Source organism: Mycobacterium sp. (assembly GCF_032159765.1).
In the GTDB taxonomy this organism is placed as follows: Bacteria; Actinomycetota; Actinomycetes; order Mycobacteriales; family Mycobacteriaceae; genus Mycobacterium.
The window spans coordinates 1-57,671 of the sequence record NZ_JAVHWM010000002.1; the positions used below are offsets into that span (position 1 = coordinate 1).

General features: G+C 64.6%; 47 protein-coding genes and 1 tRNA gene (1 of these 48 running past the window's edge). 15 read left to right on the top strand and 33 right to left on the bottom strand.

The window, feature by feature from the left end; translation table 11 throughout:
* Positions 1-1,904: VIT domain-containing protein (locus tag QOH60_RS00135; protein ID WP_526415825.1), on the bottom strand; the 1,904-nt coding region annotated here is incomplete at its 3' end.
* Positions 1,901-2,473: a MerR family transcriptional regulator gene (locus QOH60_RS00140; RefSeq protein ID WP_526415827.1), complete on the bottom strand. Its 573-nt coding sequence runs from the start codon at positions 2,471-2,473 to the stop codon at positions 1,901-1,903. The genes QOH60_RS00140 and QOH60_RS00135, both read right to left, overlap by 4 nt.
* A 66-nt stretch (positions 2,474-2,539) precedes the next feature.
* Between QOH60_RS00140 and QOH60_RS00145 the strand changes: the two genes are divergently transcribed.
* Complete coding sequence (locus tag QOH60_RS00145; protein WP_526415829.1) at positions 2,540-3,844, top strand: pyridoxal phosphate-dependent aminotransferase; 1,305 nt, start codon at positions 2,540-2,542, stop codon at positions 3,842-3,844.
* Between the two features lie 21 nt (positions 3,845-3,865).
* Entirely contained in the window at positions 3,866-5,113 is a 1,248-nt protein-coding gene (locus QOH60_RS00150) for a YibE/F family protein (RefSeq protein ID WP_526415831.1), read from the top strand.
* Here the strand turns inward: QOH60_RS00150 and rfbA are convergent.
* The 11 genes from rfbA to QOH60_RS00205 all read right to left on the bottom strand — a co-directional run bounded on the left by rfbA (position 5,064) and on the right by QOH60_RS00205 (position 16,818).
* Positions 5,064-5,930: a glucose-1-phosphate thymidylyltransferase RfbA gene (gene rfbA, locus QOH60_RS00155; RefSeq protein ID WP_526415833.1), complete on the bottom strand. Its 867-nt coding sequence runs from the start codon at positions 5,928-5,930 to the stop codon at positions 5,064-5,066. The two genes, QOH60_RS00150 and rfbA, sit on opposite strands and share 50 nt — an antisense overlap.
* A gap of 9 nt (positions 5,931-5,939) precedes the next feature.
* Complete coding sequence (locus QOH60_RS00160; protein WP_526415835.1) at positions 5,940-7,031, bottom strand: hypothetical protein; 1,092 nt, start codon at positions 7,029-7,031, stop codon at positions 5,940-5,942.
* A gap of 28 nt (positions 7,032-7,059) precedes the next feature.
* Positions 7,060-8,268, bottom strand: a complete 1,209-nt coding sequence (locus QOH60_RS00165; RefSeq protein WP_526415837.1) for an ATP-binding protein — start codon at positions 8,266-8,268, stop codon at positions 7,060-7,062.
* A gap of 40 nt (positions 8,269-8,308) precedes the next feature.
* Positions 8,309-9,055, bottom strand: a complete 747-nt coding sequence (locus QOH60_RS00170) for a maleylpyruvate isomerase family mycothiol-dependent enzyme (RefSeq protein WP_526415839.1) — start codon at positions 9,053-9,055, stop codon at positions 8,309-8,311.
* Between the two features lies 1 nt (position 9,056).
* A complete protein-coding gene (locus tag QOH60_RS00175) occupies positions 9,057-10,346 on the bottom strand; it encodes a cytochrome P450 (RefSeq protein ID WP_526415841.1) in 1,290 nt (429 codons plus the stop codon).
* Positions 10,347-10,351: 5 nt separating this feature from the next.
* Positions 10,352-10,681 (bottom strand): DUF1330 domain-containing protein, encoded by a 330-nt coding sequence (locus QOH60_RS00180; RefSeq protein ID WP_526415843.1) that lies wholly within the window; start codon positions 10,679-10,681, stop codon positions 10,352-10,354.
* 11 nt (positions 10,682-10,692) lie between these two features.
* Complete coding sequence (locus QOH60_RS00185; RefSeq protein WP_526415845.1) at positions 10,693-12,024, bottom strand: UDP-glucose dehydrogenase family protein; 1,332 nt, start codon at positions 12,022-12,024, stop codon at positions 10,693-10,695.
* 74 nt (positions 12,025-12,098) lie between these two features.
* Positions 12,099-13,796, bottom strand: a complete 1,698-nt coding sequence (locus tag QOH60_RS00190) for a DUF7159 family protein (protein ID WP_526415847.1) — start codon at positions 13,794-13,796, stop codon at positions 12,099-12,101.
* A 243-nt stretch (positions 13,797-14,039) separates the two neighbouring features.
* Positions 14,040-14,633, bottom strand: a complete 594-nt coding sequence (dcd, locus tag QOH60_RS00195) for a dCTP deaminase (protein WP_526415849.1) — start codon at positions 14,631-14,633, stop codon at positions 14,040-14,042.
* Positions 14,634-14,664: 31 nt separating this feature from the next.
* On the bottom strand, positions 14,665-16,179 hold the full coding sequence (locus QOH60_RS00200) for a glycosyltransferase family 39 protein (RefSeq protein ID WP_526415851.1): 1,515 nt from the start codon (positions 16,177-16,179) through the stop codon (positions 14,665-14,667).
* A 12-nt stretch (positions 16,180-16,191) separates the two neighbouring features.
* Positions 16,192-16,818 (bottom strand): Rv0361 family membrane protein, encoded by a 627-nt coding sequence (locus QOH60_RS00205; RefSeq protein ID WP_526415853.1) that lies wholly within the window; start codon positions 16,816-16,818, stop codon positions 16,192-16,194.
* 164 nt (positions 16,819-16,982) lie between these two features.
* On the opposite strand from QOH60_RS00205, the gene QOH60_RS00210 reads away from it, so the two are divergent.
* Both QOH60_RS00210 and QOH60_RS00215 read left to right on the top strand, forming a co-directional pair.
* A tRNA-Gly gene (locus tag QOH60_RS00210) sits at positions 16,983-17,056 on the top strand.
* Between the two features lie 474 nt (positions 17,057-17,530).
* Positions 17,531-19,021 (top strand): mannitol dehydrogenase family protein, encoded by a 1,491-nt coding sequence (locus QOH60_RS00215; protein WP_526415856.1) that lies wholly within the window; start codon positions 17,531-17,533, stop codon positions 19,019-19,021.
* Between the two features lie 101 nt (positions 19,022-19,122).
* Here the strand turns inward: QOH60_RS00215 and QOH60_RS00220 are convergent, their stop codons facing one another.
* Positions 19,123-19,434 carry a putative quinol monooxygenase gene (locus tag QOH60_RS00220; protein WP_526415858.1) on the bottom strand — a complete coding sequence of 104 codons (312 nt, stop codon included), beginning with the start codon at positions 19,432-19,434 and terminating at the stop codon, positions 19,123-19,125.
* 539 nt (positions 19,435-19,973) lie between these two features.
* Between QOH60_RS00220 and QOH60_RS00225 the strand changes: the two genes are divergently transcribed.
* The 4 genes from QOH60_RS00225 to QOH60_RS00240 all read left to right on the top strand — a co-directional run bounded on the left by QOH60_RS00225 (position 19,974) and on the right by QOH60_RS00240 (position 22,768).
* Complete coding sequence (locus tag QOH60_RS00225) at positions 19,974-20,156, top strand: hypothetical protein (protein ID WP_526415860.1); 183 nt, start codon at positions 19,974-19,976, stop codon at positions 20,154-20,156.
* Positions 20,157-20,177: 21 nt separating this feature from the next.
* The gene (locus QOH60_RS00230; protein ID WP_526415862.1) at positions 20,178-21,350 is read left to right on the top strand and encodes an FNR domain-containing protein; all 1,173 of its coding nucleotides are present in this window, start codon (positions 20,178-20,180) and stop codon (positions 21,348-21,350) included.
* Between the two features lie 399 nt (positions 21,351-21,749).
* Complete coding sequence (locus QOH60_RS00235; RefSeq protein WP_526415864.1) at positions 21,750-22,292, top strand: hypothetical protein; 543 nt, start codon at positions 21,750-21,752, stop codon at positions 22,290-22,292.
* A 53-nt stretch (positions 22,293-22,345) separates the two neighbouring features.
* Positions 22,346-22,768, top strand: coding sequence for a lipoprotein LpqH (locus tag QOH60_RS00240; protein ID WP_526415866.1), 423 nt, complete (start codon positions 22,346-22,348; stop codon positions 22,766-22,768).
* 877 nt (positions 22,769-23,645) lie between these two features.
* Here the strand turns inward: QOH60_RS00240 and QOH60_RS00245 are convergent.
* Positions 23,646-24,269, bottom strand: coding sequence for a TetR family transcriptional regulator C-terminal domain-containing protein (locus QOH60_RS00245; protein WP_526415868.1), 624 nt, complete (start codon positions 24,267-24,269; stop codon positions 23,646-23,648).
* Between the two features lie 139 nt (positions 24,270-24,408).
* A complete protein-coding gene (locus QOH60_RS00250) occupies positions 24,409-25,287 on the bottom strand; it encodes a D-alanyl-D-alanine carboxypeptidase family protein (protein WP_526415870.1) in 879 nt (292 codons plus the stop codon).
* A gap of 435 nt (positions 25,288-25,722) precedes the next feature.
* Here QOH60_RS00250 and QOH60_RS00255 point away from each other — a divergent pair, with 435 nt between their 5' ends.
* Together QOH60_RS00255 and QOH60_RS00260 are read left to right on the top strand one after the other, a co-directional pair.
* Positions 25,723-26,949: an MFS transporter gene (locus QOH60_RS00255; RefSeq protein ID WP_526415872.1), complete on the top strand. Its 1,227-nt coding sequence runs from the start codon at positions 25,723-25,725 to the stop codon at positions 26,947-26,949.
* Between the two features lie 81 nt (positions 26,950-27,030).
* Positions 27,031-28,146: a diguanylate cyclase domain-containing protein gene (locus tag QOH60_RS00260; RefSeq protein ID WP_526415874.1), complete on the top strand. Its 1,116-nt coding sequence runs from the start codon at positions 27,031-27,033 to the stop codon at positions 28,144-28,146.
* 30 nt (positions 28,147-28,176) lie between these two features.
* On the opposite strand, the gene QOH60_RS00265 is transcribed toward QOH60_RS00260, so the two are convergent.
* The 5 genes from QOH60_RS00265 to QOH60_RS00285 form a co-directional block, all read right to left on the bottom strand.
* Complete coding sequence (locus QOH60_RS00265; protein WP_526415876.1) at positions 28,177-28,749, bottom strand: 2'-5' RNA ligase family protein; 573 nt, start codon at positions 28,747-28,749, stop codon at positions 28,177-28,179.
* Between the two features lie 13 nt (positions 28,750-28,762).
* Complete coding sequence (locus QOH60_RS00270; RefSeq protein ID WP_526415878.1) at positions 28,763-29,398, bottom strand: dihydrofolate reductase family protein; 636 nt, start codon at positions 29,396-29,398, stop codon at positions 28,763-28,765.
* Positions 29,399-29,519: 121 nt separating this feature from the next.
* Positions 29,520-31,187, bottom strand: a complete 1,668-nt coding sequence (locus QOH60_RS00275) for a gluzincin family metallopeptidase (RefSeq protein ID WP_526415880.1) — start codon at positions 31,185-31,187, stop codon at positions 29,520-29,522.
* Positions 31,187-32,611 carry a ComEC/Rec2 family competence protein gene (locus tag QOH60_RS00280; protein ID WP_526415882.1) on the bottom strand — a complete coding sequence of 475 codons (1,425 nt, stop codon included), beginning with the start codon at positions 32,609-32,611 and terminating at the stop codon, positions 31,187-31,189. The genes QOH60_RS00275 and QOH60_RS00280 overlap by 1 nt, the downstream gene beginning before the upstream one ends.
* A gap of 2 nt (positions 32,612-32,613) precedes the next feature.
* Positions 32,614-34,371, bottom strand: coding sequence for a hypothetical protein (locus QOH60_RS00285; RefSeq protein ID WP_526415884.1), 1,758 nt, complete (start codon positions 34,369-34,371; stop codon positions 32,614-32,616).
* A 397-nt stretch (positions 34,372-34,768) separates the two neighbouring features.
* Between QOH60_RS00285 and QOH60_RS00290 the strand changes: the two genes are divergently transcribed.
* The gene (locus QOH60_RS00290; RefSeq protein WP_526415886.1) at positions 34,769-35,353 is read left to right on the top strand and encodes an HD domain-containing protein; all 585 of its coding nucleotides are present in this window, start codon (positions 34,769-34,771) and stop codon (positions 35,351-35,353) included.
* Positions 35,354-35,418: 65 nt separating this feature from the next.
* Here QOH60_RS00290 and QOH60_RS00295 read toward each other — a convergent pair whose 3' ends face one another.
* The 4 genes from QOH60_RS00295 to QOH60_RS00310 all read right to left on the bottom strand — a co-directional run bounded on the left by QOH60_RS00295 (position 35,419) and on the right by QOH60_RS00310 (position 42,426).
* Positions 35,419-36,099 carry a thioesterase II family protein gene (locus tag QOH60_RS00295; protein ID WP_526415888.1) on the bottom strand — a complete coding sequence of 227 codons (681 nt, stop codon included), beginning with the start codon at positions 36,097-36,099 and terminating at the stop codon, positions 35,419-35,421.
* Between the two features lie 4 nt (positions 36,100-36,103).
* The gene (locus tag QOH60_RS00300; protein WP_526415890.1) at positions 36,104-40,291 is read right to left on the bottom strand and encodes a type I polyketide synthase; all 4,188 of its coding nucleotides are present in this window, start codon (positions 40,289-40,291) and stop codon (positions 36,104-36,106) included.
* A gap of 15 nt (positions 40,292-40,306) precedes the next feature.
* The gene (locus tag QOH60_RS00305; RefSeq protein WP_526415892.1) at positions 40,307-42,037 is read right to left on the bottom strand and encodes a fatty acyl-AMP ligase; all 1,731 of its coding nucleotides are present in this window, start codon (positions 42,035-42,037) and stop codon (positions 40,307-40,309) included.
* A 128-nt stretch (positions 42,038-42,165) separates the two neighbouring features.
* Positions 42,166-42,426: an acyl carrier protein gene (locus tag QOH60_RS00310; protein WP_526415894.1), complete on the bottom strand. Its 261-nt coding sequence runs from the start codon at positions 42,424-42,426 to the stop codon at positions 42,166-42,168.
* A gap of 283 nt (positions 42,427-42,709) precedes the next feature.
* Here QOH60_RS00310 and QOH60_RS00315 point away from each other — a divergent pair, with 283 nt between their 5' ends.
* The gene (locus QOH60_RS00315) at positions 42,710-45,877 is read left to right on the top strand and encodes an ATP-binding protein (RefSeq protein WP_526415945.1); all 3,168 of its coding nucleotides are present in this window, start codon (positions 42,710-42,712) and stop codon (positions 45,875-45,877) included.
* Positions 45,878-45,881: 4 nt separating this feature from the next.
* On the opposite strand, the gene QOH60_RS00320 is transcribed toward QOH60_RS00315, so the two are convergent.
* The 6 genes from QOH60_RS00320 to QOH60_RS00345 all read right to left on the bottom strand — a co-directional run bounded on the left by QOH60_RS00320 (position 45,882) and on the right by QOH60_RS00345 (position 53,182).
* Positions 45,882-48,341, bottom strand: a complete 2,460-nt coding sequence (locus tag QOH60_RS00320) for an FAD-dependent oxidoreductase (RefSeq protein ID WP_526415896.1) — start codon at positions 48,339-48,341, stop codon at positions 45,882-45,884.
* Complete coding sequence (locus QOH60_RS00325) at positions 48,341-49,264, bottom strand: choline/ethanolamine kinase family protein (RefSeq protein ID WP_526415898.1); 924 nt, start codon at positions 49,262-49,264, stop codon at positions 48,341-48,343. Before QOH60_RS00325 ends, QOH60_RS00320 begins: the two co-directional genes overlap by 1 nt.
* A 74-nt stretch (positions 49,265-49,338) precedes the next feature.
* Positions 49,339-49,761 carry a hypothetical protein gene (locus QOH60_RS00330; RefSeq protein WP_526415900.1) on the bottom strand — a complete coding sequence of 141 codons (423 nt, stop codon included), beginning with the start codon at positions 49,759-49,761 and terminating at the stop codon, positions 49,339-49,341.
* Between the two features lies 1 nt (position 49,762).
* Complete coding sequence (locus QOH60_RS00335; protein ID WP_526415902.1) at positions 49,763-51,010, bottom strand: TFIIB-type zinc ribbon-containing protein; 1,248 nt, start codon at positions 51,008-51,010, stop codon at positions 49,763-49,765.
* On the bottom strand, positions 51,007-52,176 hold the full coding sequence (locus QOH60_RS00340; protein ID WP_526415904.1) for an SPFH domain-containing protein: 1,170 nt from the start codon (positions 52,174-52,176) through the stop codon (positions 51,007-51,009). Before QOH60_RS00340 ends, QOH60_RS00335 begins: the two co-directional genes overlap by 4 nt.
* Positions 52,177-52,330: 154 nt before the next feature.
* Positions 52,331-53,182 carry a TIR domain-containing protein gene (locus QOH60_RS00345; RefSeq protein ID WP_526415906.1) on the bottom strand — a complete coding sequence of 284 codons (852 nt, stop codon included), beginning with the start codon at positions 53,180-53,182 and terminating at the stop codon, positions 52,331-52,333.
* A 132-nt stretch (positions 53,183-53,314) separates the two neighbouring features.
* Between QOH60_RS00345 and QOH60_RS00350 the strand changes: the two genes are divergently transcribed.
* The 3 genes from QOH60_RS00350 to QOH60_RS00360 all read left to right on the top strand — a co-directional run bounded on the left by QOH60_RS00350 (position 53,315) and on the right by QOH60_RS00360 (position 56,322).
* The gene (locus QOH60_RS00350; protein WP_526415908.1) at positions 53,315-54,379 is read left to right on the top strand and encodes an alpha/beta fold hydrolase; all 1,065 of its coding nucleotides are present in this window, start codon (positions 53,315-53,317) and stop codon (positions 54,377-54,379) included.
* Between the two features lie 217 nt (positions 54,380-54,596).
* Complete coding sequence (locus tag QOH60_RS00355; RefSeq protein WP_526415910.1) at positions 54,597-55,436, top strand: hypothetical protein; 840 nt, start codon at positions 54,597-54,599, stop codon at positions 55,434-55,436.
* A 121-nt stretch (positions 55,437-55,557) separates the two neighbouring features.
* Positions 55,558-56,322, top strand: coding sequence for an SDR family NAD(P)-dependent oxidoreductase (locus QOH60_RS00360; RefSeq protein WP_526415912.1), 765 nt, complete (start codon positions 55,558-55,560; stop codon positions 56,320-56,322).
* Here the strand turns inward: QOH60_RS00360 and QOH60_RS00365 are convergent.
* The gene (locus QOH60_RS00365) at positions 56,306-57,199 is read right to left on the bottom strand and encodes an aldose 1-epimerase (protein WP_526415914.1); all 894 of its coding nucleotides are present in this window, start codon (positions 57,197-57,199) and stop codon (positions 56,306-56,308) included. The two genes, QOH60_RS00360 and QOH60_RS00365, sit on opposite strands and share 17 nt — an antisense overlap.
* A gap of 24 nt (positions 57,200-57,223) precedes the next feature.
* Positions 57,224-57,671, bottom strand: partial view of a glycoside hydrolase family 16 protein gene (locus QOH60_RS00370; RefSeq protein ID WP_526415947.1) — the 3' portion only. It continues 386 nt past the right edge of the window; 448 of the gene's 834 nt are visible here — the last part of the coding sequence; the start codon falls outside the window, past its right edge; it ends in the stop codon at positions 57,224-57,226.

The window sequence follows — 57,671 nt, forward strand, 5'->3', positions numbered from 1 at the left end:
GTGTTCGGTGCCGCGAAATCCCACTCCCGGGGGAGTTCGACGGGCTGTATCACGCGGTGCAGAACCCCGCCGTCCCCGACGACGCGGGGGTCGACCGCCACGTACGCGGTGAACCGGCACAAGACACCAAAACGCAACGACGCGTTGACGATTCGCGTCTCAAGCTCCTGAGCCGAAACATCGCCACCCCACGCCGGCGCCGAGACGTACCGGTCCTCGAGATCGCGCACATAGGAGCGCGCCCACCGCGCGGTCACCGCGGAGGCATCCCTTCGCTGCCCAGCGACCGTCGTCGACCAGTTCTTGCCGTCGCGGGTGGTGCCGCGCACGACCAGAGACCCGTTCGCAGCGCCGCGGTACCGCCCCGCAATCACCAGCGGCACCCCGGGGAAGAGGTCCGGCGTCCGAGCGGGACTCTCCGTATCCGCAATCAACTTCACGCCCTCGGCGTGCACGCTCACACCACGGACGATCGGCGCGCCAATGCGGCGGTGGATCGCGTCCATCGCTTCGTCGAGGCGGTTCTCGTCTTCGACCAGTTCGCATCGGCCACCGCCGGCACCGGCGAGGCGGCCCAGGAACCCGGCGTTGACCGCCTGATCGATGCCGACGGCGTGCACGCGCACCCGCTGCAGGTCCGTGTTCAGGTCGCGCAGAATCTGGTCCTCGTTGCCGACCTGGCCGTCGGTGACCAGTACCACGACCGCATCTCGGTCCTTCGCTCCCCGCAGCAGGGTGAGCGCCTTCCGCATCGGGGCCAAAAGCTCTGTGCCACCGCGGGCGTCGACGCGTGCAAGGTGCTCCACCGCGCGATACCGGTTCCGGTCCGTGGCCTCCACCAGTCCATCGGGAAGGCCCTCGGGGCAGTCGACCCGGTCGTCGAACGTCAGCACCGCGAACCGGTCGCTGCGTGTGAGCGTGTCGACGATGCGGGCCGCCGCGCGGCGAGCCGCCACCATCTTCCAGCCGCCCATGCTGCCGGAGCGGTCCAGCACCAGCACGAGGTCGCGAGGGCTCGGCGGCGCGCTGGAGGCCGGCGGAAGGACGGTGAGTTGGTACGTCCCCTCCTCACCCTCGGCGTCGGGAACCAGCAGCAGCGAGTCGGTGACATCGTCAGCGCCGTAGCGAAGGCGTAGCACGAAGTCGCGATTGGCCCGCTCGCCGGGCTGTACTCGCACCCGGCCGGCGTCGGTGGACACGGTGTGCAGGCTCGAGCGAACGCCGGACAGCGTCAGCCCGGCGGGATCGATGCCGACGTCGATCGACAACGTCACCGGGTTGGGGAACCCAGGCAGCAGCACCGGCGGCGTGATGCGCGACGCGTCGGGCACCGCGTCAGTGTCCTCGGCGTGGCCGTCGCCGACCGCAATGTCCGCGAGCGGCGTTCCCGGGATGTACCGGGGCGCGACCACGAGCGCGAAGCGGAACGTGGCCTCGCCGTCCTCGAAGCTCAGCGGGTAGACGAGTGTGACTGCGACGCTTACCTTTTCGCCGGGCTGGATGTTGCCGACCCGCATGGTGAAGATGTCTGGCCGCTCTTCCTCCGCGATGCTGGCGCGCCGGCCTGACGCGATAGCGTCGTCGTAGGCCTGTCGAGCGGCTTCCCGCTCGCGCAGCTGGGCTTCGACGATCCGCCCGTCGGCCGTCATCCGCATCCGCGTCACCGCGCCCCGATCGGGCAGCGGGAAGACGTAGCTGGCTTCCAAGGGGACGTCGAAGACGTTGACGAAGTCCTGCGTCAGCTCGACTTGGCTTGTCAGCCCGGTGATTTCTGCGCGCACGTCGATGCGGTCGAGTGGCAGGTTGCCCCGCTCGGTGCGCAGAGCGCCCAGCCCGGCCTCGTCGGTGGGTGCAGTGACGCGGGCCGCCTCGGCGTCCGACATGGGTTCGACGGGCATGGTCATGATGGATTCCCTTCGTGGAGGAGCAGGCCCCGTTCGGCCAGCAGGTCCAGGAGCGGCCGGGCTGCCGCTTGAATCGCCGAGACGTCGTCGTCGCTGGGCCGGCCGGGCAGCACGATCAACGTGTCGCCGGCAAGCCGGACGGCCGCCAGTGTGCTGACGGCATCGTCGTCAGGGACGGGCGCGTGGGCCCAGAAGCGCGTGCGATTTGGGCGTGCAAACCTTCGCTCAGCGTCGCTTAGCACGCCCAAATCGCTGACTGCAGCGATGCGGCGCAGTGTGTCGTCCGGTGCTCCGGCGAGTTCGCCCTGGATCTCCGCGAGTGAGCGGCCCTGGGCCTGAAGTCGTTTGATGGCGACGATCTGGATCAGGTGCCGGGTTCCGTATAGGGCGGTGCGGCCTGCCATGACGGGCCGGTCGACGAGACCGATGGTGGTGTACCACCGAATCACCCGCCGATCAGGCAGATCCCGCACTCTGCCGTTGGGAGCTCCCGGGTAGGCAGGATCGGCTAGTGCGGCGGTCACGCGCCGCACGAGCTCGTCGAGCGTCCAGTCAGCCCCATCGGTCATGCACCCATTATGACAGTGTCAATGTGACAGTGTCAATGTTGCGCTTCGGTCACGATTCAAATTTCGGTGGACAGCGATGGCACCATGGACGACGTGACCGCTCACCAGCTGCCATCCGGCGCCACGTGGCATCCGACCAGCCATCACCCCAGGCAGCGCACGTTCGCGCAGTCGACCAAACTGCAAGACGTTCTCTACGAGATCCGCGGACCGGTGCACGAGCACGCGTCGCGGCTGGAGGCTGAGGGCCACCGAATCCTGAAGCTGAACATCGGCAACCCGGCACCGTTCGGGTTCGACGCGCCGGACGTGATCATGCGCGACATGATCCAGGCCCTGCCCTATTCGCAGGGCTACTCGGACTCCAAGGGCATCATCCCTGCTCGCCGCGCGGTAGTGACCCGTTACGAGCTCGTGGACGGATTCCCGCGCTTCGACGTCGACGACGTCTACATCGGCAACGGGGTCTCCGAACTCATCACGATGACGCTGCAGGCGCTGCTCGACAACGGCGACCAGGTCCTGATCCCGGCGCCCGACTACCCGCTGTGGACCGCGTGCACGTCGCTGGCCGGCGGCAAGCCGGTCCACTATCTATGCGATGAGACGCAGGACTGGCAGCCCGACGTCGCCGACATCGAATCCAAGATCACCGACCGCACCAAGGCGCTGGTGGTCATCAACCCCAACAACCCGACGGGCGCGGTGTACGGCCGCGAGGTGCTCGAGCAGATGGCCGAGCTCGCCCGCAAGTACGAGCTGCTGCTGCTCGCCGACGAGATCTACGACAAGATCCTCTACGACGACGCCGAGCACGTCAGCGTCGCCGCGGTGGCGCCGGATCTGTTGTGCCTCACGTACAACGGACTCTCGAAGGCGTACCGGGTGGCCGGGTATCGCGCCGGCTGGCTGGCCATCACCGGGCCAAAGGAACACGCAAGCAGCTTCCTGGAGGGCATCAGCCTGTTGGCGAACATGCGGTTGTGCCCTAATGTGCCTGCCCAACACGGGATTCAGGTGGCGCTGGGTGGTCACCAAAGTATCGAGGACCTGGTGTTGCCCGGCGGCCGGCTGTTGGAACAGCGCGACGTGGCATGGTCGAAACTGAACGAGATCCCCGGAGTGACGTGCGTCAAGCCGCAGGGTGCGCTGTACGCGTTCCCGCGCCTGGACCCCGAGGTGTACGACATCGTCGACGACGAGCAACTGGTGCTCGACCTGCTACTGCAGGAGAAGATCCTCATCACCCAGGGCACGGGTTTCAACTGGCCCGCCCCCGACCACCTGCGCATCGTCACGCTGCCGTGGGCGAGGGATCTCGCGAATGCGATCGAGCGCCTCGGCAACTTCCTGTCCAGCTACCGCCAATAGTCCCGACATATTCTGTGCGGCGTGGCGCACACGCATGGGCACGCGAACTCCGAGGTGACGATCGGCCCGATGGCCGCCAGGGTGGTGATCGGGTTGCTCACGATCATCGGTCTCGGGGTGATCGTCGGCGCGGTATTGCTGTGGCCCAGCGACCGGAAGGTCGATATCCCGCTGCCATTCCAAAGCGCCACCGGCGGGGCCGTGAGCACACAGGCCGGCCATGTCACGTCCACCGCGTTGGGCGCATGCGGAAGTCCCTCTGCGGGAAAGGTTTTGACGGCGCCACCCGAGTCAGCGCCGCCGGGTGGAGGGGACTGCACGCAGGCGATCGTGGCCATCGACTCGGGACCGAATGCCGGCGCGACCACCTTGCTGGAGTTCTCGCCGGGGCCGGGCCAACCCCGGCTCGCCGTTGGCGACGCCATCCGCATCAGCCGACAGGTCGACGACCAGGGTGTGACGAGCTACGCGTTCTTCGACTTTGAACGGACCTGGCCGCTGGTAGGGCTGGCGGCGGCGTTCGCGTTGGTGATCGTCGCGGTCGCGCGGTGGCGGGGGCTGCTCGCGCTGGTGGGCATCGTGGTGGCGTTCGGCGTGCTCGTCGTGTTCCTCCTGCCCGCACTGCGCGACGGGGCCCCGGCCGTGCCCGTGTCCTTGGTGGCCTCGGCGGCGATCCTCTACGTCGTCATCTATCTGGCCCACGGCGTCAGCCTTCGCACCAGCGCCGCGCTGCTCGGTACGTTGACGTCGATGCTGCTTGCGGCCCTGCTCTCATGGGGCGCAATCGGTCTCACGCATCTGACGGGGCTGTCCGAGGAGCAGAACAACGAAGTCGCCGCCTACATGGGCAACGTGTCCATCACGGGCCTGCTGCTGGCCGGGTTCATCATCGGCAGCCTCGGCGTGCTGAACGACGTCACCATCACCCAGGCGTCTACCGTGTTCGAGCTCGCCGCTGTCGGCGAAAGTTCTAGACGCGCAATCTTTCTCGGCGCGATGCGGGTCGGACGCGACCACATCGCGAGCACGGTGTACACGCTCGTGCTCGCGTACGCAGGCAGTTCGCTGCCGCTGCTGCTGCTGTTCTCGGTGGCGAACCGGTCACTGGGCGATGTGCTGACCAGTGAGAGCGTCGCGATCGAAATCGCGCGCTCGGCCGTGGGTGGGATTGCGCTCGCCTTGTCGGTGCCGCTGACGACGGCGATCGCGGCGGTGCTGGCTACTTCCGGTCCAGCAGCTCGAGCAGGTAGCCGCCATAGCCTGACTTGAGCAGGGAATGCGCCCGGGCGGACAGCTGCTCGTCGTCGATGAAGCCGACGCGCCACGCCACCTCCTCGGGCACGCTTATCTTCAGTCCCTGCCTGCGCGAGATGGTGCGTACGTAATCGCTTGCGTCCAAGAGCGAATCGAAGGTTCCGGTGTCCAGCCACGCGGTACCGCGGGCCAGCACCTCGACGGAGAGCTTTCCCTGGCTCAGGTAGACCTGGTTGATCTCGGTGATCTCGTACTCGCCACGCGCAGAGGGTCGTAATGAGCGTGCGATCTCGACGACGTCGTTGTCGTAGAAGTACAGACCCGGCACCGCGTATTGCGATTTGGGTGCGGCGGGCTTCTCCTCCAACGACAACGCCGTGCCGTCCGCCCCGAACTCGACGACGCCGTAGGCAGACGGGTTTGCCACCCAGTACGCGAAAATAGCTCCGCCGCAGACATTTTGGTGACGAGTAAGACTGGTGCCGAGACCGGGTCCGTAAAAGATGTTGTCGCCCAACACCAGTGCGACGGTGCCCGTGCCGATGTGATCGGCGCAGATGACGAACGCCTGCGCCAAACCGTCCGGGCTTTCCTGCACGGCGTAGCTGATGTTGACACCGAACTGTGTTCCGTCGCCGAGAAGACGTTCGAACGACGAGCGGTCTTCCGGTGTGGTGATCACCTGGATGTCGCGGATGCCCGCCATCATCAGCGTCGACAGTGGGTAGTAGATCATCGGCTTGTCGTACACAGGCAACAACTGCTTGCTGACGCCGTGGGTGATCGGGTACAGCCGTGTGCCCGAACCGCCAGCGAGGATGATCCCGCGCATGAGGCGAGCCTAACGGCCCCGCCCCGACAGTCGGCGCGCGAACCGAAATCCGGCGCGCCCAGCCGCGAACACCACCCAGATGATGAATGCGCCCTGAAAAATGCGGAACAGCACGATCAACGCGCCTCCCCCAACCAGCGCCACCGCGAACGCGATGTCCGACGGCAGGAATGCGATGACGATCAGACACAGCGCAGCAGTCCCGAAGACCACCGGAGCCACCAGCCGGCGTCCTCGCCACAATCGAGGCAACGACGCCAGACGTCGCCGTGCGGTCGCGGGCACATGGCGCACGGTGAGCCAGCCGACTCCCACGATGAGACCGATGAAGACCAGCCCCGCCGCGGCACGGGGCCAGTACGGCGGGATGGCCCCGCTGCGCCCGGCGAACAGCATTATTGCGACCGCGATGCAGCACAGCACCGTGACGCCGTAGAGGCGAAACAGCAATGCCGCCATCAGGGCCGCGAGGTTCTCGTGGCCGACCTCGCTCTGGGGGTCCAGACGCAACGCATCGATCATCGACGCGGCCGCGCGGCCAAGCTTGCGCTTCCGGAGCTCCCTGGCCGCCTTCACGTTGAGCGCTTGCCCGTAGTGCGGGTTCAGCTCAAGCGCCCGCTGCAACGCCGCGTCGGCTTCCTCACGGTAGCGACACGCGTCGGCGGCGACGCTGAGCTGGAGATGAGCCTGGGCCTCCAGCGGTGCGAGACGGACCGCCGAGTGAGCCTCTTCGTGCGCGGCCTGCTTCTGACGCATTTCGAGCAACGCGCGCGAAAGGCTGTGACGCGCATGCCAATTCTCCGGCGCGAGCCGAACCGCTTCCTTCGCGTGCCGCAAGGCCTTGGCCCGGTCGCCCCGCCAAAGCGCCGCAACACTGGCAAGGCGGTGTGCCCACTCCTGATCTGGTGCCGCACCGACGGCGGCGTCCGCGGCGTCGCTCATTGCGGCGCTGTCGTCGCGGACGTGGTGCGCCCACGCCAGCTGGCAGAGCGCATACCAGTCATCGGGATGGGCCCCGAGGTGCTTGGTCAATAAGGCGAGTGCCTCGTCGCCGCGACCGATGTCCAGAAGGTGCGTGACGCGGTCCTGCAGGTCGGTCAACGCCCGTGCTCCTCGCGTCCGCGCACGCTCACCGCGTCTTGCGCCGCTTGAGGTACTCCAGAATGCCGTCGTACTCACCGTTCGTATTCGCGAAAGTTGCTACGTTGCGCGCACTTTCGAACCACGCGCCCGTCGACGGACGGATCTCGGGGAGCGCCGTCTCGAAGTCGCGCATCTCGATCATCCGCGGCGTGCCGGTGCGCACGGAGTCCATCAGCGCCTTCTCGGCCGCGGTCTCGCAAAGGTGGGCGAGGTCCGCGCCGGAGAAACCCTCTGTCTGCCGAGCGATCCGGCCGAGGTCGATGCGCGCGACGGGACGGTCATCGAGGTGCGTCTTCAGAATCGCCGCGCGAGCGGGCTCATCCGGTGGGAGGACGAGCACCATCCGGTCCAGCCGCCCGGGCCGGCGCAGCGCCGAGTCGATGTCCCACGGCTGGTTGGTGGCGGCGAGGACGAACACTCCCTCGTTGTCCGAGCCCATGCCGTCGAGCTCCTGGAGCAACTGGTTGACAGTCGTGCGGCCAGCCGAGGTCCGCAGGTTGGAACGCTTCGCCCCGAGGGCGTCGAGCTCGTCGAGAAAGATGACGCAGGGCGCAGAACGGCGGGCCAGTTGGAAGATCTCGTGGAGGTTGCGCTCGCTGGTGCCGAGCCACATGTCGAGGACGTCGACGATCGACACACTGATGAACGCGGCACCCATCTCGCCCGCGACCGCACGGGCCAGGAAGGTCTTCCCGCAACCGGGCGGCCCGTAGAGCAGCAGGCCACCGCGCAGCGACTTCCCGTACATGGCCTGCAACTTCGGGTTGCGCAACGGGGTGAGGAAGGCGGCGTTGAGCCGTTCCTTCACGTCCTCCATGCCGCCGACGTCTTCGAAGCTGATGCGGCTGCGCTCCACGTCGAATGCGGCGGCCTCAGGCTCGGGCCCGCCCTCGACGTACATCGGCGGGACGACGTCGCCGAGCTCGGATTCGGCCTTGTCCCAATCGAATCCGGTGGCCCGGGGCGCAGCCTGCGAAGGCTCCTTTTGCTTCGGGTCACCCGCCGCCCGATTCATCAGCGCGAGCGCCTCGGCAGAGGTGGGGTCGATCGCCAGCGCGGCGGCGGCTTCCCTCACCGCCTCGGCATACTGCTCGTGTTCGATCAACTGCTGGGCGAGGTGCAGGCGCAGTGTGACGTCATCGGGCGCGCCCTCTACTGCGCGGCGCAGGCTCGCTATGATGGGTGGCTCGGTCACTCAGAAAGTATCCCTCGTACAGCAAATCAATTTCGTTGTCCTAGAACGGCGTCCGCTCGAGCCATCTGTCCCACACCGCGGCGTCTCCCAGGACTTCCAGACCGGCGTCGGCGGCGGACTCACGGCGAACGATCGCCAGCAGCAGCCCCGTCGCAGGGCCGCGCACGGCCGCCGCGCCCTTGCCGTGAGAATGCGACCAGGACAGGCCACCGTCGTTGGTGAGGGTCCACTCCCCCTGCGGACCCAGCCCGTCGTCGGTGGCGTGCAAGTGCAACGTCACGCCGGTGTCGAGCGGAGGCACATCGTCGTCGGCCTCGATGACCACCCGTTCGATCCACTCGTCAATACCGTCCGCGGCCAGCTCGGGATCCAGAGAGAATCTGGCGTCCAGCGCCAGCGCGGCGTCGGCGCGGTGCACGGTCGCTTCGTGCAGCCGCCGCCTGATCCACCAAGCCGCCGGGCGCGGGCCGATGAACGTCCAGACCTCAGTGTCCGCGCCGACCTGGTCGACGGCGTCGAGGATCAACTGGGCTCCCGCGTTGAGCCAATCGATCGCGGCGTCGAGGTCCTCTGGCGGCTTGCCGTCACGCACCGATCGCGGATCCAGCTCCTCCGTGCGCTTCTCGGCGATGATCTGCGCGGACCACCTGTTACCGCGGCCGACGTGGCGGAACAACTGCTTGAACGTCCACTCTGGGCAGGTCGGGACAGGCGTGGCCTGATCGGCGCCGCGAATCAGCTCACCGAACGCCCGCGTCTCGTCGAGCAACGCCTTTGAGTAGTCCACGCTAGGGACCGATCGAGATCGGCAACGACGACCAGCCACGCAGCACGCGGGTGTCGCGACGGCGACCCTCGCCGGCGAGGCGAGCGTGCGGATAGCGGTCGAAGAACGCTCGCAGCCCGACTTCGCCCTCGGCGCGGGCCAGCGCGGCACCGAGGCAGAAGTGCCTGCCGCTGGAGAACGACAGATGCTTGCCGGCGTTCGGCCGTTCGATGTCGAACCGGTCCGGGTCGTCGAACACCTTGGGGTCCCGGTTCGCGGCGGCGAGGTACAGCACCACCAGGCCGCCACGCGGCACGGTAGTGCCGGCGACGTCGACGTCGCGTTTGGCGAACCGCGCGCTCATCTGCACGGGTGAGTCGAGCCGCAGGATCTCCTCGACGGCGTTCGGCCACAGCTCAGGTCGCGCCGCGAGTGTCTCCAGGTGCTGCGGATGGTCCAGCAGCATCTTGATGCCATTGCCGAGCAGATTGACCGTGGTCTCGAAGCCGGCCGCGAGCACCAGTCCGGCGGTGGCCATCAGCTCACGGTCGTTGAGCCGTCCGCCCTCGTCGGCGGCCTGGGTCAACTGGCTCAGCAGGTCGTCACCCGGGTTGCGGCGGAGTCCGTCGAGGTGGCCGGCCAGCCAGTCGTTGAAGCCGACGATGCCCTGCTGTACCTCCCGGTACTGCCGCCAACGCAACCCCACGTCGAGGCTCGGGGCGCCGAGTTCGCCGAAATGCAGGATCTTGGGCCGATCTTCGTCGGGCACACCGAGCACGTCGCCGATGATCGCGACCGGCAACTGCGAGCAGTAGCGCTCGACGACGTCGACGACGTCGCCCTGGTCGGCGAGGTTGTCGAGAAGGATCTTCGCGGTGGTTTCCACACGATCGCGCAGCGCGGCGACGGCGCGGCTAGTGAACACCGACGACACCAGCTTGCGATAGCGGGTGTGCTCCGGCGGCTCGACCGACAGCAGCGAGGGCGGCTGGAGCGGATGAATTAGCCCGGGGTCTGTCTTCTCGTAGACCCAGCGCAGCGGCGTGGGCAGGTTGTTGCCCATTTCGGTGACCCGGAAGTCGTCGGAACGTAGCAATTCGTGGGCGATTTCGTAGTCGACGGCCATGTAGCCCGCGCGGGTGGTGATGATCTTCTGGCGCCTGGCCCGCAACTCGTCGATGAACGGCAGCGGGTCCAATCGCACTGAGGGGTCGGCGACCATGCGCGCCTGCGGGTCGCCGCGCCGCATCCCGATCTTCGACAGGCCGCGAATCACGCCGTGCAAAACGAACCAACGAATTCTTTGCTTCACTTCGCTCACCTCGACTCCAGCTTAAGAATCGGGCGCAGATCGTCCAACCGATCGAACAAATGCCAGATGTACTCCGACGCACCTTTCTCGCGGTGAGGATGCAGATCGGCGAGCGCGGGATCGTCGCGGTAGCTCTCGAACGCCGCCTTGGATTCCCACTCGACGAGGATCAGCACCTGTCGCGGCGCAATGTCGCCGACGAGCGCCTCCCGAAATTTCCCGAGTGCGACGACCTTGCCGCCGTGTGCCGCGACGTCGGCGGCGGAGCGGCGGCTGTAAGCCAGATACTCCTCGCGATCAGCCACGTTGAACAGGTTCAGCGCGTACACCGTCATACGGTGTCACGCTACGCTGCGGCGGCGCGCCGCCCCAATGCGTGTACTCGCCAGCCCGCCTTGGTCCACCGCTTCATATCGAGGCAATTGCGGCCGTCGACAATGACTTTCGCGCGAACAGTCTGAGCCAGCTCGTCGGGATCGAGTTCGACGAACTCGCGCCACTCCGTCAGCACCAGCACTGCGTCGGCGCGTTCACACGCCTCCATCACCGACGTCGAGTAGTTCAGCGTCGGGAAGACGCGCCGCGAGTTTTCGATCGCCTTCGGGTCATAGACGTTCACTGTGGCGCCGTTGAGCTGTAGCAGCCCCGCGACATTGAGTGCCGGCGAGTCACGCACATCGTCGGACTCGGGCTTGAACGCCGCGCCGAGCACAGCGATGTTGGCACCGAGCAGCGAGCCGCCGCACGCAGTGGCCGCGAGTTCCACCATCTTCGTGCGTCGCCGCATGTTGATGCTGTCGACTTCACGCAGGAATGTCAGGGCCTGGCTCGCGCCGAGCTCGCCGGCCCGTGCCATGAACGCGCGAATGTCCTTGGGCAGACAGCCGCCGCCGAAACCGAGGCCCGCGTTGAGGAATCGCCGTCCAATACGTGCGTCGTAGCCAAGCGCATCGGCAAGGACGGTGACGTCGGCGTCCGCGGCCTCGCACACCTCGGCGATCGCGTTGATGAACGAAATCTTCGTGGCGAGAAAGGCATTCGCTGAGACCTTGACCAATTCGGCTGTCTGCAGGTCTGTGCAGATGAACGGGATTCCCTTTGCGAGCAGTGGAGCGTAGAGCTCACGCACGAGTGCCTCTGCGCGCAGCGAATCGTGTTGTACACCAAGCACGATGCGGTCGGGGTTCAACGTGTCCTGAACCGCGAAGCCCTCGCGCAGGAACTCGGGGTTCCAGGCGACTTCCACGTCCACGCCGTCTGATGCCAACGCCCGCGCCCGCAGCCCCACCTCAGCGGCCGTGCCGACGGGCACCGTCGACTTGCCGACAATCACCGCGGAGCGCCGCAACTTGGGGATCAGCGCGTCGATAACGGCGTGCACATGGCACAAATCGGCGCCATATTCGCCCTTCTTCTGCGGGGTGCCAACACCGAGGAAGTGAACGTCGGCGAAGTCAGCTGCTACGTCATAATCGGTGGTGAACCGAAGCCGGCCCGCAGCGACGTTGTCGCGCAACATCTTTCCCAGACCAGGCTCGTAGAACGGCACTTCGCCGGCCGCGAGCTTGGCTACTTTACCGGGGTCGATGTCGACGCCCACGACCTCATGGCCCAGCTCTGCCATGCCCGCGGCGTGCGTCGCGCCGAGGTAGCCCGTACCAAAGACAGTGCACCTCATAGCGCCGGTATAGCTATCGGCGATGAGCTAATCGCGTCGCGACACTTAGCAGCAGAACAACGGAAGGTTACGTATCAGAAGCACGGGCCGCGGCCGACGCAAATGTGCGGACCGCCGCCAATGGGACTCGAGGGCCGTTGTTGCTGCGGAGGGCTCCACTGCGGCATCTGCTGCTGCGGCGGGCTCCACTGGGGTGTCTGCTGCTGCGGTGGGCTCCACTGGGGTGTCTGCTGCTGGGGCGGAGTCCACTGGGGTGTCTGCTGCTGGGGCGGAGTCCACTGCGGTGCCTGCTGCTGCGGCGGATCCCACCGAGTCTGGCGGTCCTGCGGCTGTTGCGGCGGCGTCCATGGCGGCTGCTGCGGCGGCGTCCATGGCGGCTGCTGCGGCTGCTGCGGCGGTGTCCACGGCGGCTGCTGCGGCTGCTGTGGCGGTGTCCACGGCGGCTGCTGCGGCGGATACCACGGCGGCTGCTGTGGCTGCTGCGGCGGATACCACGGCGGACGGAAGATCGGCGGCCGCGGATACACCGGACCACCAAGGATTGGCGGCAAAATGATCGGCGGCGCGATCACCGGCAGCGGCGCGGGTGCCGGAGCTTCAGGCACGGGCGGGGGCGCTTCTGGCACTGGCGGAGGCGCGGCGGGTGCCGGTGGCGGTGCCTGCGGCGGCGGTGCTACCTGGCGCGGCGGGGCCTGCGGCGCGACTTTCACCACCGGGATCGGAGCCGGGATGGTCGCCGGCGGTGCAGGCGCTACTTCAACCGGCGCCGGAGGAGCCACCTGCGCCTGTGGAGGCGGAGCGGGCGCCTGAGCGCTCGGGATGACGACGTTCTCCCCCGGGTTGGCGGCATTCGGGCGGGAGTCGGCCGTCGGCCTGATGCTGGCGGCGAGGGTAATGACGAGCGCTACCACCCCGATGATGAAAACGCTTGTCAGCGTGCTGCCTACGAGCAGGAACGGGCGTCGCGACTCATCGTGGACCGCGTCCTCCTCAACGGCAGGCTCACTTGCGACGGCGAGCCGCAGCTGCGTCGCGGCAAGCGGGTCGATCCCGGACTGATCGGCGACGGGCACCCCGTCGGGGTCCTGTGAATACGCCAACCCGACCGTGGCCGCTTCGAAGCGCGGGGCGTTGGCCGCCGCGATCGCCGCACCGCGCGTCAGCGCCATCTCGGAATCCTCTGGCGCACTGACCGGAATGGAGGCCAGGTGCTCTAAATGCTCTTTGACGTACGTGACGTCAACGCCGGAACCGATGATGAACAACCCGTCGGGCCGCACCTCTTGCGCCTCGACACTGGTGACCATGTCGGCCAGCTCCGCCATCGCATCCGCGCTGTGCAGGCTGCGGGTCAGGACCTTGACGACGGAGCCATCAAACGTCTCGACGACCGACAGCGTCGCCGTGTCGCGGTCGATGAGCATCAGCCCGGTCTTGTCGTAACCGACAGCGCGCCCGACAGCCTGGGCAATGGCACCGGCTGCGTGGAGCTCGGAGACAAGCGTGACGTCCTCGATGCCGTATGCGGACAGCCCGTCGCGCAACGCCGCCGCCTCGTCGTGGTCCGTCCACGTGACACCGGTGGCAAGCAACCGGTGCCCACCTGCCAAGGCGCTCTGTTGGGTGCCCAGGATCGCCGAGATCACCTGTTCCGCCGGATTAGCATTTGCTGAGCCGTCGACGGCAGCGACATCGAAGACATCGTGATCGATGGTCTGTCCGTCGGCGCGCTCGCCCTCGACCAGCACCATGCGGACCTTCGTGGGTGTCATCGATACACCTAGTACGATGTCCACGGCCCCTCCACAATATTTGCTGTCTGGCTCTGGCTCCGGGCCGCTTTCCACCCAATCAGCCCGTCTAACTAGACACTTCATCGCGCGATCAGCCCGATGCGTTACATCCCCCGACGTTTGCTGACCTGTATAAAGTTGCTAGTCGGCGGCGCTGGGTGGACCCGCAGCACCTGCGTGATAAACCTTACTCGCCTACAACGCTTAGCGCCTCAAATAAGTTCAGCCCGGGGTGACTTCTGACGGGTTGTGACGCAGAAAATTCTGATAGGACCGCGACGGCGTCGGCCCGCGCTGGCCCTGGTACTTCGACCCCACCTTGGCGCTGCCGTATGGGTGCTCGGCGGGGCTGGTGAGCCGGAGCAGACACAGCTGACCGATCTTCATGCCCGGCCACAGTGTGATGGGCAAGTTCGCGACGTTGGACAACTCGAGTGTGATGTGACCGCTGAACCCCGGGTCGATGAAGCCTGCGGTCGAGTGGGTCAGCAGGCCAAGCCTGCCAAGTGATGACTTGCCCTCCAGCCGGCCAGCGAGATCGTCTGGCAGAGTGCACATTTCGAGTGTGGAACCGAGGACGAACTCGCCGGGGTGAAGGACGAACGGCTCACCGGGCAGCGGCTCGACGAGGCTCGTCAGCTCGTCCTGCTGCACCGACGGGTCGATGTGCGTGTACCGGGTGTTATTGAACACCCGGAAGAGGCTGTCGAGGCGGACGTCGACGCTGGAGGGCTGCACGAGGACGTCGTCGAACGGCTCGATGCCCAATCGGCCGGCTTTGATCTCGGCTCGGATGTCACGGTCGGAGAGCAGCACCCGTCGAGCGTATCGGCCGCCAAGACAATTGCTACCGAACCGCGCGTGTGACCTGGCTGAGGTTGAACTGCCAGCGTTCAACGAGGCGGAAACCCAATTCTGCGGGGCGGAAGAACGCGGGATACTGCGCGAACCGCGGGCCGGGTTCGAGCGCGATTCCTTCCTCATGCGCGGGCAGAGTCGAATCGCGCTGGGACAGTGTCCATATGGCCGGGCATTGCGATAACCGATCCAGCACCGCATCCGGCGGCAGGTTGACCGACCACATCGTCCCTTCGTCGGCTCCCGAGTCCCCGCGTCCGACGTCGACGAGCTTCTCGAAGGCGTCCGGCCTGCTCTCGACCTGCGCCCGGATAGGCCCAGGCTGCCAGGTGACTGTGTCGTCCAGCAGCAAACAGTCACCGGGCGTCGCATGCGCCTTGACGAGGTTGGCCACCTCGCTGTAGTCCATGCCGAGCTTTGAGTACGGTCCGCGCTGCGCGATGTAATTGGGCAGGGCGGCCGCGGCGAACACCACGACTATCACGGTGCCTTGCAACAGGTTTCGCGCCAGTCGTCGAACGCATACGCCAAGCAACAGCGCCATCGCCGGCGCGGTGAAGGTCACATACTTGTCGAGATAGATCGGTGTGCGCAGCGCTGAATATGCCACCAGAACGGCGGTAGGCAGTAGCATCCATGCGGCCGCGATCGTGACGGTCACACTGGGCAGCGCCGGCGAGCGCCAAAGGCTGACAACCAGGGCCGCGGCAATCAGCACGACGGCCACGAACGCCGCCGGCCATGAATGGTCAAAGTACTGATACCCCAGCGCAATCGGAGTGGGCAATCCGAGTTGAGCGATCCAGCCGACCTGGGTTACCTGGTTCAATGCGAACCACACGAACGGCACTAGACATGCCACCGCTGCCACCGAGGTCGCGGCGAACCACAGCTGCGCGGCGCGGCCCCCGCGGAGCGCGATGACGGCGACGGCGTGAACCAACACCATGAAGACGACAAAGATGTAGAGCACAGAAGACACGAAAAGTAAAAGGGCATAGAGGATCCAGAGCCGCGCGCTGTTGCGGCGTACAGCGGCCACGAGAACCACCGTGAGCCACACCGCTGCCAAGGCCGACAACGCGAACGAGCGCGCCTCGATGGCAGCCCAAGTCGTGCGGGGCAGCACAGCAAAGAATGCGCCTGCCGCCAGAGCCGTGGGCCTGTCGGCGAGCATCTTGGCCAGAACGACGACGCCCGCCGCCGCGCCACCGCAGGCGAGGCAGCTGGGCACGCGCGACCACACCTCGGTGGGCGGCACGATCTGAAACCATGCGTGCATAAGCACGTAGTAGGCGGCGTGGACGGCGTCCACTGACGTGACCAGCCGGGCAAGGTCAGGCAGGGAGCGTGTTGATGCCGAGATGGTGGCGGCCTCATCGGCCCAGAAGGACGGTCGGCCCACGCCGACGATGCCGATCAGAAATGCCAGCACCCCGACCGCTGTGGGATCAAGTACGCGAGCACTCAGCCGAAGGTGCGGCGTCCCTATGGCTGCGGCCACGCGGTGCGGGGTCTACGATTGCGGCTGGCAGTCCAGCCACTTGCCGCTTTCCTTGACGAAAGGTGTGGTCTCTGTCTTGGTCTCCGGCGGCTGGTCGCCAGTGGTCCTCGTCGAGGTCACATCGGCCGTCGCGGTGTCTCCAGTGATCTTGATGTTCTCGACCTTGTCGAGAGTCAGCTTGAAATTCTCGCGGAAGACGGCCTTGAATGCCTTCTCGTACGCCGCTTGGTCGTAGTTGGCCAACGCGTCGGCGAGCGCCTGGATGGTGGCATCTGATGACGACGGGAACTGCTTCTTGAACTCGGTGGCAAGCTCACTGGATTTTCCAGCCAGTTCGTCGGCCGTTCCGTAATTCGACAACGGAGGGATCAGTTGGTCGACCTGTTTCTTCTGCTCGTCTCGGTACTTCGAGCAGGTGAGTGCGATCAGCTTGTCGGTATCAAGCGACGCTGCGGCGGCCTCCTCCTGCTTCAGGACATCGCGGATCTGCTGCTCGTCGCTGCCACCGCTGGACTGCGATGAGCCGGACGACGATGACCCTGACGACGACGATGCCGCGGGCTTGCTGCTCGAATCGCACCCCGCCACCGTTGCAAATGCGACCGTAGCCGCGGCTCCGACGATGAGGAATCTCTTCACGACCACAACGTTCTCCCGTCCGGTGATTCGACAGCTGATTACACGGATGATGTCAGCTTCGGCGTGGTGACACCACCTCGCCCCTGGTAGGCACACGAGTGCGGTCAACGACGGCGGCCGTTCTGGGCCAGAGTGCTAGCCTTCGTGTTCGACCACGTCGAGATGCCGATGTAGTTCAATGGCAGAACATCAGCTTCCCAAGCTGAATACGCGGGTTCGATTCCCGTCATCGGCTCCACATTACCGCAGTTCACAGCCATATCTGGGTGACCCAAATCGACCCCTGGCGGCCATTCTTGACCGTCCTTTGACCGTGGCCCAGCGAGAGACCCAGCCAACAATCGTTTGCTGGAGTATCGGACCCGGCTGGACCTAAATCGCCAACTCACGGGGGCGTCTGCTCCGCCAGGCCTGAGCCCTGGAAAGCGCGGCGGAGGGCCCGGGCCAGGGCAGTCGAGAGCTCACCAGATCGGCGACGCCGTGATCCTCGATTGATGGTTCGTGTGTGGCGCCGCTCCCATGCCGACGTCGATCCGCTGCCACTCGGATCCCATCGCCGGCCCGATGATGGCGGCGATCCACGCGCTGACGATGTGCCGCGCCCGGCACTGATCCCGCGCCTCAGAGCGCGACTCGAACCGTGTTTACGGGAGTCGTCAGGACGATTCCGAGTATCTTCGACGGTTGGCACCCTTGTTCAGGAGAGTCGAGGATGACCGAACTCACCGAAAGCACGCTGTCGCAATTACCGCCCAAGGTGGCGGCGCCGTCCTACGACCGCAACCGGCTCAAGCGGGGCATCGCGCATTTCGGGGTGGGCAATTTCCATCGCGCGCATCAGGCCTTCTATATCGACCGCTGTCTCGCCCTGCCCGGCCAGGAGGATTGGGGCATCGTCGGCATCGGCCTGTCGGGCGGCGAGCGGGGCCGGCAGAAGGCCGAGCAGTTCCGCGCGCAGGATTGCCTGTATTCGCTCACCATCGCACCGCCGGAGGGCGAACCCGGCGTGCGTGTGATCGGCGCCCAGCTCGACTACCTGCTGGCGCCGGAGCAGCCGGACGAGGTGCTCGCCCTGTTGACCAGCCCGGACCTACGCATCGTCACGCTGACCATCACCGAGGGCGGCTATCACGTCGATCCGCACTCGCACGCCTTCGTCACCGACCACCCCGACGTGGCCGATGACCTCGCCGGCAACGGCGTGCCGCGCACGGTGTTCGGCTTCGTCACCGAGGCCTTGGCGCGGCGACGCGCTTCCGGCATCAAGCCATTCACCGTGGTGTCGTGCGACAACCTGCGACACAACGGCGAAGTCGCACGCACTGCCTTCGTCGGCTTCGCCGGCGCGCGCGACCCGGAACTCGGCGCCTGGATCGACGCCAACGTCGCCTTTCCCAACTCGCTGGTCGACCGCATCACGCCGTCGGTGTCTGCGGAAGACGCCGCGCGCCTCAACGCGGCCAGCGGCCTGGACGACCGCATCCCGCTGGTGGCCGAGGATTTCACCCAGTGGGTGATCGAAGGCCGCTTCACCGACGGCCGCCCCGCACTCGAAAAAGTGGGTGTGCAACTCAGCGACGAGGTGAAGCTATGGGAGCAGGTGAAGGTGCGTGTGCTCAACGCCGGTCATCTCACGTTGGCTTACCCGGCTCTGCTCCTGGGCTACCGCGAGGTCGCTGAGGCGATGCGCGATCCCCAGGTGCCGGTGCTGCTGGACCGCTTCCTCGACAAGGTCGTGCTGCCACTGCTCGACGCGCCGCAGGACGTGAACCTCGTCGATTACAAGAACACCGTGCTCGAACGCTTCTCCAACGAGGCGATGCACGACCAGCTAACACGCATCGCCTCCGACAGCGCGTCCAAGGTGCCGGTATATTTCACGACCACGCTCCAGGAGGTGCTGGCGCGCGGCGTCGACCACCGCATCCCCGCCTTTACCCTTGCCGCCTGGAGCCGCGTGCTCCACGGCCAGGACGACGGCGGCAATACGTTTGAGGCGCCCGAGCCGCGTCTTGACGATGAAGCGCGTCGGCAACTGGCATCGGGCGATCCGGCCGAGGCGCTGCAGATCGAGCCGCTGCTAGCGAGCGGCGTCGCCCAGCACGAGGACTTCGTCGCCAGCTTCGAGGGCTACCGCCAGGCCCTGGCCGCGCACGGCGCGAGAGCGACGCTGCAGACGCTACTGAACGCCACGGCAGACTGACGCGACTCGGCGACGAGCTCGCCATATACGTTCTGCAGAAACGTATCTAGCATCCCGCACCATCGTCCCGGCGGGCAGACCTGCGTCTGGGTTCGCTCTGCCTATTTCTCGTCGAGCAGGCGAAGGTCGGAGGCCTCGCGCAGGAGACCTTCAAGAATCTTGTTGCCCTCGGTGTTGTAGGGCTGGCGCATGTGCTCGTCCCACGCGGCGCGCGAGCAAAACATTTCGAGCATCACCCAGGTGTCCGGATCATCCTGGGGCTGCAGAAGGTGCATGAACACACAGCCCGGCTCCTTGAGGGTGTTCTGCCGCATCGACTGCAGCTGTGTCTCAGCTTCGTCGAGCCGGTCGAGTCGAGGCCTGATGGTGACAACCAAAAACAGGGGTTCATCCTCGGTGTCCTGGTCGGTCATGAGCCTTCCTTCCGCTGACGGACCTTCACCTGCCATCATCGTCGGGCTACGGGAACCTTGAATCGAATTCTGCAAAGTATCGATGAATGCATCCAAACTCTTGGTCTGAACGAAAGTAGCCACGGTGTCGTAAGTACGGCCGCCAAATGCCCTGCGACACAACCTTCCCCGTCCGTACCCCAGGCGACTGACCGCTGCCGTACCGACATCGGACTGCAGACGTGCGCCAGCCGGAGCAAAAGTTGGTAGTTGAGTTAGCCGTGAAGCCGTCCCACCACGGTCATACGAACGGGCGTTCCGGCCTGGAAAACGCTTCCCAAGCTGAATACGCGGGTTCGATTCCCGTCATCGGCTCCGCTCTGACCAGGGAGATGCGACTATTCGGCTCGCCTGGTACGGCGGGCGGCCGTCGTGCTCTCCGCACTCGCGCTGGCGGTCGTGCTGATTTGCGACGCCTGTGTCCGAATCGCACACCAATCTGGCAGGAGGTCCGTAGATTCCTGATTGCAAATAATCAGCAATCGATTTGAGGAGTTGTCGTGGATAGGTCGGTGTCGCCCGCTATCGCGATCGGCACGCGCAATGGCGGCGGCGCTGCAAGCGCCGACCAGTCGGTCTTCGCCCCACCGCCGAATGGTCGTGGCCGAATGATGCTCTACGCCATCCTCATCGTCTTGATCCTCGCGGTAAACGCGGTCGTGTTTGTCGTCGGCATGTCCTAAGGTTGGTGGACGAACCACGCCGTGAGCCTGCAGGTGATCGCCGCGATCGCGCAGGCGAATCTGCTCATCGCGATCCTGCACCGCCAGCAGTGGCTCGTGAGCCTTGTCGGTTTCCTTGCGACGAACGCGCCGAAGTCGTTGCCGCTCGCAATCCGCTGGCGGCTCGCGCAGTACTACCACTTTGGCGGCGCGCATATCGGGGCGGCGATCTCCGGGACACTCTGGTATGTCGTTTACGTTCTCTGGATCTGGCCGGCGCTTTTCGACGGCCACCCTGACATCGACGATGTCAGCACGATCCTCGCGACGTTGCTCGTCGCGATGCTCGTCGCAATCTGCATCCTCGCCGCACCGGAACTGCGCGCGAAATACCATGAGCTGTTTGAGTTTTCACACCGCTTTGGCGGCTCGGCAATCCTTGCAATCGCCTGGGCGAACACCTTCATCCTCGCTCAATTGCACTCCCGGCGCCACGGTCTGGCCTACGAGTCTGCGCTCGCCGCGTCCCCTGTGTTCTGGATGCTCATCGTCTCGACCTTCTTCGCGGTCTGGCCGTGGCTGCTGTTGCGCCGCGTGCCAATCTCAGTCCAGCTGCCGAGCGACCACGTCGCGATCGTGCGTCTGCACTCTAAGCGCACCCCGCCCGTCGGCACGACCCGCGCAATCAGCCGGCATCCGCTGCACAGCTGGCACCCGTTCGCCTGCGTCCCCGCGGCCTCCGGCGAGGACGGCTACCGGATGATGATCTCCCGAGTTGGAGAGTGGACGAGCGCGTTCATCGACAATGCGCCGTCGCATATCTGGGTGCGGGGTATCAGCACGCCCGGCGTGGCGAACGCGAAGCGTCTTTTCAACCGCGTTCTCTACGTCGCTACCGGCAGCGGTATCGGGCCCACACTCGGCCATCTGCTCACAGACAGCCAGGGTGCGAAGCTGGTGTGGGTCACTCGCGACCCGGGGGAGACCTATGGGGATGCAGTCGTCGACGAGATCACGACGGCACAGCCGGACGGGGTGATCTGGAATACAAGCACCCAGGGCAAACCGGACGTGTTCGAGTTGAGCTATCAGGCCTGCGTCGACTCAGGCGCGGACGCGGTGATCATTGTGTCGAACCGATCGGTCACCGCGGAGGTCGTCCGAGGCTTCGAGCAACGGGGAGTGCCGGCCTTTGGGCCGATCTGGGACTCCTGAGACCTATACGGCCGAGCCACCGGCAAAAGGTCGTACTGTCTCCGGATGGCGCCGTCGGCCAGCTAAGCCAGCAGGTAGGTCCGGCGCGATCCGAGCCCGGCTCGCACGGCGACGATTCCGCTGCGGTCGGTGAGAACTCAAGATCTGTTCGGCATGGCCGATGCCGATCCTCTCGCCAAAAGGAGGAGGCTGGCAGCGAAACGCTCAAATACTGCTATCCCCAAGAACTTTCAGCTCTCGCTGCATAGAATCGTCACCGTCGACAACGTCGCATCGCCAAACACTCTTGTTGCCGACGAAAGCACCGTGGGACCTATTGCACCGTTTCGCTTCCGTTGATGGCGCGACAGCATTACAGTGCGCTCACAGCGAATTACCAGCAAACGAAATGGTTGAACGATGCATCTTGGTACGACCAACCTCAAAGCCCTGCTGGCCAGTACTTTCACAGTCGGAGCGCTGTGGGGCGGTGCGATCAGTGCTCCCGTCGCCGTCGCCGACCCGGGTGTGGGACCCGCAGGTCTTGACGCTGAGGCCGATTATCTGGTGGCGATGAAAAACGCAGGAATGAAATATTCGAAGCGCGAAATAATCACGGTGGTGAAGTTGGGTTATCTCTTCTGCGATCTCAAGCGTGCTTACGCTGCGGCCGATCGACTAGACGTGATGAACGATGTGCTGAACAGGGATCCGATGGGTCCACGATTCTTCAACATCGCAATAGCGAACCTCTGCCCAGGGAAAATGTCTCCCCCGAAAAGCCGAGACAAGCAACAGCAGGCTCTCGACGCCCTCGGGCCCACCACTCAACGCACGCTCGGCAAGATCAACGACACAATGGGAAAGATCGCGGACGAGCCGCTGATCGATGACAAGGACACCGACTTCGTCCCCGACCCCGTAGATCCGGACCACGGTAAGTCGTACAGCCCGGGCAGCTAACTGGAATCAGCCGAAGGCCCGCGGCGAAAGCGATGGTCCGGAAAAATACGTCTATGACGAAAACGGCAGTCGGATTGGTGGGCGGGGCCGCCCTCCTGGTGGCCGGCCTGGTGGGCTGTTCCAGCACGCCATCCGCCCCGAAAGTCACTGTTGATGGCCAGTCGAAGAACGTCCAAGGTATGGCCGTCTGCAAGCCGATAAGGGGCGGACAAGGATTCGAAGTCTCCATCGCCACCGATAAGGCGCCTCGGGATGTCAGTGTCGAGTTGGCCAAGGATGCGTCGGCTGTTTGGTTCGTCACGATCGGCCATTTCCAGGGCAACACGGAGTTGCACTGGCTGGAACATGTCACGACGTACGGGAACGTTTCTGCCACCAAGGATGGCAACGATTACAAGGTCACAGGCAACATCGCCCCTGCCAACGGCGCAAGCAGCAACACGTATCCGTTCGAGATCGACTTCAGCTGCCCGTAGCGGCTTGATCGATATTCGTGAACCGGCGGCGTGAAGCCCAGTTAAGCATGTTCGCTTCGTACGTCTGGATCACGCGTACAAACTCGGGCACCTTATGTCTGCGGCCTAGCCCCAATCACATCTCGGAACAGTGATTGCCGAAGGGCGAGTTCTCTCGGATCGCTGACGAGGTGGAAACCCATCTTGTTCGTCACGTAGGCAAACCCGGTGCCGGTATCTGGATCGGCGAATCCGAATGAGCCGCCTGCTCCGTTCATACCAAACGCGTGGCCGGAAGATCCGAAGGTGCTTAGGGTGGGGGCTTTCGGAAGCCGAGAGACCACGAAGTAGCCACATGTAATAACCTGTCGCGCAGTCCGTTTGACGGGGGTACCGGGGCTTCTGCAAAGCCTCGAGAGTTGTTGATGACAAGCCGATCTCAGAACCGCCGGTGGCGGCGTCGCCGTACAGCTGTGCAATAGAGCGCGCGGTTCCGATGCCGTTTCCTGCGGGCATCTCAACAACTCGCAGTTCTTCGCGGTTGAATTCGTCGATCACCTTGACCCCGGGCGGCTTGCCGGAACGAGCTGTCAGGCTGCGCGGATTCATCATTGCAAGCGAAAAGCGTGGCGGAAGTGTGTGGAGATGGAACAACATCTGGGCTACCGACCATGCGTGCAAGTGCGCCACGCGGTCGCGGTCTACTGATGCCGGTAGCCCGATATAGAAATCCAAGCGGTTTGGCGATTTCCTCGGCGAAGAACCGGCCCAGTGTCCGCCCCCCAGGATCGGTGCGGCGGATCAGTTCAGTTAGGTAAGGGCCCGGCGCGGAGGCGGTCGACCACGACCGTGTTCGTACGTTGATGAAAATCTCGTCCGCGACCTCGAGCTGGCGGCATCACCCGGTCGGCATCGATGAGCGTGATCTCCTTGCTGGCGGCGCCAATCGACGGACAGCCACACGGGCACGCCCGAACACCGCCGCGTCTCCTTGCAAAATGAAGGTCGAACTGGCCGACACCACGACCGCATTGACTTCAAACGCGAGCTGGGCCGGCTCGACACCCGGTTCGAGTTCGCCCATTTCGATCGCCTTCAGCGCGAGGCGCTCCAGGAGTTCCATCCAGTCACGTTGCTGCGCGGCGACCGCGTCGCGAACCGCGCCCCGCCGCGTGCCGACGTCGGCGCCCGCTACCGCAAAAAAGCATCCGCCGGGAAACACGCCGCGCTCGATGTGAGACAGAAACGCATCGCAGGCGGCGTATAGCCGCCGGATCCCCTGCGGCGCCGCGACGGCGGGAACGAACACCTCGGCAACGAACGTCTCCCGCGCCGACGCGATCGTCGCCAATTGCAGATCCTCTTTCGAGCCGAAGTGTGCGTACAGGCCGCTCTTGCTCATCCCGATCGCTGTGGAAAGCCCGCCGATCGAAAGGCCGTCGAGGCCGTCGACCGTCGCCAGGCGCGCAGCCTCGTGAAGGATCGCCGCTTTGGTGCGCTGCCCCTTCGAGCGCTGTTTCATGCGCTTGAGCATAAACGAACGATCGTGCTATTCCTGCGCATGCCAAATAGCACATTCGTGCTTTTAGCCAGCTGGAGTGGGAAAACGCCAGTTCAGCACACCAACACTCCCGACAAGGAGGTCGAGTCGAGGCCTCGCCCTAGTGGGGTTGGCTGAAGCCCCAGTTCAACATGTTGGCTGCCTGGTCCCAGTAGTCCTCGGGTCCGCCTCCCATGAACACCACCACCAGGCGTCGGCCGTCACGCTGGGCGGCCCCGACAAAAGTCTTTCCGGCGATGTCGGTGTATCCCGTCTTGCCGCCGAGGATGCCGGGATAACTTCCCAACAACTTGTCCTGGTTCGTCAGCGTTCGAAACCCGTTGTCGTCGGGGAACATCGCTGACGGTGCTTGCATGATTCGAACGAACATGGGTTTGGCCAGCGCAGCGCGGAAGATGACCGCCAGATCATGCGGCGTGGTAAGACCCGTGATGCCGGGTCCATCGAGGCCGGAGGGCGTGGCGGCGTAGGTATTGAGCGCGCCCACTTGCTTTGCCTTCAGATTCATCTTCGCCACCGCCGCCTGGGGGCCACCGAGCATGTCGGCCAACGTATTTGCGGCGTCGTTCCCAGAAACCAGTAGGGCACCCGCGAGCAACTGCAGGGCGGTGTAGGGTCGGCCGGGTTTGACTCCGGCGCAGGAACATTCGACGTCGACACTCGCTTTGTTGGCGACGATTGTGGAGTTCAGCGGGAGCTGATCGAGTGCGACGAGCGCGAGCAGTGTTTTGATTGTGCTGGCAGGCGCGCGACGTTCGGATGCGTTGCGCGCCGCCAGAATCTCGCCGGTGTCGAGATTCGCGATCAACCACGCCTCTGCGTCCACCTCCGGCTGGGTAGGCGCAGCCTGAGTCGCGGCGTCCGGTTGGGCCGAGGCGGTCAGATCTGCGCCGACGAACACCGACGCCGCCAGGCCGAAAGTGACTGCCAGCATTGCGATGAGCACGCGCACCGTCTCATCAAACCTGTGTTGTGCCATGGACCAGATCTCGATAACGTCGCGAATCGGCAACTTCGCCGGGCAGATTCGGCTAGAAAAAGGGACCGCAGCGCGACATTACGATGAGTTCGTGGATGAAGCAGCGTGGGCAGCGAGATCCGCTCGGGAAAAGTGATCCTGTGGGGGCTGATCGACTGGGTCGAACTCGAGCGCGTTCACGATTTCGTCGCCGAGGAAAACCCCGGCACGCCACTGTCGGTCACCCAGGACGAGACGCTGAACTTGATCCGCTCGGTTGTTGCGGACGCGCCACGATTCACTGGCTCAGGTCCGCAGCGAGTACGTCGATCGATTCGAAGACAAGTCGACCTGGCCGTGGTTCTGCTGGCTCGATCCCACGGACGAAGGCACTCACGTCGCGCACGAACTCGAAGCGGAAATTGAGGGCTCGGCCAGGCGCTAACGTAGCCAGCTATGCCCCGCAACTTCCCGGTGTTGCTTTCTCAGGGAATCTTCTACACCGTTGGGGTTCAACTCACGAGCGTCACCGCGGTCATCCCGTTCATCTGCGCTGAGCTCAGCGCACCGGCGGTTGTCGTCGCCCTCATCGTGCCGATTTACACGGTGGGCGCCCTATTCGGAAATGTCTTCGTTGCACAGTTCATCAGGTGGCAGACGTCCATCGTCGTGTTGCTGCTCTTGGGCGTTTCTTTGCAGGCATTGCTGATTGCCGCGAACGCGGGCGCCATCCAATTTCTACCCGAAAACGTGTCTGTGTATCCCGTGCTGTTGACCTCCGTCCTCATCGGGGTGGTGTCAGGGTGCTCTCGGGTCATCGTGTCGTTGTCGACCGCGGCGTTGTTGCCGCGTGAACGCCAAAGCAGCCTGCTGATACAGCAAGCCGGCTATGGAGCGGTGTTGATCATGTTGGTCTCGGCCTATTCGGCATGGTTTCTTCCTAACGATTCGCCAGGGATAGACAACGCGCAGCTGCTTTGGGTTGGCGCAGCCGCGATGGTGGTTTCGGCGATATGTTGCTTGGGGCTGCGGCCCGAACGTGACGTGATGCCCGCCGAACCGACGCGGATGAGTGAGCTACTGCCAGAGGGAGTTCGGCGCCTACGCGGTGCGCCCTGGCTGCGGCGTTATCTGGTGACACAAGCGGCCTTCACGTCGATCACGCTGGGCGCCGTGTTCTACGGCATATACAGCTCGGAGTCGCTGGGGCCCGACAACGGCGCACTCGATTCGATACTGGTGTTCATCGGCCTTGGCCTATTGGCGGGAATCGGCATTTGGTCATATGTGCGAAAGCGGTTCGATGTCCGCGGCATGCTCCTGTGCAGTGCACTTATCGGCGCATGCGCTGCGGCACTTTCCCTGACGCTGATGGCATTTCGGCTGCTGCCGATGGTGTGGATTTTCGGGCTCGCGATGTTGATGATGGCGATCGCGAGTCAAGGTGTGTTCCCAGCCTCTCACGACTGGATCGAGCGGGAAGTGTCCGACGACGACAGAATTGTGGTGCTGAGTTTCACGCAGATCGTCGTCAGCGTCGTGTCGATCGGTATCGTTTTTGTATTGGGCCTCATCGCAAGGCATGGTTCGGCACTCTGGCCGCTGGCAATTATGTTGGCCCTCAACACTATAGCGGTGATCGCCGCGGCACGGATTCACATCTCTTCGAGCGCGGCGCCATAGCCAGGTCACTCCACGGACCGCGAGTTCTGATTCAATCTGCGTATGGCCATGTGGCGCAACCAGCGAAGTAGATGAGCGGCGATGGATTCGGTTGAGCTGGACGGCGTACGTCGGGTGCGTCAACTGCGGTCATTGAGAATCGCAGCGGTGCTGCGCGTGGGCGTCGTGCTGATGATGATCGGCGCCATGCTGGTGAGCACCGCCCAGGCCGAATGGCCTCAACAATCTGTGCTCATTGCGGTATATGGCGTTGCTGCGATAGGTGCGGCGATTGTCGCGTTCTCCCCCGCCAGCCGGCTGATCACCGGCCCTCAATGGCAGTTGGCCGCCGCGATTGCCGACGTTGTCGCAGTGTCGTGCTTTCAATTGCTCAATACGGGTGGATACGTTCCGCTCCTTGTCATGGTGCTGCTCCCGCTGATGGTGACTCTCGACGTGTCGTGGCGACGGGCTGCGGTCGTGCTTACCGTCAGTGTCGTCGCGTTCGCGGCGACCCTCTGGGAGGATCCGGTCATATCCGACCAAATAGGCTGGTCGGAGACTGGATTCCTCGTTGCGATATACGCATTCGCAGCTGCCACCGCTTTTCTCGCGACGTATATCCAGGCCCTTCACGTCGACGAGATCGCAAACCAACGCGCGGCAAGCGAGCGCCTCGAGCACCAGGCGACTCACGACTCGCTGACTGGCCTGCCCAATCGCGCGTATGCGCTGGCCCGCATCTCCGACGCGCTCACTTCTGGCGCCAAAGGTGCGTTATCAGCCGTACTGTTCATTGACCTCGACAAACTTAAGTTCGCCAACGACACATACGGTCACGAGGCTGGCGACGAGGTGATAAGGATTGCCGCGCAACGTCTTCGACGCGCGGTACGGCCCGAGGACGTGATCGCTCGGCTGGGCGGCGACGAATTCGTTGCCTTGCTTGTTGGCCCGACGACGCGTGTCACGCTCGATCAGCTCAGCGAGCGGCTGCATGCCACGTTGACGGAGCCGATGCGCATCGTCGACGACACGCTGCAGACCAGTGCCAGCATAGGTATCGCGACAGTCGATCCGCACGATCAGCGCGACGCCGCGGCCATCCTGAATGACGCCGACCTGGCGATGTATGAGGCCAAGAAAACCGGCCGTGGCAAGAGCCGTTACTTCACCGAGGAGTTGCGCGACTCGATGGCACCGTCCCCAGCGGAATGATCCTCAAAGCCTTGGGGCTCCGACGTTCACCTATAGCGGCCAGTAGGTCGTGTCACCTGCCCAGCTGAGCCCGATCCGGTCGAACTCGACCATGCCGATATAGGTCAGGTCGGTGTCGAGCGCGCGATAGGCGGCGGTCACGTGCGGCACCCACGGCTCATGCTGAGGGGGCACCTCAATCAGCTGCTGCGAGAGCGAAAGAACTTGCTGCCGTAGCGAAACGAGCTCGGGCGAGTCGCCGACGATGTAGACGGTGGAAACGCCACGCGGTGCGCTGTTCGGGTTGAAGACTCCGTGCCCGAATACCTCGGCTTTTATCGGCCCGTGATCGGCGACTGTATCGCTCAGCCGCTGTCGAAGCTCCGTTTCTGGTAGGCCACGCACGTCCGGGCCGTATGACACGAGGGTGAGGTGCAGCTCCTCCGGTGGGGCGCCGCCGGGGATGGCGAGCGCATGCGCATCGACATCGCGGAGGTAGAGCGCGACGATCCCGCCCGTCGCCTTCGCCTGGTCGACGTCGGCACGGGCGACAAACGGGCGAACAATCGAGGTGGCCGACAGTATTAGCCCGGCGACGATGATCGAGGCAAGACGGACGACCATGCCCGAAAGCCTGTCACACGGAGCCGCGGTCGGGTGCGCTCATATCCCCCGTCCCGGGCGTGCCGTCGGCAAGCCCGTAGCGCAGGAACACGATGCCCGTCGGGCTGGCTACCGGTGGTTCGAGGAGGGTGACGTTCGTGGGCACCGCGCCACCGTCGAACACCTTCTTCCCGACGCCGAGCACGATCGGGTGCACCCAGAGGTCAAGACGGTCAAAGAGCTTCTCGCGCAAGAGAGTCTGCACCAGGTTCAGGCTCCCGACGACCTTGACGTGCTCGTGGGAGTCGCGCACTTCACGCACTGCGCCGGCCAGATCCGGTCCGAGCTGTGTGGAGCCGGCCCACGAGAGATCGGGCCTGCCGCGCGAGGCCACGTATTTCGGGACGCGGTTGAACAGCGTGGCGATCTCGTTGTCCTCGCCGCCCTGTTGGTGCGGCCAGTAGGCGGCGAAGATGTCATACGTTCGCCGGCCCAGCAACAGCGCGTCCGTGCCCTCGTAGGCGGCACCGACCTGCGCCCCCGAGACGTCGTCGATCAGGGGTGCCTGCCAGCCGCCGAACGAGAAGCCCAACGGGTCCTCATCGGGGCCGCCGGGCGCCTGCGCGACGAGATCGAGGGTCGCGAAAAGCTCGATGTGGATGAGGCCCATGACTTACTCCCGGTCAGTTGGTTGTCTTTGTCGCAAGGTAGACCGGCGGGCGCAGGCAGACTCATCGCTGCGACGAAGCGTCGGTCCTTTTTGGAGGACGGACCAGAGACGTGACGCCTCTCTAGCCGGGGTCGAGCGCGGGTAGGGGGCTCGACGGAATGGCGTACTTGAGTCGGCCTGAATCGTCGAACACCAGCGTTCGGCCGTTCGTGTCGCTTGTCAAAACCTGGGTCGTCCAAGTGAGTTGGGGGACGTCGGCCTCCGACACTATGCGCGACGCCTCCAGCGGGTAGATCGTCACCTCGGCCTCGGCCGACGCCCCGAGAGCGGCCTTGTTGTCGTCGACGAACGCACGAATCTCCGCATCCGGATCCGCCTGTAGGCGCCCGGGGTCCAGTGCCGACCGCTTCCACTCATCAGGCTCGGCGGTAGGCCAGCGGAGGGTGTCCTCGGAGAAGAACGCGACGCCCTTTGGCACGATGCCTCGGATGCGGAATGCCTGCGTCAACGCGTCGCGCAGATCCCACGGGTCATCAGGGGAATAGTCGTAGTCGGCCGTAATGCACGCGCGCAGGAAGTCATCGATCGTCGTGGAGATGGGCGGGCAGTAGTCGAGCGCCCGCCAGCACATCTGAAAGAACCGCGTGGCGATGCGGTCGACCTCATCGCAGAGCCGGAGCGCGAGTGGCTCGGGCAGGTCGTCACTGTCAATGCGGCCACCGCCGGCGCGATGGATGCGAAACAAATCGGCAGTGTGACGCTGGTAGACGGAGAACATGGCGTCAAAGATCGCGGCGACGACACGCCCCGCGCGCAAATATGGGTCGGTAGCCGGCACGCCGGCGGGGGCATCCTGCTGCATCAGAGCGTTGCGTAGGCCACCATGGCGACCGAACGCGTCGCCGAACTCAGGGCTCAGTGTGAGCAGCGGGTTGTCGGAGGTGAGCTCCGCGGAGATCCGTGGTTTGTCTCCGGCCGCGTGGGTCACAAGCTGCGACTGGTAGATCACCCCCGCGGTCCGTTGGATCGTGTCGAAGACGAGCTCCCGGTTGCGAAAATGGAATAGCAGCGCAGTGAAATCGCCAATCGCAAGACTCAGGCCCGCTTGAAAGCCGTGGCCGTCGGTGTCGAGGTCGGGCCGCACTGCAGAGATGACAGTTTGTGCGCACGTATGGCTCACGGAATCTTGATCTAGACAGCTGAATACAGTCTGGCCCGGGAGGATTCGGTTGGTTGCGGCGGGTGGGGCCTGGTAGTAGCCCAGCTTTATCCGGTTTCCCTCCGGCGCCGCGTTGGCCATGACGCCGTAGTGCGGGTACACCGTCAACGTGAGAGGTTCGGGACCGTGGGGCCCGCGTCGGCGAAGAGTCCGACCGAGCGCAACTTCGATGCGGTGCAACGTCTCACTGACCACGGCGTAAACCATCTGCTGATGGAATTTCGGATCCGATTCGCTGGGATCCAGGCCGGCGTTCATTGCGATCAACGGATCATCAAGGTCGACGGGATCGTAGAAGCATCGGTTCGATGTGTCGTAGTCGACCACCGCGATGCGAGCCCCGACCGGCCCCGGCGCCAGTTTCTCGTACGGGACCGCAAGCGTCTGAATGTTGCCTCGGTCGCCTCCCCGGCTCGGCCCGAAGGCATACACCTTGAGGGGACGGAACTTTGGCTGTGGAGCCGGGATACCCAGCGGTTCGGGAGGACGGTGTGGAAGGGGCGAGCCGGCATCGATCTCATCCCCTTTAGCCGTCGGCGCGACCGTGCGAATTGGCGGCGTCTTGGCCATCACAGGAAATAGTCGACGAAGCAGGAACCGACTTCGAACCTGCCCGCCTTGGGCTTGGGCAGCTTCCCAGGCACCGCCGGCTTCACCTCAACACCACCCTCCGACACTGCAAATTGGTCGCTCCGGACCAGCGCGCTCTTTTTGGCTAGTGCATCAATCAGCCGTTCGCGGGGCACTTCGGACTCGTTGTCTTTGTTACCGAAGGTGTCCTCCTGGACGGAACACATAGACACGAAGTTCGAGCCCAAGGCGTCAACCACGGGGATCGGAGTGGCGTTTGTACTGCCGTGGTGCCCGACCTTGTAGAAGTCGATCTCAGCGAGAATCTTCTTGCTGCCCTTCGTCATAGTCAGTGTGGTCGGATCCGGTGCAGGCACCCCCTCGTCGTACAACCAGTACTCCCAGTTCCCGCCTTGAGCGTCACCCGCAAAGAGCAGCGTCTTACCCTTCCAGCCGAACAGCACCACGAGGCTCTGATTGTTGAGCATGTCGTCGAGATCGGAGGCTGCCGCCGCCATCGCTGCGGGCATCGAGTTCTTTAGGCCCTCTTCAAGTTGGCTTGGGTAACGCTTCGTGAAATCGGGTAACCCGCCCAGCTTTTCACGCGGTGCCCATTCACGAAATGCGCTCGGGGGGTAGGCAGAAGCCGCGACCTCGTACTCCGGTCCGAACGGTGTCAGGCGTCCGCCACCACCGTCGCCTTCGACCGCGGCCAGGTACTGGCCGACACCCTTCTTCAGGTCCATGAGCTCCAGGAAATCCCGCTCGGTGACCGGGGGCGGCCCGAGGATCTGTGCCGTCAGGCCCGCCTTGCTAAGGCCCGCTGGCATTTTCGGTTTATCGCCTTCGGCCAGGTACTGCGGTTCGACCCCCAGTTTGTTCTTCAACAAGTCCAGCGCCGCCGCATTCGAGCCTGCTCGGGGACCATCCTTGGATGACTTGCCTGTCGCGTTTTCGACGATCGCGAGGATCTCGTCAGTGTGCTCGTCGCGGTCACCTGCGAGCGCGACGGCCTGCAGGCCGAACGCAAGGTTCTCCAGATCGGCCTGAAACTGGGCTACCTCTTTTTCGAACTCGTTTTCCCAGACCGGCATCCAGATTGCGCCCACGTCGAACTTCAAGAACTCGGCAGGGCAGCGGCTGAATCCACCGATATGATCCTTATGGCGGTGGGTGACGATGATCAGCGCGAGTTTCGAGCCGGTCTCTTTGGCCATATGACTGACCGCGGTCTTGATCGTCTTGATGTCACCCTTGCCCGTGTGACCCGAGGTGACCCCACAGTCGACGAGAATATGCTGCGGGCCGGTTACGGTCGGCACGGTGATCAAGAAGAAATCGCCAAAACCGACCCTATACATGCGAATTCGTAGAGATGTAGGCGCCGCGCCCGCCGCCTTCTTCGCAGCGATCTTCGTCACCATTGTCAGAACCCCCCGTGAGTGATCGCGAAGTTGATCTGGAATCGATCAGGATCATTGCCCGTCACCAGCCCGAGCCGCTCGAAGTGCGCCCGCTGCCGCGCTTGGCGCTTCGCGCCGATGTCACCGTGCAAGTGCTTCGCGATCACGAAAGCGACCACGCCGTAGTCAATGCGTTCCTTGCCGGACTCGCGGCGGCGCACGTCGGTACGCGGTGGCTTCGTGATGATGATGGTCGCGCCACCGCGCATCGGAAACGACCCAAGTTCCGGGTTGGCGGGGTCGAACAGAGCCTGCACCGCCTGGATGACCTCGACCACCATGTCGGTGCGCAGGCTGCCGTCCTGATTGATGCGGAATACCGGATGGAACGACGGAATCGTGATCGCGACGTCGGGGGCGAGTCCGAGGAGTCTGCGGTGCTTCGTATCGTCGAAATACTCCTGCAGCACGTGCTTGCACGCTGTCTGTTGCTTGCCGGTTAGGCCATTGGGATCGCCGAATACGAGACCCTCGACGAAGGGAAGGTCTTTCGCGGCGGGCCAGGCGATCGCGACGTCGGAGAAGAAGGCCGACCCTTCGGGCACGATCCCGCGTACCCGAAACGCTTGCATGAACGCATCGCGCAGACCGGCGGAGTCGTCGGGGTGCAGGTCGAAGTCCGATGTGATCACCGCGCGTAGGAAGTCACCAAAGGTGATGTCTACGGGCGGGCAGTAGTCCAGCGCACGGACGCACACCTTGAAGAAGATCTCGGCGGTGGCACTTGCTTTCGCTGCGAGCAGGCGAGTTAGCGCATCCGGCAACACATCTGACGCGCCACCGCCCCCGCTGCGGTAGATCCGGAATAGGTCAGTGGTTTCCCGCACATACGTGGTGAAAAAGGCGTCGAAGATCGCCGAAACCAGAATCGAGCCCCGATCGTGTGGCTCGAACTTGGTACGGATGTCGTCCGAGTTCGGCGGCGTCTCCAGTGCGGAGCGCAGTCCTTTCCCCCGCCCGGTGGCTTCGCCGAACTGGAGCGCCAGGTCGACGAGCGGATTTCGCCCCGCGATCTGTGCGCCGATCGACGGAGTCGTGCCGGGTGTGAGCGGGGCAGCGGCGGCGAGTTGCGCCTCGAATAATGCACCGCCGGTTCGCTGGATCGCATCGAGAAGAACTTCTGTGTGTGAGAAGTGGCGGAACAGCGCGACGATGTCGGCGAAGGCCTCGTGGAACGCGGCGACGTCGGGGTTGGTCTGCTCCATGAAATAGCCTCGAATGCCGTCGATGATCGCGTGGGTCATTTCGTGCACGATGATGTCGTGCGACAGGCAGGTGAACACCGTCTGTCCGGGCAGGTTGTGTCCCGGATTGTCTTTGTCGGCCTTGAAGTAGCCGAACAGCACACCATGGGCCCGGGGGCTGTAGAAGGCGTTGGCCGCCAACATTGCGTGGGGGTAGATGTTCAGGGTGAAGATGTTTTCCTGGTTCGGCTCACCGGGTTTGGGTTCGGTTCTGCGCCAATGGATGCGCCTGCCAAGTGCATTCTCGAAATGTTGAATGGTGTCGGTGGCGACGGCGTACACCATCTGTTGATGAAACTGTGGATTTGACTCATTCGGGTCTAGGCCGCCGCGGATCAGGATCCGCGGATCGTCGAGATCCACCGGTTGGTAATACACGCGATTCGTCGCGTCATAGTCGACTACCGCAATCCCGTCGCGCGCCATCGGGTCACGCACGACGGGGCCAGGATCGAGTTCCTGATACCGGATCGACATGGACATCTGGTTCCCGAGGAGTCGACCCTGGCTCGGATCGAAGGCAAACGCCTTCAGCGGCCGTATTGGCGGATTGTCGAGCCTGGGTGTTCGACCTTGTTGAGTGGGCTTATCGGTGGGCATCACTGGGCCGCCTCAGGTCGACTATTACGACGCCTCCGACGGTATCAGGCCAAAGAGTCGCGCGGTGCCCAAAAGTGCATGTCCGATTCCAAACCTCCACCGTCCATGGCTGATTCATCGCGGCTGACCTCCCGTTCGCCGAGGTTTGCGTATACATACATCTAACAACCAGTTCTCGAATCCACACGGGTAGTCGACTACCTCACCTGGCGCGGGCGGACAACGGATCCAACGACACAAGAGTTAGAGGACGCCGGCGTGGGAAAGTTACGATATGTTTCCGCACACTCCCGCTGCCACGGCCGCACTCTCGGTGGCAACCCGCTTTTACTCGCCTGCGCTACTGAACCATTGTGTCCGCTCCTACCTGTGGGGCGCGAAATACGCTGCCGCACAAGAGATCGCCTTCGACGACGAGCTGTACTACGTGTCGGCGCTTCTGCACGACATCGGGCTCACCGCAGCCTTCGACAGTCACACGCTGGCCTTCGAGGAGGCGGGCGGTGACCTAGCCTGGGTCTTCGGCGTCGCGGCCGGTTGGCCAGCCGAACGCGCGGCCAGGGCGACGGAGATCATCGTGCTGCACATGCGCGAGGATGTGACCGCAGCCGTCGACCCCGAATCCCACATTCTGCAGGTCGCCACGAGTTGGGAGGTAGTCGGACGACGACCGGAGGAATTCCCGCCGGAGACAAGGGCAGAGGTGCTCGCCCGCTATCCCCGTCAGGGCTTTGGCTCGGAGTTCCTCGCGTGCTTTGTCGATCAGTCGAAGCGCAAGCCAGACAGCGCGGCTGCTGCATCAGTCGCGAACGATGCCGCCGGGCGGATCGCAGCCAATCCTCTCGAAGGCTATTCGTGAGCGCCGTCTCACGGGCAACCGAGTTGGCGGCAAGCACGCGAAGGGCGGCAAAGGCGCGTAGCAGCCTACCGGACCATGAGTGCGGCCAGCACCGGCCGCAGAGTGGCGAAGAGCTTCGGCTCGTGCGTGAGGTAGAAGTGGTCCCCGTCGAGCACGTGCTCGGCGAAATGCCCTGATGTGCGGGACCGCCACTCAGAGAGGTCGGATTCGCTGACGAGCGGGTCGTCCCGCCCGCCGAACACATGGATCGGACAGGGTAACGCCACGTCCCCGACGTCGTCATCGGTCATGCAGAGCCGCAAGTCAACTCGCGCCGCGTCGAGCGCGGTGTCACGTAGCGCGGGCCACTGCGTCAGCTCCGGCGGCAACCCTCCCAGATCGGATAACAGCCGGGCCAGCTGTTCGTTGTCGAGGTGTTCGACGCTGGGGACCGGCGGTGGGAGGTGCGGGGGCGCACATGAGGAAAGCAACAAGGCGCGCGGAAGAACCGACTTCGCTTCCGCTCGCACGCAAGCCATCCGGTATGCCACGAGGGCACCAAAACTGTGGCCGAACAACGCATATCGGCCGTCCAGTTGTGGTCTCAGCTGACGCTCGCCTTCGTCGACGAGCTCTCCCAGTGTCGCAAAGCGTTGGCGGTTGGCAATCTCGACGGGGACGACGTCGACGCGCGGGCCAAGAGCCCACTGCCAGGACTTGAACATCGCCGGGCTGCCCCCGGCGTGATGAAAGCAGAACAACCGCAACGCTTTACGCGCCCTTGGACAGCAAGGCCAGTTCCTCGATCAACGCCTTCATGGTGTAGCGGATCTGGTCCTCCGAATGGCAGCTGGTGACAAAGAAGCGCAGCCTCGCGCGGTCCTCCGGCACGGCGGGGTACAGGATCGGGTTGACGTAAATCCCTCGGCGCAGTAAGGCGTTGGAAAGCTTCAATGCCGTTATCGAGTTGCCGACGATGACCGGGATGATGGGGGTGCCTTCGCTGTCGCCGGTGTCGAGGCCCGCCTCGCGGGCCAGCGTCAACAACAAGGTCGAGCGGTCGCGCAGCCGTGCCAGGTGCTCCGGCTCGGCGCGCAGGGTGCGAAGCGCTGCAAGCGACGCGGCGGCTACCGGGGGTGCGATGCCTGTACCGAAAACGAATCCAGGTGTTGTGTACTTGAGGAATTCGATGAGTTCAGCGCTTCCCGCAACGTAACCGCCGCAGCCGGCCAGTGCCTTCGATACAGTGCCTGCCCACAGTTCGACGTCGGCGCGATTGACCGGGAAGTGCTCTCCGACGCCTGCTCCGGTCTGGCCGAGCACGCCGATGCTGTGCGCCTCATCGATCATCAGCATGGCACCGTGTTTGCGCTTGACTTCGATGAAGGCTGGAAGATCGGGAATGTCGCCGTCCTGGCTGTAGACACCTTCGATCGCGATCAGCACACGACGGTACTGGTGACGGATCGCTGTCAGGAGCTCGTCAAGCGCGGCGTGATCGTTGTGCGGGAACGCTCGGCTCATTGCGGCGGACAGCTCGCAGCCCTGCATGATGCTGTCGTGCGCAATGCTGTCGTGGATCACCAGGTCACCCTCGCCGAGCAGATGCCCGATCACGGTGACGTTTGTTGCGTGGCCGCTGGGAAACACAATGGCGTCATCGGTGCCGAGGAAAGTCGCCAGCTCACGCTCTAGGTCACGGTGAATTGGCTTGTCGCCGGCCAGCAGTCGCGAAGCCGAGCACGAACTGCCCCACCGGCGAACCGCTTCCGACACCGCATCGGCCACCGCCGGGTGACCCGACATTCCCAGATAGTTGAAGTTGGAGAAGTTGATGACCTCAACGCCGTTGACGATCGAGGTGTCGCGGGTGACACCATCGTTCACCAGAAAGTAAGGGTTCTCGACGCCAGCGGCCTCCACGAGGGCGATCCGGTCCTTCAGCGCCTTCACTTCTTCGAATTCGCCGATCCGGGTTTGGGCTTCAGCAGGTGGCGCCGCGGGGGCGGCTGCCGACTCCTGTACCTGGCCGCCTGCCATCGCAATCAGGTCGGCGATCGTCGTCGTTGCAGTGAATCGGGTCGCATCGATGGTTGCCCCGGGAATCTTGCGGGTGATCCCAGTGAACACATCGGTCACCATGATCGAGTCGAACCCGAGGTCACCGGAGATCGTCTGAGTCACACGCAACGCATTCTCGGGAAACCCACTGACCCTGGCGATCTCAGCGCGCACGATGCCGGGTGTATCGACAGTGGCTGCCGTCTGGGGTGCAGCCTGGACCGCCGCGATGGCGGCAGGTGTGTTCTGGTTGTGCGCCGCGAGCACTGCGGTTTGTTCGCGAAACAATGAGATGAGGTTGTCCATGGTTGACTCCTCGGAGATTTCTGCTGTCGAAGTTGACGCGGTGGGCGCCGTGGCCGCCTGCTCCTGCGCCCTGATCCAGAAGCGGTTGGTGGTGCCGAACGAATAGCCCGTGAGCGGATGGGCCACTCGGGATTGTTTGGGGTACAACAATTCCCACTTCGGATCGAGCCCGTCGAGGTAGAGCGCGGCGACGGTTTCCGTCACCCCGTTCGCGACGGCCAACGCAGGGGGTGCGTCCTGGTGTGATCGGGTGATCATCGGCCCCAGCGTGCGCTTGGGTCCGAATTCGACGAGGTGCGTGGGCTGCGCCTCGATCGCCGCGGTTGCCGCGTCGGCGAACCGAACCGTTGAGCGAATGTGGCGGGTCCAGTAGCTGGCGTCCATCGTTTCGTCGTCGCCGAGAACTCGGCCCTGCAGGGTCGAGAAGATCGGAAACACGGGCGGTTGGTAGGTGCACGCAGCGGCTTCGGTCGCGAACGTGTCGATCATCGGTTCCATGAGCTTCGAATGGAACGCGTGGGAGACATTGAGTTGGCGCGCCTTGAAACCGGCGCCGGCCAGGCTTCGTGCGGCGGCCTCGATCCCCTCGGTCTCGCCCGAGAGCACAAGTTCATTCGTGCCGTTCACGGCGGCGAGATCCAGGCCGAAACCGGCCACATCGTCGACCCCCGCGAGGACCGCAAGCATTGCGCCGCCGGTGGGCAGCTGCTGCATGAGGCGGCCGCGGGCGACCACCAGGCGGCAAACGTCGGCCAAACTCAGCACCTCGGCAATGACGGCGGCGGCATATTCGCCGATGCTGTGCCCAAGCAGCCAAGCGGGTTCGGCGCCAAGCTGAAGGAGCGCCTTCGCCTGCGCGTACTGGACCGCGAAGATCGCCGGCTGAGCGAACTCTGTTTGGTCGACGCGCTCGTCGCCCATGACATCACGGAGTCTGACGCCAAGGTAGGGCAACATCGCGGCCTCGACTTCGTCGAAGCCGTCGCGAAACAGGGCGCTGCCCTGATAAAGCGCGTTACCCATGCCAGGGGACTGCGTTCCTTGGCCGCTGAACAACCAGCCCGTCGACATTAAAGACGCGGTGCCGGTGGTGAGTTCACTGCGCAGCGCCGTGACAGCCTCTGCGCGGCCGTCGACCACGAGCGCCAGTCGCGCCTTGCCCGACGACTTGATGCGGTTGGTCGACCAGCACAGCTCGCTCAGCGGCGCAGTGCTGTTCTCGATGTCGTCTGCGAGCTGAATAGCATTGCGGCGAAGCCCTTCCGGGCAATCCGCCGAGAGCGTAACGACGCCGCCGGCATCGGCCGCTGACGGCGGCGTTGACGGGGCCGCTGTCTCGGGGGCGCTGGCGACGACCACGTGGCAGTTACTGCCGCCGATGCCGAAACTTGAGACGCCAGCGTGAACGATCCCCGTCGGCAATTCCTTTGGAAGTCGGAGCAACTGGAGTCCGCCCTCTGGCATCCGCAACTGCGCGTTCTCCGTGTCGGCGAATCGGGACGGTGGTACCAGTCGATGGTGCAGGCTCAGCACGACCTTGATGAGGCCGGCGATACCGGCCGCCCCCTCTGTGTGGCCGAGGTTGCCTTTGATCGACCCGATGGCACACGGCTGATCGCGACGCGAACGATGCACGTGAGCAAGCGCTTTCGACTCGATCATGTCCCCCAGCAGGGTCCCGGTGCCGTGCGCCTCAAGAAAGCTGATTTGCTCGGGCCCAATCCCCGCGCCTTCGCATGCCATCTGGACGACCTGCTGTTGCGCCCAGCGGTTCGGTGCGGTGATGCCGTTGCTGCGGCCGCCGCTGTTGACCGCGCTGCCTTTGATCACCGCATAAATCGGCAAGCCCGCCGCGACGGCGTCCTCCAGCCGGCGCAGGATGAGCACCGCAACGCCTTCGCCGCGGCCGATTCCGTCGGCCGACCCGCTGAACGGCTTGCATCGCCCGTCGGGAGCGGCCAGGCCCGCCTTCGTGTAGAAGACGTTGAGCGCTGGGGTCAGGGCGAGGTTGACGCCGGCAGCAATGGCTTGATCGCATTCGCCGTTGCGCAGTGCCTGCACCGCAAGATGCACCGCCACCAGCGACGACGAACACGCGGTGTCCACAGCAAGGCTGGGGCCTTTGAGGTCGAGTTGATAGGAGAGCCGGTTTGCGGTCATGAAGTAGCCGTTGCCGGTACCGTCCTGCGCGGTGATCGTCGAGTAGTCGCGCATGTGCAGGTGGGCCCACTCGTTGGCCATCACGCCCACGAACACTCCAGTGGCCGAGCCCGCCTGCGAGCGGGGGTCGAGCGTCGCGTCCTCCAGTGCGCGCCAGGCGGTCTGCAGCAGTAGCCGTTGTTGCGGATCCATCGCCGCGGCCTCGCGCGGGGTGATGCCGAAGAAGTCGTTGTCGAAAGCATCGGCGTCGGAGATGAACCCGCCGCTTCGATGGTTGATCGAACCGGCCTCCTGGAGGTCGGCCGCGTCCCATCGGTCGGCGGAGATCTCGTCGACGCCGTCGGCCCCGTCGAGCAATAGCTTCCACAGGGCCGCGGCATCGTCGGCTTTCGGGAACCGGCAGTCCAGGCCGACCACGGCGATCTCGGACATATGCCACCACCTGTCTCAGGTCAGCGCAGGATCGACGTTCGCATAGACGACATCGGTCAGCGCGGCGGACAAAAACGCGGCCCGCATCGACGATCGTTGCACCTTTCCGCTGGTGGTGAGGTGTATTCCGGCGCGATTGACGAACACCACACTGGGCGCGGGTATCCCGAAATTCCGTGCGAGTGCGCCCTTCACGGCAGCGGCCAGCTCCTCGTGGCTCGTGTCGCCCAGCAACGGGCTCTTGATGGCCTGGATCAGGACTATCCGCTCGACGTCCTTGACGTCGACGGAGATCGCGACGCCGCGTGAGCCGGCCACGGCGGGGTGCAGTTCTTGAACGAACTCTTCGAGGTCTTGCGGGTACAGGTTGCGGCCGTTGACGATCAGCAGGTCCTTGCTGCGGCCAATGACGTAAAGCTCGCCCTCGTGCAGCATTCCCAGGTCGCCGGTGCGCAGGTAGGGCCCCGCGCCGTCAGCGGTGTGAGCATGGAAGTCTTCCGCCGTCTGCTCTGGCCGGTTGTGGTAGCCATGGGCAATGCTGTCGCCGCGCAGCCAGATCTCGCCGACCAGGTCGTCGGCCAGCACGTCGAAAGTGTCGGGATCCACGATGCGGACTTCGAATCCGGGCGCCGGGGCGCCGGAACTCACCAGGCTGACCGCCCGGCCCGTCGCAGGTAGATAGCGGTCGAGGGCGAACGCGTCGGCGTCGGCCTCCAGATAGCGATGGATGCCTCCGCTGAAGGTGGCCATCAGCGTCGCCTCGGCCAGGCCGTACCCCGGTCGTATTACCGAGGGCGCGAATCCGGTCGGTGCCAGCATCTCGGTGATCCGCTCGATGGTCCGACGGCGGACCGGCTCGGCGCCGTTGATCGCGACCTTCCAGCTGGAGAGATCGAGGCCTGCCAATTGTTCGGGCGTGACGCGGCGAGCGATCAAGTCGTAGGCGAAGTTCGGTGCACCAGTGATGGTGCCGCGATAGTCGCTGAACGCCTGGAGAAGACGGATCGGCTGTTTCAGAAACGCGATGGGCGACATCCCGACGATGTTCGCCCCGGAGTACAACCCGACCAATACAGAGATGAGGCCCATGTCGTGGAAGTGCGGGACCCATGTCACGACAACCGACTCGTCGCTCGTCTCAGTGGCTTCGATGATCGCCGTGATGTTGCTCGTCAAGTTGCCGTGGGTGACGACGACGCCCTTCGGATCGCCGGTTGAGCCGGACGTGTATTGAAGGACCGCGACGGTGTCTGGTCCGATCGGCTTTTGCGTCCAGGCGTCGGCGTCGGCGAGCGGTCCCTCGTCGGTGGCGACGAACTGAATGTCGTTCGCCAGGCCGGCTCCTTTGACGCCCGCCACGAGGAGGGCACGCAACTTCGTCGTGGTCAGGGCCAGGTTGCCGTCGGTATCGCGAAGTATCCCCGCGACCCGTTTCATGCTCCGGTCGTCCATTGGCAGCGGTACCGGTACCGCGGCAACCCCGGCATACAGGCAGCCGAGAAAGGCCCGCCAGAAATCGACACTCGGTTCAAACAGGAGCAGCACCGGTCGGTTGCTCTCCGGCCGGGCGCTCAGCCACCCGGCAACCTCCCGCGCAGCACGGTCGAGGTCGCGAAAGCTGTTCGCATCCTCGACGAGTTGGTGCCGAGACTCCCCAAGGAACGTCAAGCTACGGGAATCGCCATGGCTCTCGAGCTGCGCCCGCAGCTGCGCAACGAAGTCGTTCTGCCCCGCTTGGGTTTTCACGATGTTCCCGTTCGTAATTGCTGCTCGCTGGATCTGTAGCTCGACAGATGGCCGATTTCAGCAACACTATGCATGATGACGGCGAGCCTTGAAGCAGAGTTCAAGAATCCTGTGCGCAGTCGTGGAGTTCAGGATGCCGGCTCGTGCTCGGCGGCCGTGGTGCTGATGAATTCGGCGATCTGGGCGAGGGTGGGGTAGTCGAAGATCAACGTGGGCTCGACGTCGATGTCGTATTTCGCTTCGATCTCGCCGGCCAGGCTGACCGCGTGGACCGAATCGACGCCGATTTCGGCGAGCGGGACGGTGGGGCTGATCGTGGCGGCCGGGACTTCCAGGTAGGCGCCGAGCGTTTCGGCAAGCCAGCGCAGGATGGCGCGGTTCCCATTCATTCTGGCTCCTCAGATGGCGTATCGCGGCAGTAGCGGCGCGGTGTCTCAGTTTGTCATCAGCGATGCCGATTGTGCCGCCGTATCGCGGGATGAGGATGTTGAAGCCTCCCATCAACGTGATCGTTGCTCGTGTTCGCTTCGGCGAGCTCAGTAGTGCTCCACTGCAGATTCGGGGCGGTCGGGCGCCGCTACCTCGGTGTCAATTTCGCCGTTGTTGGCTCGTGGACGGGCTTATCGTTGGGCGATCGGGAGTCGCAACCTCGAGATCGGCGGTGCTCAGGTGATGACGGGCGTGGCGTGCGGGTCATGCGGCACCGGGCTTCGTGCGAATGCCAAGTTCTGTGACGAGTGCGGCGCTCCGACTGCGGTGCCGAGCGACCTTGCGGAGTACAAGCAGGTAACGGTGCTGTTCGCCGATGTGGTGCGTTCGATGCACCTCGCCGCTGCACTTGATATCGAGCGGTTGCGCGAGATCATGACCGAGCTGGTGGAGCGCTCGGTGGCGGTGGTGCAGCGCTACGGCGGCGGCAGCGTCGAGTACACCGGCGACGGGGTGATGGCGCTATTCGGTGCGCCAACAGCGTTGGAGGATCACGCTTTTCGGGCGTGTCTAGCGGCGCTGGCCATCCAAGAGCAGGCCGCCGGCTTAGCGGCCAAGGTGGTCCGTCGTGATGGGGTCGACCTGCGGCTACGGGTGGGCCTGAACTCGGGTCAGGTGATTGCAGGTGAAATCGGTTCGGGGACATTCGGTTACACCGCGACTGGTGAGACGGTCGGGTTCGCTCAGCGGATGGAGTCGGTGGCGCCGCCGGGCGGGGTGATGCTGTCGGAATCGACCGCGCGACTCGTCGAGCACGCCGTGATGCTCGCCGAACCGGAATGGGCTCAGATCAAAGGGGCAGACAAACCGGTGCGGGTCCACCGGCTCCTGGCGATCAGCGCGCGGAATGCGATCGGGCGCGCCGAAGCGAGCCTGGTCGGTCGGCGTTGGGAGATGGCTGTCCTCGATGCCCTTGTGGACCGCGCGGGCGGTGGACGGGGTGCCGTGGTGAACGTCGTGGGGCCGCCGGGCATCGGCAAGAGCCGCACGGCGCGCGAGGCCGCGGCGCTGGCAGCCAGTCACGGGCTCGAGGTGGCGTGGGCGTTCTGCGAATCGCACACCAAGGACATCTCCTTCCACGTGGTGGCGCGACTGTTGCGCGCGGTGGGTGGGATCGAAGATCTTGACGGCGCGGCCGCCCGCGCCCGGGTCCGCGAACAAGTTTCGGATGCCGACCCCGAGGACCTGCAGCTGCTTGACGACCTCTTGGGCATCGCCGATGCGGATGCTGCGCCGCCCCAGATCGACCCGGAAGCGCGGCGGCGCCGGCTGACCGCGCTGATCAACACCGCGTCGCTGGCGCGCACCGATCCGGCGCTGTTCATCATCGAGGACGTCCATTGGGTCGACGCGGTCAGTGAGTCGATGCTTGCCGATTTCCTCACGGTGATTGCGCAGACGAAGTTGATGGTCATGATCACCTCCCGCCCCGAATATGCCGGAGCGCTGACGCGGGTAAACGGCGCGCAGACGATAGCGCTTGCCCCGCTAGCTGATTCGGAGACAGAGGCATTGCTGAGCGAGCTGCTGGGGTCGGATCCCTCGGTTGGTGCGCTGGCGCCGGTCATCGCCGAGCGGGCGGCCGGCAACCCGTTCTTCGCCGAGGAAATCGTGCGCGAGTTGGCTCAACGCGGCGTGCTGGACGGTGAGAACGCAGGCTATGTCTGTCGGACGGATGTCTCCGACGTCGCCGTGCCGGCCACGGTGCAGGCGGCCATCGAGGCGCGCATCGACCGGCTTGACGTTGCGGCGAAGCAGACATTGAACGCAGCGTCGGTGATCGGAGCCCGCTTCGACGCGGAGCTACTGGCCGCGCTGGGAGTCGATGCCGTGTTCGACGAGCTGCTCGGTGTTGAGCTGATCGATCAGGTGCGGTTCACCCCCTGCGCCGAGTACGCCTTCCACCATCCGCTGATCCGCGCGGTGGCGTACGAATCACAGCTGAAATCTGACCGCGCCGAGTGGCACCGGCGCGTCGCTGCAGTGATCCAAGAGCGCGCGCCGGAGTCGGTGGAGGAGAACGCGGCACTGATAGCCGAACATCTCGAGTCTGCCGGCGAGCTGCACGCCGCTTACGGCTGGCACATGCGCGCCGCCACCTGGGCCACCCACCGCGACATCGTGGGTGCCCGGCTCAGTTGGGAACGCGCACGCCGCATCGCCGACGGACTGCCGGCTGAGGACCCCAACCGGCCAGCGATGCGGATTGCACCGCGCACCATGTTGTGCGGGACCGCCTGGCGAATTGTCGAACATGTGGCCAGTGCCCGATACGACGAGTTGCGCGAGTTATGCACCGCCGCTGGGGATATGGCGTCACTGGCGATCGGCCTGGCGGGGCTCGCGGTCGATCACACGTATCAGGCCCGGATTGCCGAAGGGTCGCGATTGGCGTCCGAAGTCTGGGCCCTCACCGAGTCGATTGGTGATCCGGTTCTGACGGTGGGGCTTTCCCTACCGATGGCCTACCCGAAGTTTGAGAGCGCCGAGTTTGTTGAGCTGCTGCGGTGGTCACAGCGGGTCATCGACCTGGCCGACGGTGATCCGTCTAAGGGAGACTTCATGGTCGGGTCTCCGTTGGCCCTGGCGTTGGCGACGCGGGGTATTGCTCGCTATTGGCTGGGTCGCCCCGGGTGGCGCGAAGACCTGCGCGACGCGGTCACCACAGCCCGTAACGCCGACCCCGTGTCCTACGGCGGTGTCATGGCCTTCGTCTATTTCGTGGCAATACCATGCGGCGTGCTCAGGCCCGACGATTCCGCGGTCAGTGAGATCGAGAATGCCTTGCGAATTGCCGAACGATTCGGTGATGACCTCGCGGTGGCCAACGCCCAGATGGCGCTGGGCGTGGCTCTGGTGCACCGCGGCGCCGATGCGGATCGTATCCAGGGACAGGAACTCCTGGCCGAGGTCTGCGAAACGTTCCTGCGCCGGGGACACAACCTGGGCGAGTTACCCATCGCCGAGACGTACTTGGCGCGTGAGTGGGCTCGGCGTGGAGATCGCGATAGGGCCATACCGGTCATGGTCGCGGCCATCGACCAGATGGTCCGCCGGGGACAGCTGGTGGGGTGGGGCGTTCCTGCGACGGGTGTTCTGGTGGAGACCCTGCTGGACCGCGGCGGTGACGGTGACGTGGCCGACGCCCAGGTCGCAATCGAGCAGCTGGCAGCGGCGCCGACCGACGACCGTTTTGCTGTGCGCGACATCTGGCTGCTGAGACTGCGCGCGCTGCTGGCCCGGGCCCATGGCGACGATGCTGCGTACCGTGACTTGGTCAATCGGTATCGCGCGCTCGCGGAATCGCTTGGCTTCGAAGGACATTTGGACTGGGCCGAAGCGATGGCATGACAGGCTAAGGCCGGATCCTCGCGTTGGTCGGATCGTAGATTGGCCGCAGCGACACGGTGATCGGATGGAGCTGGCCGCCGACATTGACGTCGTAGCTGCCGGCTTTCACCCAGTCGGCGTTGATGACGGAGCCGTTGCCCGCGCCGACATATGCCAGGCCCACACAGGCACCCGTCGTCTCGCCCCACGCCGCGGAGGTGACCTGGCCGGCGACGATGCCGTCGCGAAGGATCAGTTCGCCGCCCCACAGCATCGCTTCGGGCGCGTCGACCCGGAAACTCACGAGCTTGCGCCGCGGCCCTTCGACTTTGGCTTTCTCGACCGCCTCGCGACCGAGGAACGCGATGTCGGTCTTGAGCTTGCACGCGAACAACAGCCCAGCCTCGACTGGATTCTCGCTTGGCGTCAGTTCGCGTCCAAACGCGCGGTAGCCCTTCTCCAATCGCAGCGACTCGATCGCGTAGTAGCCACCACGACCGACCCCTAATTGTTGGCCCGCCTCCATCAGGTCCTCATAGACGCCCACAGCGAAGTCGGCGGGCACGTAGAGTTCCCAACCTAATTCGCCGACATATGTTATCCGCGTCGCTCGCACTGTCGCGTAGCCCAGCGAGATCTCGCGGCTGGCGCCGAACGCGAACGCGTCGTCGGACAGGTCGGCGGATGTCAATCCCGCCAACAGTTCCCGCGATCTCGGACCCATTACACCGAACACCGCGCACGAGGATGTGATGTCGACGAGCGTGGCCCGGGCGCGTTCGGGAAGATTCCTGCGGATGTGGTCCTTGTCGCGTTCAGTGGTGGCGGCGCTGCTGACGATGAGGAACTCCTCTACTCCGATGCGGGTTACGGTGACGTCGGACTCGTAGGTTCCGCGTTCGTTCAGCATCCCCGTGTAGACCGCCCGGCCGATGTCGCCACAGACGTCGGCTGTGCACAGCCACTGCAGCGACGCTGCGGCATCGGGTCCGGTCATCAGGTACTTCGAGAACGACGTCTGGTCGAAAATCGTCACCGCCGTCCGAGTGTTTACCTGCTCAGCCGCCGACCACGGCAGCCAATTCGGCTTGCCCCAGGTGTATTCGATCGTCGGGACAGCTGCGGTGGGGGCGAAGAAATTGGCACGCTCCCAGCCCATCTTGCTGCCAAAGTTGGCATTCGCTGTTTCCAGTAAGTGGTGCACCGGGGACCGACGGAACGGCCGCGCGGTGGTCATCTCCCTATTGGGCCAGGGAATTTCGTAATGCAGCCCGAGCACCTCTGCCACCCGATCATGCAGCCAACGCTTGTTGCCGTTGAACGGAGCAAACCTGCGGATGTCGACGGCCGTGAGATCGCTGGTGGCGGCTCCGTTGGCAATCCACTCCGCCAGAGCCCGCCCAGCGCCGCCTGCGGTCGCGATGCCCACCGAGTTGAATCCGGCCCCGACAAAGAAGTTCGTTAGTTCCGGCGCCTCGCCGAGGATGAACTGATTGTCCGGGGTGAAGCTTTCAGGGCCGTTGTAGAACTTCTTGATCCCGGCCTTTTCAAGTGCGGGGATCCGCAGCAGCGCGCTGTTCATCAGAATCTCGAAATGGTCCCAATCCTCCTCCAACAGTTGGAATTCGAACGGGTAAGGGATGCTGTCGGGCGCCACCCATGGCTTGGCGTGCGGCTCGAAGCCGCCGATCACCAAGCCGCCGACCTCCTCCTTGAAGTACGTGTAGCCGTCCGGGTCGCGCAGGATCGGCAGGTCGGGGTGAACACCGTCGATGCGCTCGCTGACGACGTAGAAGTGCTCGGCCGAGTGCAGCGGCACATTGACGCCCGCCATCGCGCCCACCTGCTTGGCCCACTGGCCGGCGCAGTTCACAACGATCTCGGCTTCGACGTCGCCCGCATCCGTACGCACGCCGATGACCCGACCATCTCGCGTGAGAATTCCAAGCACCCGGGTCTTTTCGACAATGCGAGCACCACGCATCCGCGCACCCTTGGCCAGCGCGAAGGTCAGATCAGTCGGATTTGCCTTACCGTCGGCGGGCAGCCAGATAGCTCCGACCAGATCGTCGACCCGCATCACGGGATAGTGTTCGAGCGCCTGTTCGGGTGTGAGCAGCTTGCATTCGATACCGAACGCTGCGGCATTGGCCGCCGTGCGGCGGAGCTGGATCATGCGGTCCTCGGTCCGCGCGACCGTCACTCCTCCACACTGCTTGTAGCCCGCAGACAAGCCGGTTTCCTTCTCGAGTTCGCCGTAGAGGCGGGTGGAGTACTGCACCAATCGCGTCGCGCTCTCCGACGCGCGCAGCTGACCCACTAGCCCGGCCGCGTGCCAGGTTGTGCCACAGGATAATTGGCCCTGTTCGCACAAAACGACGTCGGAATATCCCAGCTTCGTCAGATGGTAGGCGGCGCTGGTGCCGATGACTCCCCCACCGATGATGACGACGTGGGCGCGGTCGGGAAGCGAGGTCGTTGCCATCAGTCGCTGGCCTGCACGTCTTCGAGCAGCCGAGTGAGCAGAGGGCTCTTGAAGAAGTTGACCGCGGCCTCGTAACGCTCCATCGCCCAGCTCCAGAAGTCGTAATCAATTGCACTGGAGCCATTCTGAATACATCCCCACAATGTCCAGCCGTACTTCGCGACCACGCCCTGCACGTGAGCGCGGGCAATCTTGTGCCGCATCCGTTGGCCGTAGTAGGCAGTGACGAGTTCCTCGAGCTGCTCGTCCGACAGACCGCATTCGCTCCATATGTTGCCCAGTTCGAAGCAGGGGTCGTTGTTGCCCGAGTACTCGTAGTCGATAAGCCATACCTTGTCGCCGTCGTCGATGAAGTTGCCCGCGAGTAGATCGTTGTTGCACGGGACAGTGGTCTGGTCGGTGGCGTTGAGGATCGAGGCGATCCTGCCGAAGACGTCGGCATGGTCCAGGTAGTCGGGCGGAAGCTTGAATCCGTTGTCCTGCACGGTCTTCAAATAGCTGGGTTGCCGTTCGAACATGTCGAAGCGGCCGCGAAACCGTGGCCCGGCATGCAGCCGCCGGCACCCGTCGGCCACCTTCGCGATCACTCCCTGACCTTGAAAGTCGTCGTTGCACAGCGTCGTGCCGTCGAGATAGCCCAGCAGCAAAAGGCCCCGCTCCGGGCGATAGTCGATGACGGGCGCACCAACCCCGGCCTGCTCAGCGGCTTTGGTGTTGTAGTACTCCTGATCGCGGTCGATCTCCAGGAAGTTGCGGGCGGTGTCAGCGCAGCGGGCGACGTACACACCGTCGGGAGTAGTGACCTTGACGTTGCGGTTGGTCAATCCGCCGGACAGCTCCTCCAACCGCCGCGGCCGCCCAGCGAGTACGGGAATGTCCTCCAACAGCTCGTTCAATTCAGCGTCGTTGGACGGTGACGACATCGATTCACCCTAAGCCGCATGGGCATTAAGGTCTAGAGCGGTCGAAATCGCGAGACCTGATGTGGATAAGAGCCTTAGGGGTGCGGCGCCTGCGTCACCAACGCGCCCACCTCGGCCTCCGCCGCGTCGACCTGTGGCTCCATGGCGGCGACGGCTTCGCGCCGGGCAGACTCAGGTGCGGGCGCCAGTGCGATCAACCGTCCGTCCAAACTCTGTATCTCCTGCTGGACGGCAACCCCTCGCTCGATCGACATCGCGTCGCCCAAGGGCAGCGCCGCCATCGTCTTCGCCATGGCGACCAATCGCCGGTGCATCTTCGCCTCCGGCGAGTGGGCGCCGGCCCACTCCGGAGGGGCGCCAGGAGGCATTCCGGGGATGACCTCCGTGCCTGCGGAGAGTTGCGCTTTGCTCCGCCGCGCCAGCGCTATTGCGAAAACAGCGATCGCCGCGACGATCACCACCACCACCACGATGAGAATCACGAAGGAGCCAGACACGTCATCGTCCTTTCATGCTGACGAACAGCACCACGATCAGGATGACGAGGAGCACCGCCGAGGTGACCGCCATTGCGATCTTGACCTTGCTGTATGGCCGTCTACCTTGCACCTCGCCGGTAAATCCGTTGATGCACACCTGAAATGGCTGGCCGTTGTAGATCACGGTGAGTAGCCAGATCGGCAGCAGCAGGTGTTTGAAGGTCATGTTGAGCCACTGGGTGTTCTTGCTGTGGACGCGCTGCTCGTCGCCGCCGATGTCGCCGCGGACCGTGGAATCGATCTCGCCCTCCATCGTCGACTTCGCCTTATCGAATGCCTGCTCCACCGAAAGGTCGTAGGTGCGACTGAGGTGCCCGGCGACGTACTCCGCTGAGAACGGTCGCGCGTGTTCGGTGGGCCACGGTTCCAACGCCTCGACCTTCTTCTCGTCCAGACCGGTATTGGCCAGCACGGGCAGATCGTCGAAGGTGTTGGTGACCTGGCCGCTGACATAGGTCCAGTCGGTGCGGGTTTCGGTGCGCTGGTTCTCGCCCGAGCCGACGGTGACGGTGTAGTGGCGGCCGCGTTCACCGGTGTAGTCGGTCACCGCCGTTGCGTCGTAGGTGAAGTAGGCGACGTAGATACTGGTGAAACTCCCAGTCTCGTTGTATTTCTTGAATTCCGACGGGGCGAACCAGCGGCCGTTGATCCACTTGTCGACCTCCGTGCGGGCGGTCGGTTCGTCCAGCCGGAATGGCAGCACTGCGTCGATCGGGAGGCGATCCGGCGCGTCCTGGACGTCGTCGCGCTGGATGGGCGTCGCGCAGTACGGGCAACGGATCGCCGTCAAGGTCCCCGTGAAAGTGGTATGGCCACCACAGTTTTGGCAGACGATCTCCTTCTGCGCCACCTCGCCGCCGGCCCCGGCGAACCGTGAGATGCCGCTCGGCTGCTGCCCCCACGCCGCGCGAAGGTCGTGCTCGACGACCTGGCGGCCGGCATCCTCGATGATCGGGACGACGTTGCCGCACGCCGGGCACTTGAGCTGCTGGGAGCGGATGTCGAAGACGAGCTGCGCGCCGCATTGCAAACAGGGGTAGGTCCGGGTCTGCTCGGTGACCTGCCGTGTGGCGCGCAGAGGCGGCGGCTGCGGTGGAGCCGGCGGAGGAGGACCTGGTGGTTGCGGGGGCTGCGGTCGGTACTGCTGCTGAGGTGGGTACGCCGGCCGATCCGGCGGTCCGGGCGGGCCCATCGGGCCATGCGTCACGACTGGCCCCGCGGGGGCAGCGGCGGCGGTGAGGGCGGGGCAAACAACGGCGCAAGCGCCGGAACAGCCTGCGCAGCAACCCAATTCGGCATCCCACTGGCCCATACGTTGGAGTTCGGGTTGAGCTGCCCCGCTGTGGCGAACTGCCGTAGCTGGTCGATAGTGAACGGCCCGGCTGCCTGGCCGTTGATCTCAGCATGGAACGTCTGAGCCTGGGGTAGCGGCGGAGGGCCGGCCGACGGTGGATATCCGCCTTGCTGCGGTTGCCCATACCCGCCTTGCTGGCCGGCCGCCATTACGTTGCCCATCTGCTGACCGAGCGCCATGCCCACTCCGGCTCCCATGAAGGCGCCCGCGCCGCCGCCGGGATTGCGGGCCGCCTCGACCATCGCTTCGGCGGCCGCGCCCTGCTGCAGGCGATCCATCGGACCGACGTTGTCGAGGTAGCGCGCCTGCTCCACACCGCGGGCGACGCCGCGGGTCATCGCCTGCGTGATCTCCTCGGGCAGGGTGATGTTCATCGTGACGCTGTCGACCTTGAGGCCGAACTCGTCATCGATGCGCTCTTGGACGAAGTCGCGCAGCTTGTCCGAGAGTTCGACCTGGCGGCCCTGAAGTTCGATCACGCCGAGCTTGGTCGCCATGATCATGTCCGAGAAGGCGAGCGTGATGATTCGCCGCAACAGTTCGGCTATTTCCTCGGTGGTGACCGTCGAGTCGGTGCCGATCACCTCGCGCAAGAAGATCTGCGGGTCGGCGATCCGCAGGACACACAGCCCGTTCGCGCGGACCTGCACCATCGTGAAATCGGGATCGCGCACGGTCACCGGCGACGGCGTGCCCCAGCGCAGATCAGTGACCGGCCGGGTGTTGATGAAGTACACCTCACTGCGAAACGGGCTGCGGAAACCGTGAGGCCAGCCCTGCAGAGTCGAGAGGATCGGAAGGTTCTCAGTGACCAACTGGTAGTGGCCCGGTCCGAACTTGTCGGCGAGCTGCCCGCGGTAGACGAATACCGCCTGCTGGCCCTCGCGGACGATCAGCTCGGCGCCGTTCTTGATCTCGTTCTGGTACCGGGGAAATCGCCAGGCCAGCGTCGATCTGGTGTCATCGAACCACTCGATGATGTCGACCAGTTCGCCCTTGAGCTTGTCCATCAGACCCATGACATCCCCTTGGTGGCTACTCGAACCTCGGACCGATCCGCTAGCGGATTCTAATGGCCGTCGCCGCGGGGCGGAGCGTCCTTGAAGAACCTGTGAATCACGCTGCACGTTCGGGCACGGGCGCACACTTTAATGCCATCTGCACCAATAGCTTTCACCGGCGCTGATCGGTCCAGTCATTACCGTCGAACCAGCGTTCGCCCTCTTCGCCCGTCGGGTCCGGATACCAGCCGGCAGGCGCCACGCGTCCTGAGGCTGCCATCGGCGCCGCCTTGGGCCACAACACCCGATGCTGCCGATCACCCCATGATCGGGGCCACGGCAATTTCCCCGCCCACGTCGATCCTTTCGACGACCTGACAGCCATCAGCAGGCCTTCGGCCTCTGTTCGAATCCGGTTGGTGGCGCCGGGATGTTCTCTCAGAGTTATCAGCAAATTGGAGATGTACCCGCATGCGAAGGGATCGTCGCGGTCACGCTCGAATGCGGAATCAATCCGAGGCACCAACAGGGCCAGCTCGTTCGGGTCGAGTTGTCGATTCTCGAGGGCGGCCGAGATGTCCCACAGATCGTGATAGGGCATGTCCGGATCGTCCGGCAACGTCGACGGCAGCGGGACAGCCTGACGCTGAAGTCGCTCAACCGCGACGCAGAATTGGACACCCGCATAGAACCCGGATTTGACGTAATCGATGGCCTGTAAATCGGCCACCGGGTTGACCCGCTTGTTGTCGACCGAACCGACGGTCACTGGGAGGATGTGCCGCCCCAACTTGCGGGCGTACCGCAGCTCTGCCTGGCAATGCCGCGAATTCTGCGAGTTCTTCGACAGCGCGAAGAAGAACACGTCGCACTCGCGGATGCGTTTGAGGATTTCGCTCCACCATTCCTGGCCGGCAGCGAGGTGCTCGTCGAACCACACCTGTTCATCGATGAGTCGGACGGTCTTGATCAGGTCATCGACTTCTTCTTTATCGAGCCTGGAGTAGCTGACGAACAGCGCCATGACAGCGTTTCCCCTAGTCCGACGGCGATCCCTGTGCTGGCGCGAACTATACCGCTGTCGCTCCCGGAGCAATCAGGAAACGGATCACGTCACGACCGGCGTGCCAAGCAGCCGCCAAGAATCCGCCAAGGCGTGCGCCCCAACCTTGTCATCACCGGCCCGCACGGGCCCGGCCCTGAACAAGAAGGAGCGCTGATCATCATGCAGGACGTCTACGGCCTCCCCCGGGTCGTCGAGGGCGTTCGCTACACCGAGCGGACCGTGACTACTCGCGACGGCGTGTCACTCGCGGTGCGCGAGTACGGATCTCGGTCTTCTGCCGACCACACCGTCGTGCTGTTGCACGGGTTGTGCGTTGACCAAGCCTCCTGGGACGTTCCGCTTCAACTGCTGCTGCGCCGCTGGGGCCGCAAGGTTCGGGTCATCACCTACGACCACCGCGGCCATGGGCAATCCGGCCAGGCCCCGATCCGCACCTACCAGATCGATCAGCTCGCCAGCGACCTCGCTGATGTCCTGGCGGCCATGGATATCACCGGACCGCTCACGCTGGCCGGACACTCGATGGGCGGCATGACCGCGCTTGCCTACCTGAGCCAGCCGGCTGCCCAGCGGCCCGCCGACCCGGTTGGCCTGGTGCTGGTCGCCACCGCCGCTGGCAAGGTCGCCGAGCGGGGCATGGGCCGCTGGCTGGCCACCCCTGCCGCTCGACTACTCAGCGGCGTGCTGCAGCGCGTCCGGCAGGAAACCGCCGACCGCGTGATCCGCACACTGGCCCAACCGGTGTGCGCCGCGCTGGCCGGCGCGGGCGGTTTCGGCGACGACGAACGCTCGAACTTCCGCTCGATGTCGGCCGGCGTGATCGGCCGCAACTCCGTGACGACCGCGGCGGGGTTCTTGGCCAACCTGCGCGACTACGACGTCTACAGCGCGCTGGGCGCCATCTGCGCTCAAACGACCATTATCAGCGGTGGAGCGGACGTGATGACGCCGTCCACGCACGCACATGACATCGCTGAACGAATCCCTGGAGCCACGCACACCCACATCGCTGCCGCGGGGCACATGATGCTTCACGAGATCCCGGAGGTCGTCGCCACAGCCATCACCGATGTCCTGGTGATGGAGTCGGTCGTGGATGGTGACGAGGATCTGGCGGACATCGACGCCGCGATGATCGCCGCCTTCGGCGCCTGAGGGTCTGGTCGCATTCAATCACTCTGTTGGACAACAGATTGCGTTGATCTGTTCTCGCCGTGAGTCAACACGAACGCAATGTCTGGATTTGCCGTGAACGGAACCGGAGCGGCAGAACTCGGGTTTCCAAGAATCCGTCAAGAATCCGCCAAGGCGTCCATCAGAACCTATTCGTGACCGGCCAACAGGGCCGCAACCGACATCAGGAGCCAACGCCATGACACACACCGAAAGCCCGGAAGCAACCGCCACGACCAGGTGGATCTCGCAACCGACAATGCGGTCCTCGGACCTGCCAATCAGATCGTCGGAGACCGCGAGCCGGCCCGTCGAACCAACAGCCGCCTCGGCGTGGTCGTCCAGCCCGCTGGGCAACCCCGCCGACCATGACTACGGTCCCGCGGTCCCAAGCGACTACCAGCTGCACCTGCTCGCCTCGGCGTCCATGCCCGCAGTTGCCGAAAAGCGGCACCTGGCTGGACCGCTGATCGGCGCCATCAGCGCCGGCGCCGTGTTTGGTGTGGTCCTCTTCGCCTACGTCAACATGGATGACGCCCAGTCGGTGGCTGTCGCTCCGGGTGCTGCCTCCTCAAAGACGACGTCCGTCAAGCCACCGACTGTGACGCCGGCCGCCAACACGCCCGCCCCGGCTGTCGTCGCCCCTGCCCCGGAGATCGGCCCTCCGACGGCAACCATCCCTGCCGCGCCCGCTCCGGTGGTCGTCGCGCCCGTGAGCGGCCCGCCGCCCGCCGTCGACGCCGGGCCTCCGCCCGCCCCCGAAGCAGGACCTCCGCCGGAGGATTCACCACCGCCTCCGTCGGCTGATCCAGGCGTTCCGCCACCCCCCGCACCGGGCCCGGTAGTGATCGTCAATGTGCCGCTGCCACAACTTCCTCCTCCTCCTCCGCCGCCTCCGCCACCGCCGCCGTCTCAAACGCCGAAGCCAACTCCGATTCCGACGCCAATTCCAAAGCCGACGCCGCACCCGACCTTGACGCAGATTCCGGTTCCGCAGCCGATTGCGACCATCAAGCCGACAGTGCTGCCGAAGCCCTGACGGATCCCGCCGTCGACGCCGAGCTGGACAGCCACCTCGGCGTCGCGGCCGTTCGGCCGAAACCGCCTAGGATCAAACGGCCGTCAAGCTGACGGACCACGTAGACACCAGGTGGCTGAGCATGGCCGGACTGCTGGCAGGCAAGGTGATCGTCGTCGCCGGTGCAGGCGGCATCGGCGACGCGCTTGCGCGTCGTTACGCCGACGAAGGCGCCCGCGTGGTGGTCGGCGACCTCAACGGCGGCCACGCTGAGGCGCTCGCGCGCGACATCGACCCCTCCGGCGAGCGGGTGATCGGTGTGCATCTCGATGGCGCCGACGAAGACTCGGTTGCCGAGATCGTCACGCTCGCAACGTCAGCCTTCGGTGCGCTCAACGGTTTTCACGCCAACTTCGCAAGCTTCGCCGACGTCATGTCGCCCGCGGGCGTCGACCTTCCGCTGGAGCTCTACGACGAGGTGATGCGCGTGAACGCGCGCGGCTTCCTGTTGTGCTCCCGGCATGCGGTGCCTGCGTTGATCGAGGCCGGCGGTGGGTCGATCGTCTACACCTCCTCGGACGTTGCACATGAGCCCAGCTATATCCGATTGGGTTACGCGATGAGCAAGGCAGCTATCCATGCGCTGATGCGCACGGTCGCAACCCGGTACGGGCGCAACGGAATCCGCGCCAATGCGATAACGCCGGGGTTGATCGAGCATGCTGCACTGGACGCCGCTTTCCCGTTGAAGGCCAAAGAGGCGGCGCGCAGTCAAGCCCCGCTGAAGAACCGGTACGGGGCGCCAGAGGACATCGCCGCGATGGGTGCGTTCCTGCTGTCCGACGACGCCGGGTTCGTGACGGGACAGGTGATCGCCGTCGACGGCGGCGTCACGATGCGACCGTGATCGTGAACACCGCGGTGGCGTCAGTGCCCGGCTCGGCCATCTCGTAGCCCCCGCGTCGCAGCGCGTTGGTTGGCGCGGCCATCGGTTCGAAGCAAATCACGTCGTCGGCGGCGGGGGCGAAGATCTGCGCGGCCGAGTAACCCCGGTCAAAGCACACCTCGATACGACGGGTCCCACCCGACAGCGCGAACCAGGCGCCGCGCGGCACTTCGTCGAATGCGTCGTCGAACGTGTTGTCGCCCAGCGCTTCTGATGTGGGCGGCCACTCCGTGCCAACACCGGTGGGGATCCCGCGCTCGTCGAGGTTCAGGTGCCGCATCGGAGGCGTCTCGATGTGCCACTCCGACCGCGGCACGTCGGGCAGCTGCAGATAGGGGTGAAAACCGAAGCACAGCGGCACGGCCTTGTCTGCCGTCGGCGTCACGGTGGTACTCACACGCAGCTCGCGCTCGGACAGCGTCACCGTCAACGTCAGCCGGTGCGGGAAAGGGAAACTGGCGAGCAGCTCGGGGTGCGCGCCGAAGTCCACGTCGGCGCTCAGCGTGTCCTCGCCGCTATTGGTCACTCGCCAGCCCGAGAACGCCGCAAGCAGCCCGTGCATCGGCAGGCCGTTGGCGTCGGTACGCAAACCCGGTGCATCCGGCGCCAACGTCACGGCGTCACCGCCAACGCGATAGTTGCTCTCGCCCAACCGATTTGCCCACGGGTAGAGGATCGGGATGCCCATTGTTTTGCCCGCGCTCAGATACGCCTGCAGCCCGCGCCGCCGGCCGAGAAGCTCTACGCCGTTGTCGGTGAGCGAGGTGCCGATCATGCCCGCCTCGGGCACGAACCGAGCAACTAACGATGACGCCGGATCACGCAGTGTGACGGTCACTGCCGGGATGGTAGTCGCGGCGGGTTACCAGACCCGTACCCAATCGACGAGCATGTCCGACGGATAGGCGCCCAGGTGGGGATCGCCGCCGCCCGGTCCGCCGACGGCGAGGTTGAAGATCGGCGTCAACCAGTAGCCGGGGTTGTTGAACGGCCACACGCCCTCGATCGGGGCCGCAGGCACCGTCAGATAGGGCTTCGCGCCGTCGACGTAGTCGCGCCAGAACTGGAATCCGTGGTCGTCCCACCGCATCCGCCAGTTGTGCCACGCGTCATCGACACCGAAGTTGACGCCCTTCCACGTCTTGCCGTCCGACCGCGCATGAACCGTGCTCCCCGAGGCCCACTTGCCGTTTCCGTACCACTCGACGACGTCGACCTCGCCGTCGGGAAGCGGATCCTCGTTGACCAACCAGAACGCGGGCCAGCAGCCGGGGCTCAGGCAATTCAGCTTGACCCTGGCCTCCAGGGTC

Bases quoted from the DNA above. Each gene is read 5' to 3' on its own strand.
- QOH60_RS00245 (WP_526415868.1), bottom strand. From the start codon at position 24,269: ATGAAACAGCGCTCGAAGGGGCAGCGCACCAAAGCGGCGATCCTTCAC.
- QOH60_RS00360 (WP_526415912.1), top strand. From the start codon at position 55,558: ATGGCCGGACTGCTGGCAGGCAAGGTGATCGTCGTCGCCGGTGCAGGC.
- QOH60_RS00260 (WP_526415874.1), top strand. From the start codon at position 27,031: ATGGATTCGGTTGAGCTGGACGGCGTACGTCGGGTGCGTCAACTGCGG.
- QOH60_RS00240 (WP_526415866.1), top strand. From the start codon at position 22,346: ATGACGAAAACGGCAGTCGGATTGGTGGGCGGGGCCGCCCTCCTGGTG.
- QOH60_RS00275 (WP_526415880.1), bottom strand. From the start codon at position 31,187: ATGGCCAAGACGCCGCCAATTCGCACGGTCGCGCCGACGGCTAAAGGG.
- QOH60_RS00345 (WP_526415906.1), bottom strand. From the start codon at position 53,182: ATGGCGCTGTTCGTCAGCTACTCCAGGCTCGATAAAGAAGAAGTCGAT.
- QOH60_RS00270 (WP_526415878.1), bottom strand. From the start codon at position 29,398: ATGGGCCTCATCCACATCGAGCTTTTCGCGACCCTCGATCTCGTCGCG.
- QOH60_RS00340 (WP_526415904.1), bottom strand. From the start codon at position 52,176: ATGGGTCTGATGGACAAGCTCAAGGGCGAACTGGTCGACATCATCGAG.
- QOH60_RS00250 (WP_526415870.1), bottom strand. From the start codon at position 25,287: ATGGCACAACACAGGTTTGATGAGACGGTGCGCGTGCTCATCGCAATG.
- QOH60_RS00310 (WP_526415894.1), bottom strand. From the start codon at position 42,426: ATGAATGGGAACCGCGCCATCCTGCGCTGGCTTGCCGAAACGCTCGGC.
- QOH60_RS00300 (WP_526415890.1), bottom strand. From the start codon at position 40,291: ATGTCCGAGATCGCCGTGGTCGGCCTGGACTGCCGGTTCCCGAAAGCC.
- QOH60_RS00315 (WP_526415945.1), top strand. From the start codon at position 42,710: ATGACGGGCGTGGCGTGCGGGTCATGCGGCACCGGGCTTCGTGCGAAT.
- QOH60_RS00255 (WP_526415872.1), top strand. From the start codon at position 25,723: ATGCCCCGCAACTTCCCGGTGTTGCTTTCTCAGGGAATCTTCTACACC.
- QOH60_RS00320 (WP_526415896.1), bottom strand. From the start codon at position 48,341: ATGGCAACGACCTCGCTTCCCGACCGCGCCCACGTCGTCATCATCGGT.
- QOH60_RS00290 (WP_526415886.1), top strand. From the start codon at position 34,769: ATGTTTCCGCACACTCCCGCTGCCACGGCCGCACTCTCGGTGGCAACC.
- QOH60_RS00265 (WP_526415876.1), bottom strand. From the start codon at position 28,749: ATGGTCGTCCGTCTTGCCTCGATCATCGTCGCCGGGCTAATACTGTCG.
- QOH60_RS00285 (WP_526415884.1), bottom strand. From the start codon at position 34,371: ATGTCGATCCGGTATCAGGAACTCGATCCTGGCCCCGTCGTGCGTGAC.
- QOH60_RS00180 (WP_526415843.1), bottom strand. From the start codon at position 10,681: ATGACGGTGTACGCGCTGAACCTGTTCAACGTGGCTGATCGCGAGGAG.
- rfbA (WP_526415833.1), bottom strand. From the start codon at position 5,930: ATGCGCGGGATCATCCTCGCTGGCGGTTCGGGCACACGGCTGTACCCG.
- QOH60_RS00140 (WP_526415827.1), bottom strand. From the start codon at position 2,473: ATGACCGATGGGGCTGACTGGACGCTCGACGAGCTCGTGCGGCGCGTG.
- QOH60_RS00355 (WP_526415910.1), top strand. From the start codon at position 54,597: ATGACACACACCGAAAGCCCGGAAGCAACCGCCACGACCAGGTGGATC.
- QOH60_RS00215 (WP_526415856.1), top strand. From the start codon at position 17,531: ATGACCGAACTCACCGAAAGCACGCTGTCGCAATTACCGCCCAAGGTG.
- QOH60_RS00185 (WP_526415845.1), bottom strand. From the start codon at position 12,024: ATGAGGTGCACTGTCTTTGGTACGGGCTACCTCGGCGCGACGCACGCC.
- QOH60_RS00235 (WP_526415864.1), top strand. From the start codon at position 21,750: ATGCATCTTGGTACGACCAACCTCAAAGCCCTGCTGGCCAGTACTTTC.
- QOH60_RS00280 (WP_526415882.1), bottom strand. From the start codon at position 32,611: ATGGTGACGAAGATCGCTGCGAAGAAGGCGGCGGGCGCGGCGCCTACA.
- QOH60_RS00325 (WP_526415898.1), bottom strand. From the start codon at position 49,264: ATGTCGTCACCGTCCAACGACGCTGAATTGAACGAGCTGTTGGAGGAC.
- QOH60_RS00190 (WP_526415847.1), bottom strand. From the start codon at position 13,796: ATGACACCCACGAAGGTCCGCATGGTGCTGGTCGAGGGCGAGCGCGCC.
- QOH60_RS00220 (WP_526415858.1), bottom strand. From the start codon at position 19,434: ATGACCGACCAGGACACCGAGGATGAACCCCTGTTTTTGGTTGTCACC.